This window comes from Qipengyuania huizhouensis (assembly GCF_019711635.1).
GTDB classification, from domain to species: domain Bacteria; phylum Pseudomonadota; class Alphaproteobacteria; order Sphingomonadales; family Sphingomonadaceae; genus Qipengyuania; species Qipengyuania huizhouensis.
In genome coordinates, this window is the sequence record NZ_JAIGNT010000003.1 from 54,735 (window position 1) to 112,214 (window position 57,480).

The 57,480-nt window shown below is 61.6% G+C and carries 52 protein-coding genes, 1 tRNA gene and 1 pseudogene (2 of these 54 running past the window's edge); 16 read left to right on the forward strand and 38 right to left on the reverse strand.

Annotation, left to right across the window (positions count from 1 at the left end; translation table 11 throughout):
- Both K3180_RS04390 and K3180_RS04395 read left to right on the forward strand, forming a co-directional pair.
- A protein-coding gene (locus K3180_RS04390) for an alpha/beta hydrolase (protein ID WP_221538464.1) crosses the window boundary here: on the forward strand, positions 1–618 show its 3' portion. The gene continues 180 nt to the left of window position 1, outside the view; 618 of the gene's 798 nt are visible here — the last part of the coding sequence; its start codon lies off the left edge, out of view; the stop codon is at positions 616–618.
- On the forward strand, positions 615–1,412 hold the full coding sequence (locus tag K3180_RS04395; protein ID WP_221538465.1) for a crotonase/enoyl-CoA hydratase family protein: 798 nt from the start codon (positions 615–617) through the stop codon (positions 1,410–1,412). The genes K3180_RS04390 and K3180_RS04395 overlap by 4 nt, the downstream gene beginning before the upstream one ends.
- 1 nt (position 1,413) lies before the next feature.
- Here the strand turns inward: K3180_RS04395 and K3180_RS04400 are convergent, their stop codons facing one another.
- The 5 genes from K3180_RS04400 to K3180_RS04420 form a co-directional block, all read right to left on the reverse strand.
- Positions 1,414–2,088 carry an NnrU family protein gene (locus K3180_RS04400; protein ID WP_221538466.1) on the reverse strand — a complete coding sequence of 225 codons (675 nt, stop codon included), beginning with the start codon at positions 2,086–2,088 and terminating at the stop codon, positions 1,414–1,416.
- Between the two features lie 51 nt (positions 2,089–2,139).
- Positions 2,140–2,634, reverse strand: a complete 495-nt coding sequence (locus tag K3180_RS04405) for an FKBP-type peptidyl-prolyl cis-trans isomerase (protein ID WP_345719424.1) — start codon at positions 2,632–2,634, stop codon at positions 2,140–2,142.
- A 14-nt stretch (positions 2,635–2,648) separates the two neighbouring features.
- A complete protein-coding gene (locus K3180_RS04410; RefSeq protein ID WP_221538467.1) occupies positions 2,649–4,022 on the reverse strand; it encodes an amidohydrolase family protein in 1,374 nt (457 codons plus the stop codon).
- Entirely contained in the window at positions 4,019–5,395 is a 1,377-nt protein-coding gene (locus K3180_RS04415; RefSeq protein WP_221538468.1) for an amidohydrolase, read from the reverse strand. Before K3180_RS04415 ends, K3180_RS04410 begins: the two co-directional genes overlap by 4 nt.
- A 105-nt stretch (positions 5,396–5,500) precedes the next feature.
- Positions 5,501–7,147 carry a peptide MFS transporter gene (locus tag K3180_RS04420; protein ID WP_221538469.1) on the reverse strand — a complete coding sequence of 549 codons (1,647 nt, stop codon included), beginning with the start codon at positions 7,145–7,147 and terminating at the stop codon, positions 5,501–5,503.
- A 214-nt stretch (positions 7,148–7,361) separates the two neighbouring features.
- Here K3180_RS04420 and K3180_RS04425 point away from each other — a divergent pair, with 214 nt between their 5' ends.
- The 3 genes from K3180_RS04425 to K3180_RS04435 all read left to right on the forward strand — a co-directional run bounded on the left by K3180_RS04425 (position 7,362) and on the right by K3180_RS04435 (position 8,296).
- A complete protein-coding gene (locus K3180_RS04425; protein ID WP_221538470.1) occupies positions 7,362–7,703 on the forward strand; it encodes a GntR family transcriptional regulator in 342 nt (113 codons plus the stop codon).
- 159 nt (positions 7,704–7,862) lie between these two features.
- Positions 7,863–8,144: an integration host factor subunit beta gene (locus K3180_RS04430; protein ID WP_221538471.1), complete on the forward strand. Its 282-nt coding sequence runs from the start codon at positions 7,863–7,865 to the stop codon at positions 8,142–8,144.
- Positions 8,145–8,214: 70 nt separating this feature from the next.
- Positions 8,215–8,296, forward strand: a tRNA-Leu gene (locus K3180_RS04435).
- Positions 8,297–8,402: 106 nt separating this feature from the next.
- Here K3180_RS04435 and K3180_RS04440 read toward each other — a convergent pair.
- The gene (locus K3180_RS04440; protein ID WP_221538472.1) at positions 8,403–9,200 is read right to left on the reverse strand and encodes a PRC-barrel domain-containing protein; all 798 of its coding nucleotides are present in this window, start codon (positions 9,198–9,200) and stop codon (positions 8,403–8,405) included.
- 107 nt (positions 9,201–9,307) lie between these two features.
- Positions 9,308–10,534, reverse strand: coding sequence for a S8 family serine peptidase (locus K3180_RS04445; protein ID WP_221538473.1), 1,227 nt, complete (start codon positions 10,532–10,534; stop codon positions 9,308–9,310).
- Positions 10,535–10,663: 129 nt separating this feature from the next.
- Between K3180_RS04445 and K3180_RS04450 the strand changes: the two genes are divergently transcribed.
- Together K3180_RS04450 and K3180_RS04455 are read left to right on the forward strand one after the other, a co-directional pair.
- A complete protein-coding gene (locus K3180_RS04450; protein ID WP_247710311.1) occupies positions 10,664–11,107 on the forward strand; it encodes an RNA polymerase sigma factor in 444 nt (147 codons plus the stop codon).
- Positions 11,104–11,799: an anti-sigma factor family protein gene (locus K3180_RS04455; RefSeq protein ID WP_221538474.1), complete on the forward strand. Its 696-nt coding sequence runs from the start codon at positions 11,104–11,106 to the stop codon at positions 11,797–11,799. The genes K3180_RS04450 and K3180_RS04455 overlap by 4 nt, the downstream gene beginning before the upstream one ends.
- 118 nt (positions 11,800–11,917) lie before the next feature.
- Here K3180_RS04455 and K3180_RS04460 read toward each other — a convergent pair whose 3' ends face one another.
- From K3180_RS04460 to K3180_RS04500, 9 genes are all read right to left on the reverse strand, one after another.
- A complete protein-coding gene (locus K3180_RS04460) occupies positions 11,918–12,262 on the reverse strand; it encodes a hypothetical protein (protein WP_221538475.1) in 345 nt (114 codons plus the stop codon).
- Between the two features lie 176 nt (positions 12,263–12,438).
- Positions 12,439–13,251: a hypothetical protein gene (locus K3180_RS04465; RefSeq protein ID WP_221538476.1), complete on the reverse strand. Its 813-nt coding sequence runs from the start codon at positions 13,249–13,251 to the stop codon at positions 12,439–12,441.
- Positions 13,252–13,414: 163 nt separating this feature from the next.
- Positions 13,415–14,728 (reverse strand): PepSY-associated TM helix domain-containing protein, encoded by a 1,314-nt coding sequence (locus tag K3180_RS04470; protein WP_221538477.1) that lies wholly within the window; start codon positions 14,726–14,728, stop codon positions 13,415–13,417.
- Positions 14,725–15,309, reverse strand: a complete 585-nt coding sequence (locus K3180_RS04475) for a hypothetical protein (protein ID WP_221538478.1) — start codon at positions 15,307–15,309, stop codon at positions 14,725–14,727. The genes K3180_RS04470 and K3180_RS04475 overlap by 4 nt, the downstream gene beginning before the upstream one ends.
- Positions 15,309–17,414, reverse strand: a complete 2,106-nt coding sequence (locus K3180_RS04480; RefSeq protein ID WP_221538479.1) for a TonB-dependent siderophore receptor — start codon at positions 17,412–17,414, stop codon at positions 15,309–15,311. Before K3180_RS04480 ends, K3180_RS04475 begins: the two co-directional genes overlap by 1 nt.
- Positions 17,415–17,881: 467 nt before the next feature.
- Positions 17,882–18,385, reverse strand: coding sequence for a peptide-methionine (R)-S-oxide reductase MsrB (gene msrB, locus K3180_RS04485; RefSeq protein WP_221538480.1), 504 nt, complete (start codon positions 18,383–18,385; stop codon positions 17,882–17,884).
- Positions 18,386–18,428: 43 nt separating this feature from the next.
- Positions 18,429–19,751, reverse strand: a complete 1,323-nt coding sequence (locus K3180_RS04490; RefSeq protein ID WP_221538660.1) for a cytochrome P450 — start codon at positions 19,749–19,751, stop codon at positions 18,429–18,431.
- Between the two features lie 147 nt (positions 19,752–19,898).
- The gene (locus K3180_RS04495) at positions 19,899–21,137 is read right to left on the reverse strand and encodes an ABC transporter permease (protein WP_221538481.1); all 1,239 of its coding nucleotides are present in this window, start codon (positions 21,135–21,137) and stop codon (positions 19,899–19,901) included.
- The gene (locus tag K3180_RS04500; RefSeq protein WP_221538482.1) at positions 21,134–22,102 is read right to left on the reverse strand and encodes an ABC transporter ATP-binding protein; all 969 of its coding nucleotides are present in this window, start codon (positions 22,100–22,102) and stop codon (positions 21,134–21,136) included. Before K3180_RS04500 ends, K3180_RS04495 begins: the two co-directional genes overlap by 4 nt.
- A gap of 67 nt (positions 22,103–22,169) precedes the next feature.
- Here K3180_RS04500 and queG point away from each other — a divergent pair, with 67 nt between their 5' ends.
- Complete coding sequence (gene queG, locus K3180_RS04505) at positions 22,170–23,231, forward strand: tRNA epoxyqueuosine(34) reductase QueG (RefSeq protein ID WP_221538483.1); 1,062 nt, start codon at positions 22,170–22,172, stop codon at positions 23,229–23,231.
- On the opposite strand, the gene K3180_RS04510 is transcribed toward queG, so the two are convergent.
- The 10 genes from K3180_RS04510 to K3180_RS04555 all read right to left on the reverse strand — a co-directional run bounded on the left by K3180_RS04510 (position 23,215) and on the right by K3180_RS04555 (position 35,212).
- Entirely contained in the window at positions 23,215–24,441 is a 1,227-nt protein-coding gene (locus K3180_RS04510) for an NAD(P)/FAD-dependent oxidoreductase (RefSeq protein ID WP_221538484.1), read from the reverse strand. The genes queG and K3180_RS04510 overlap by 17 nt on opposite strands.
- A gap of 52 nt (positions 24,442–24,493) precedes the next feature.
- Positions 24,494–29,188: an NAD-glutamate dehydrogenase gene (locus tag K3180_RS04515; protein WP_221538485.1), complete on the reverse strand. Its 4,695-nt coding sequence runs from the start codon at positions 29,186–29,188 to the stop codon at positions 24,494–24,496.
- A 159-nt stretch (positions 29,189–29,347) separates the two neighbouring features.
- Positions 29,348–30,322 (reverse strand): LLM class flavin-dependent oxidoreductase, encoded by a 975-nt coding sequence (locus tag K3180_RS04520; protein ID WP_221538486.1) that lies wholly within the window; start codon positions 30,320–30,322, stop codon positions 29,348–29,350.
- The gene (locus tag K3180_RS04525; RefSeq protein ID WP_247710312.1) at positions 30,319–31,161 is read right to left on the reverse strand and encodes a tetratricopeptide repeat protein; all 843 of its coding nucleotides are present in this window, start codon (positions 31,159–31,161) and stop codon (positions 30,319–30,321) included. The genes K3180_RS04520 and K3180_RS04525 overlap by 4 nt, the downstream gene beginning before the upstream one ends.
- Positions 31,158–31,907, reverse strand: a complete 750-nt coding sequence (locus tag K3180_RS04530; RefSeq protein ID WP_221538487.1) for an alpha/beta fold hydrolase — start codon at positions 31,905–31,907, stop codon at positions 31,158–31,160. The genes K3180_RS04525 and K3180_RS04530 overlap by 4 nt, the downstream gene beginning before the upstream one ends.
- Positions 31,908–31,947: 40 nt before the next feature.
- Complete coding sequence (locus K3180_RS04535; protein ID WP_221538488.1) at positions 31,948–33,015, reverse strand: M48 family metallopeptidase; 1,068 nt, start codon at positions 33,013–33,015, stop codon at positions 31,948–31,950.
- 4 nt (positions 33,016–33,019) lie between these two features.
- Positions 33,020–34,105, reverse strand: a complete 1,086-nt coding sequence (locus K3180_RS04540; RefSeq protein WP_221538489.1) for a YjgN family protein — start codon at positions 34,103–34,105, stop codon at positions 33,020–33,022.
- 92 nt (positions 34,106–34,197) lie between these two features.
- Positions 34,198–34,389: a helix-turn-helix transcriptional regulator gene (locus tag K3180_RS04545; protein WP_221538490.1), complete on the reverse strand. Its 192-nt coding sequence runs from the start codon at positions 34,387–34,389 to the stop codon at positions 34,198–34,200.
- A complete protein-coding gene (locus tag K3180_RS04550; RefSeq protein ID WP_221538491.1) occupies positions 34,386–34,991 on the reverse strand; it encodes a hypothetical protein in 606 nt (201 codons plus the stop codon). The genes K3180_RS04545 and K3180_RS04550 overlap by 4 nt, the downstream gene beginning before the upstream one ends.
- Complete coding sequence (locus K3180_RS04555; RefSeq protein ID WP_221538492.1) at positions 34,988–35,212, reverse strand: hypothetical protein; 225 nt, start codon at positions 35,210–35,212, stop codon at positions 34,988–34,990. The genes K3180_RS04550 and K3180_RS04555 overlap by 4 nt, the downstream gene beginning before the upstream one ends.
- A gap of 124 nt (positions 35,213–35,336) precedes the next feature.
- On the opposite strand from K3180_RS04555, the gene K3180_RS04560 reads away from it, so the two are divergent.
- From K3180_RS04560 to K3180_RS04570, 3 genes are all read left to right on the forward strand, one after another.
- The gene (locus tag K3180_RS04560; protein WP_221538493.1) at positions 35,337–37,007 is read left to right on the forward strand and encodes an alkaline phosphatase D family protein; all 1,671 of its coding nucleotides are present in this window, start codon (positions 35,337–35,339) and stop codon (positions 37,005–37,007) included.
- 231 nt (positions 37,008–37,238) lie between these two features.
- A complete protein-coding gene (gene thrS / locus K3180_RS04565) occupies positions 37,239–39,257 on the forward strand; it encodes a threonine--tRNA ligase (protein WP_221538494.1) in 2,019 nt (672 codons plus the stop codon).
- 7 nt (positions 39,258–39,264) lie between these two features.
- Complete coding sequence (locus K3180_RS04570) at positions 39,265–40,011, forward strand: sulfite exporter TauE/SafE family protein (protein ID WP_221538495.1); 747 nt, start codon at positions 39,265–39,267, stop codon at positions 40,009–40,011.
- Between the two features lie 26 nt (positions 40,012–40,037).
- Here the strand turns inward: K3180_RS04570 and K3180_RS12950 are convergent, their stop codons facing one another.
- The 9 genes and pseudogenes from K3180_RS12950 to glnE all read right to left on the reverse strand — a co-directional run bounded on the left by K3180_RS12950 (position 40,038) and on the right by glnE (position 51,013).
- Positions 40,038–40,166, reverse strand: a complete 129-nt coding sequence (locus tag K3180_RS12950) for a hypothetical protein (RefSeq protein ID WP_282098529.1) — start codon at positions 40,164–40,166, stop codon at positions 40,038–40,040.
- Positions 40,167–40,211: 45 nt separating this feature from the next.
- Positions 40,212–41,204: an agmatine deiminase family protein gene (locus K3180_RS04575; protein WP_221538496.1), complete on the reverse strand. Its 993-nt coding sequence runs from the start codon at positions 41,202–41,204 to the stop codon at positions 40,212–40,214.
- 98 nt (positions 41,205–41,302) lie between these two features.
- Positions 41,303–43,165 (reverse strand): DNA methyltransferase, encoded by a 1,863-nt coding sequence (locus tag K3180_RS04580; protein ID WP_221538662.1) that lies wholly within the window; start codon positions 43,163–43,165, stop codon positions 41,303–41,305.
- A 257-nt stretch (positions 43,166–43,422) separates the two neighbouring features.
- Positions 43,423–44,133, reverse strand: a pseudogene (locus K3180_RS12980) (type IIL restriction-modification enzyme MmeI); the annotation flags it as partial.
- Positions 44,134–44,561: 428 nt separating this feature from the next.
- Complete coding sequence (locus K3180_RS04585) at positions 44,562–46,109, reverse strand: acyl-CoA synthetase (RefSeq protein WP_221538497.1); 1,548 nt, start codon at positions 46,107–46,109, stop codon at positions 44,562–44,564.
- 153 nt (positions 46,110–46,262) lie between these two features.
- Positions 46,263–46,946 carry a M23 family metallopeptidase gene (locus tag K3180_RS04590; protein WP_247710314.1) on the reverse strand — a complete coding sequence of 228 codons (684 nt, stop codon included), beginning with the start codon at positions 46,944–46,946 and terminating at the stop codon, positions 46,263–46,265.
- Positions 46,947–47,088: 142 nt separating this feature from the next.
- Positions 47,089–47,877 (reverse strand): ferritin-like domain-containing protein, encoded by a 789-nt coding sequence (locus tag K3180_RS04595; protein WP_221538499.1) that lies wholly within the window; start codon positions 47,875–47,877, stop codon positions 47,089–47,091.
- Entirely contained in the window at positions 47,874–48,344 is a 471-nt protein-coding gene (locus K3180_RS04600) for a peroxiredoxin (protein ID WP_221538500.1), read from the reverse strand. Before K3180_RS04600 ends, K3180_RS04595 begins: the two co-directional genes overlap by 4 nt.
- Positions 48,341–51,013, reverse strand: a complete 2,673-nt coding sequence (gene glnE, locus K3180_RS04605; protein ID WP_221538501.1) for a bifunctional [glutamate--ammonia ligase]-adenylyl-L-tyrosine phosphorylase/[glutamate--ammonia-ligase] adenylyltransferase — start codon at positions 51,011–51,013, stop codon at positions 48,341–48,343. The genes K3180_RS04600 and glnE overlap by 4 nt, the downstream gene beginning before the upstream one ends.
- 107 nt (positions 51,014–51,120) lie before the next feature.
- Here glnE and K3180_RS04610 point away from each other — a divergent pair, with 107 nt between their 5' ends.
- Entirely contained in the window at positions 51,121–52,827 is a 1,707-nt protein-coding gene (locus K3180_RS04610; protein WP_221538502.1) for a M28 family metallopeptidase, read from the forward strand.
- Positions 52,828–52,903: 76 nt separating this feature from the next.
- Here the strand turns inward: K3180_RS04610 and galU are convergent, their stop codons facing one another.
- Positions 52,904–53,782, reverse strand: a complete 879-nt coding sequence (gene galU / locus K3180_RS04615; protein ID WP_221538503.1) for a UTP--glucose-1-phosphate uridylyltransferase GalU — start codon at positions 53,780–53,782, stop codon at positions 52,904–52,906.
- Positions 53,783–53,909: 127 nt separating this feature from the next.
- Here galU and murA point away from each other — a divergent pair, with 127 nt between their 5' ends.
- Positions 53,910–55,193, forward strand: a complete 1,284-nt coding sequence (gene murA, locus K3180_RS04620; protein ID WP_221538504.1) for a UDP-N-acetylglucosamine 1-carboxyvinyltransferase — start codon at positions 53,910–53,912, stop codon at positions 55,191–55,193.
- 73 nt (positions 55,194–55,266) lie between these two features.
- The gene (locus tag K3180_RS04625; RefSeq protein ID WP_221538505.1) at positions 55,267–55,491 is read left to right on the forward strand and encodes a hypothetical protein; all 225 of its coding nucleotides are present in this window, start codon (positions 55,267–55,269) and stop codon (positions 55,489–55,491) included.
- A 16-nt stretch (positions 55,492–55,507) separates the two neighbouring features.
- Here K3180_RS04625 and K3180_RS04630 read toward each other — a convergent pair whose 3' ends face one another.
- On the reverse strand, positions 55,508–55,789 hold the full coding sequence (locus K3180_RS04630) for a ribbon-helix-helix domain-containing protein (protein ID WP_221538506.1): 282 nt from the start codon (positions 55,787–55,789) through the stop codon (positions 55,508–55,510).
- A gap of 88 nt (positions 55,790–55,877) precedes the next feature.
- Here K3180_RS04630 and K3180_RS04635 point away from each other — a divergent pair, with 88 nt between their 5' ends.
- Positions 55,878–56,585, forward strand: a complete 708-nt coding sequence (locus K3180_RS04635) for a hypothetical protein (protein WP_221538507.1) — start codon at positions 55,878–55,880, stop codon at positions 56,583–56,585.
- A gap of 100 nt (positions 56,586–56,685) precedes the next feature.
- Positions 56,686–57,423 (forward strand): helix-turn-helix domain-containing protein, encoded by a 738-nt coding sequence (locus K3180_RS04640; RefSeq protein WP_221538508.1) that lies wholly within the window; start codon positions 56,686–56,688, stop codon positions 57,421–57,423.
- Positions 57,424–57,467: 44 nt separating this feature from the next.
- Here the strand turns inward: K3180_RS04640 and phbB are convergent, their stop codons facing one another.
- Positions 57,468–57,480 carry the end of an acetoacetyl-CoA reductase gene (gene phbB / locus K3180_RS04645; RefSeq protein ID WP_221538509.1) on the reverse strand. 713 nt of this gene lie beyond the right edge of the window, so the window shows 13 of its 726 coding nt (coding positions 714–726); the start codon falls outside the window, past its right edge; it ends in the stop codon at positions 57,468–57,470.

Below are 57,480 nucleotides of genomic sequence, written 5' to 3' on the forward strand. Positions count from 1 at the left end.
GCAAAATCCGGCTATCCGACCATCGTCTATTTCCACGGCAATGGCGCCGACTGGGTTTCCAGCGTCGTGGCAACGGACCGGCTCGTTCCTGAAGGCTACGGCGTTCTGGCCGCCGAATACAGGGGCTACCGCGGCAACCTCGGCACACCGAGCGAAGAGGGGCTGTACCGCGACGGTAGAGCGGCCATAGCGTTTCTCGCGGAGCGCGACGTGAGTGCAAACGATCTGGTCATCATTGGCAATTCGATCGGTTCTGGCGTGGCCGTACAAATGGCGAGCGAGACAGAGCCCGCAGCGCTGGTCCTGATTTCCCCCTTTGCCAGCCTGACCGGGCTAGCCGCCGAGAAATTACGCTGGCTGCCAACCGGGTTACTCCTTCGGGACCGTTACGAGAACGTCCAGAAACTGCGCACGATCAATGCGCCGACACTGCTATTGCATGGTGATGCCGACAGTTTGATCCCGCATCGACATGCTTTAATGCTGGCCGAGGCCAATCCCCGAGCGGAGTTGCGCATCTTTCCTGGTGTCGGCCATGACCTTGCATGGCACGAGACAGCCGAAGAGGCTGTATTGGAATTTCTGGCGCAGCGTATTGAAAAGGATGAGAGCGAATGAACCTGCTCACAATCGAAACTGCCGCTCACATTACCACCCTTACGCTCAACCGGCCGGACACGATGAACCCGCTCGGCGCCGCGGGCGATGGCGATGCCTTTGCTTCAGCCAGCGATGCGATCAATGCGGACATGGATGTACGTTGCGTGATCCTGACCGGCGCCGGACGTGCCTTCAGCGCTGGAGGGGACATCAAGGCGATGAAAGAGAAATCCGGCGCTTTCGGCGGCACCGCGCCGGAGGTCGCCGATGGCTATCGCAACAACATCCACAAGATCCTGCGTGCGCTCTATTCGCTGCGGGTACCTCTGATTGCAGCAGTCAACGGACCGGCGATCGGGCTGGGGTGCGACCTTGCCTGCCTTGCCGACATGCGGATCGCAGGAGAGAAGGCGAAGTTCGGGGTGACTTTCCTCAAGCTCGGTATCATCCCGGGTGATGGCGGCACCTGGATACTGCCGCGCATCATCGGCGAAGCGCGCGCGGCAGAGCTTTTCTACACCGGAGAGGTGATCGATGCCCGAACGGCGCTCGACTGGGGACTGGTCAGCCGAGTGGTCGGGCAAGGCGCTTTGATGGACGAAGCACGCGCGCTGGCCGCCAGGGTCGCGGCGATGCCGCCGCATGCACTCAGGCAAGCCAAAAACCTCATGCGGCAAGGACGTTCGGTGAGTTATGATGCCGCACTGGAGATGGCGGCCAATGCGCAGGCGCTGATGCACTCGACGCAGGATCATATGGAAGGCGTCGACGCTCTCCTCGAAAAGCGCGCGCCCAGCTTCACGGGCAACTGACCTAGCCTATCCAGCGCCAGATCCCGGCTGGAATGCCTCCTGCAGCAATGTGCCACCATGTTATACCTAGCCAGACGGCAATCGCCGCGAGCCATAAGACCGGGCCCGCGCCCGGCAGTTTGGACCACCTTGGCCAGTAACCGGTCTTTGCCTCCCAGCCTTCCCATGCCGCGCCCATCAGGGCTTTCTTCTTGCGGTCCTGCATGTGCGCGCCGACCAGCGCCAGCACGAGTATGGCAAGAGCGACGATATTGGTGCGCCAGCTCCACCAGAGCACTATGTGCGATATAGCCCAGAGCGCGAACCCCCACATCATCGGGTGGCGGGTCACGGCGAATACGCCAGAGGGATCGCGCTGCGCCAGCTTCTCCGCGCCAGGAGCCGGGAGCGCGGGATTGCCTCTCAGCGAGCCCAGAAAGAGCACCAGTGCGGGCAGCGTCAGCACGGTGGAAATGGCCCAGCCTGTCTCGCCCGTACCGCCCAGCCCTCCGGCAGGAGCGGCGACGAAGGCGAAATACATCCAGACCATGCAGGCCGCCGCAACCACGCTGTAGAGCAGGCTGAACCCCGCAGGCCCGAGGGCCTTTACCAGCGGCGCGCGAAACGGATGCGACAGGGCGAAATGCGTACCGACGAAAGCGATCGAGGCAGCAAGAAGCGAGGTAAGCGGTTCCATGAAAGCCCTCCCATCGGTTCAGGCTATCACGCCCCAGCTTTCAGGCAAGCTCTACTCTGACGGATCGATAGCCAGAAGCTTCACTTTGAAAAGCAGAGTTGCACCTCCCGGAATCGGCCCCTTGCCCTTCGGGCCATAGGCAAGGTCGGCAGGCGCGGCGATCTCGATCGTATCGCCCACGCCCATTTGCGGTATCGCCATTTGCCATGCCTTTATCAGTCGGCCCAGCGGGAAGGTCGCGGGCTCCCCGCGGTCGAAACTTGAATCGAAGGTCTCGCCATTGATGAAGGTGCCCGCATAATGCACGGTCACCGTGTCAGAGACCGTCGGACGCTCTGCCTCCCCGGCATATTCAAGATAGCGCCAGCGTAGTCCGCCATCCATGTAACGCCAGCCGTCTTCGGCCCTGAGACCAGAGACATAGGCTTGCTGCGCGCTCATCCATGCAAGATCCTGCGACCGATCGGGCGCCTCCTGCTGCGCAATCGCAGCATGGAAGCCAACCGCTACGAAGGCCGCGCCGAGCGCAATCAACATTGAACGCATGTTCGGGTCCGTCCTTACCAGTCGTAGCCTTCCGGCAGGGCGCTCTCGTCGATGTCGCGATAGCGGTCGCGCAGGCGGCTCTGGTGATTGTCCAGCGGCTGCCTGATCCCATCGATATAAACAGCCGTCGGCATGGAGCCGACCTCGAGAGGATCACCATCCCAGACTACAAGGTCACCCATCGCGCCTGCCGAAAGCGTACCGGCGCGCCCCGCCATACCGCTGATCTCTGCCGGAACGGAAGATATGGCAGCAAAAGCCTGCCCCCAGCTGAGACCCGCGGCCCCCGGTACCCGGCTGAGAGCAACGAGATTGCCGGCATACTGGTTGAGGTTGCGCGGGTTCTCCATCGCGGAAGCATTGATCGCGACCTTCACTCCTGCCTGGACCATACGGCCGATGTTGGATTGCGTCGCGGCCAGCTCCTCGAAACTCTTAGGCAGGTCGTCGAGCCCGTCGGCGATAACCGGCACCCCTGCCGAGGCGATGTCCTGCGCCGCAAGCCAGCCTTCGCTAGCCCCGACCAGTACCATGTCCAGGCGCGGAAATTCGCGTTTCAGGGCCAGGGTGCTGCGGATATCCGAAGCGCGCTCCACCATGACGTAGAGCCGCTGCTCCCCGCGCACGACAGGAACCAAAGCGGCTGCATCGAACCGGGTGAGCAGCACGTCGTCGCCGCGCTCGGCATCTTCGCCCGACAGGCGCGGATCGACTGGCAGATCGTCACCCGTGGTGCTCGCCGCAGGTCGCGAGGCGCGGCCCGGGATGCTCGCGTCCTCGCCGAACTGGCTCGCTTCGCGCAGTGCATTGCGGAACAAGGCATGGGCGGAAGCCCGGCTCCCACCGGAGAGGCGCGCGCCGCCTTCGCCCAGTGCCACGACCTGGAATGCGCGCGGTGTTACGACGGGGTCGGCGTCCGCTCCGAGGTCGATAATGGCGCCCTGACCGCCGAAGATCGAACTCGATGGCAAGGTAACGCTCGCCGCTCTGGTCACGCCGGCCGCGCGGTGGATGGCAATATGCTGCGAGTTCGGATTGACGATCGGCGCCACGTCGAGAGCGGCGCTGAAGGGTGAATTGCCTGCGCGGGTGTCGTTCGATTCACTGACCGCACCGACATCCCAGAGGCCAAGCGAGGTGACAGTCGCGAACAGGCCAGGGGTGACCCATGTACCCGTGCCATCGACGGTATCGATCCCTGCGGGCACGACGACGCCGGTCCCTGCTGCGACGATCCTTCCGCCACGTACGACCACCGTAGCTCCCTCAATGGGTTCGGAACCGTCACCTGTGGCCACAGTGGCATTGGTAATGGCGACGTCCTGGGCCGAAACGGACGAGGCGGCGAGGGCGAGCGCGCTGGCCGCGAGTGCGAGAAGGCGCTTCATTTCACATCTCCTTCGCCCGGCTGGCCGAGCTCGAAATCGCTTACCGGTCGGCGTTTGCGATCCATCGCATCGAACAGGAGCGCACCGTCGATCCAGACCTTTTCGGGCCGCGAATAAACGCTCAGCGGATCGCCATTCCATAGCACGATGTCGGCCATCTTGCCCGGCTCGAGGCTGCCGGTCATCTTATCGATTCCCATTGCCTTGGCTGCGTTGAGGGTAAACCAGCCGACCACTTCCGCATCGGGAATGTCGATGCCGACCCGGCGTCCCGCCGCCTGTGCCTTGGCGGCTTCCTGGTTGAGACGCTGGATGCCATTCGCATCGTCGGAGTGGATGACCACACAGGCCCCTTCGCGCTGCAGGTAGGCGGCATTCTCGAGGATGCCGTCATAGGCTTCCATCTTGAACCCATACCAGTCTGCCCAGATCGCGCTGCACACATCATTTTCGCGCAGCAGATCGCCGATCTTGTAAGCTTCGACGGCATGGTGGAAGGCGGTGACCTTGTAGCCCATCTCCTTGCCCATATCGATCACCAGCGCCATTTCGTCAGCGCGGTAGCAGTGATTGTGGATGAGGATATCACCATCGAGGACGCCTTTGAGCGTTTCCTTGCCAATGTCGCGTTTCTCGCCGTCATAGGCCTGCGCATCGAGCCACATCTGCCGGTTGACCGCGAAATTTCCCATTCGGGTAGAGGGCGCGCGGCCCCTGCCGCCATAGACTCGCTTGGGGTTCTCGCCGCAGGCCATCTTCATGCCGTAGGGCGCGCCGGGGAACTTCATCCCCTGCACCGTGCGTGACGACACGTTTTTGAGTGTTACCGAACGTCCGCCGGTAAGGTTCGCCGAGCCGGGGAGGATTTGCAGCGAGGTGACGCCGCCATTGGCTAGCGCGCGGGTAAAGCCGGGGTCCTGCGGCCAGACCGAATGTTCCGCCCAGACTTCGGGCGTGGTCGGGCTGGTCGCTTCATTGCCGTCCGAATGCGCCTCGACGCTGGGGGTGGGATAATCACCGAGGTGCGAGTGGATGTCGATCACGCCCGGCGTCACGAACTTGCCGCCCGCATCGATCCGGTCGTAGCCGTCGGTGGGGAGCGAAGCATCGCCGATCGCCACCACTTCGCCATCGCGAAACAGGACCGTGCCGTTGTCGATCCGTCCCCCTGCGCCATCATAGACAGTCGCGCCGACCAGTGCGGTCGGGCGCCCCGGATAGCGCTGGTAAGTGCTGGCATAGGGTGCGCGGCCGTCTTCGCCCTTGGGCGCGGTCCAGTCGGCATCCGATGCCGAGGCGCGGTCCGTGTCGGAGCCGGTCGTGGCGCAGGCGGCGAGGCTCGCAGCAAGCGCGAGCGGAACAAGTCTTTTCATGCAATCCCCCAATCGAGAACGGGCCGGAGCATTGCTGCCCCGGCCCGTACCGTCAATGGACATTGGTCGAGGAAAATCGCCTTTCGGACGATACCCCTCTTCTACTCAGGTGCGCGTCGTCGGGTGGACGCCGGCTTCCTGCGCTTCGAGACCGGCCTCGGCCTGACCTTCCAGATTGTCGTCGCGGATCGTGTCGAGATGCATCAGCTTCTTGATCAGCGGGCTGACGACCATCACGGCGACGCCGATACCGACTGCGTACCAGCCGACCGTGCTGTAAACACCGAGCACGACTTCCTTGCCGGATTCTTCCCCGACACCTTCCGCGCCTGTGGCGGAAGCGATCAGACCGGCAGCGAAGTTACCTGCGGCCGAGGCGAAGAACCACGTGCCCATTATGAGCGAAGCCATATGGGTCGGACTCAGGCGGTTCATGGCCGAAAGTCCGACGGGCGACAGGCACAGCTCACCAGTGGTGTGCAGCAGATAGATGAGGAAGATGAAAATGACCGGCGTGGGCACATTCACTCCGGCGCTTTCTGACCCCCAGACGAGGACGAGGAAGCCAAGACCCACCTGAATCACGGCTAGGCCGAACTTCAGCGGAGTGCTGGGCTCCTTACCCTTGCGTGCCAACCCCTGCCACAACATCGCGAATATCGGAGCCAGCAGCACGATATAGATCGCGTTGATCGACTGGAACATAGATGCATTCACGCCCTGCGTGTCGACATGACGATCGGTGAACAGGTTGAGCGACGAGCCCGCCTGCTCGAACAATGCCCAGAACACGATCGAAGTCAGGATGAGGAACATCGCGGCAAAGATGCGGTCCCGCTCTTCGCTGGGGAGCTTCGTGACAGCGGTGAACAGCACGAAGAGGACCAGACCACCACCGAAGATGCCCAGCACCACACCGACAAGTTCCTGATACTGGATCGCGGCCCAGCAGAGCGCAACCATGGCAAGACCGGCGCCGTAGATGGCCCATTCCTTGCCACCCTTGATCTTCGCCGGATCCTTGGGCTCGCCCTTGCCGAGAAGCAGGGGTTTGCCGATCACGAAGAACACGAGGCCGAGCAGCATGCCGAAACCGGCAAGGCCGAAGCCGTACTGCCAGCCATAGGTCTGACCGAGATAGCCGCAGATGATCGATGCGGTCGCCGCGCCGACGTTAATGCCCATGTAGAAGATGGTGTAGGCCGGATCGCGGCGCACGTCGGTGCGCGAATAAAGCTGGCCGACGATCACCGAGATGTTCGCCTTCAGGAAGCCCGAACCCACGATGATGAGGGCAAGCGCGAGCCAGAAGACGTTGATGATGGGATCGGCTTGGCCGCCGCTGCCTTCGAAGGCCATGAAGAAGTGGCCAAATGTCAGGAGTATTGCGCCAAACAGTACGGCTTTGCGCTGCCCGATATACTGGTCGGCAAGATAGCCGCCCACCACGGGAGTGATGTAAACTAGAGCAGTGTAGGCACCGTAGATGATCGATGCTTCGCTATCCGAGAACAGCCAGTGCTGTACGAGGTAAAAAATAAGCAGGGCGCGCATGCCGTAGTAGGAAAAGCGCTCCCACATTTCGGCCATGAACAAGAGAAACAACCCCTTGGGGTGTCCAATAACCTCTTCCTGCGGGCGCGTGATAAGCACCGTGCCGCCAATAAGAAATGCTGCAAGTGCGACCACTGCAACTCTGAAAGTCCACATTTCGAACGCTGAGTCGAATGTGAAGAACATGCCTTCGACCATAAGATTCCGGTGTCCCTCTGATATTATCCGGAAGGCCGCGCTGTTGCGCTGCTGCTCCCCTCGAAGGCGGGCACACTAGCGTCTCATGCGCTCATGTGAAGCATTAGTTACACTCGCGACCACATTGTAGCGATAGCATCTGTAAGGCCCGGGAACCTTGCGCGCAGCGCTGTATTATGGCACTGACGCACTATATGTTGTCCGGGAATTCTCAATGAGCAACCAGTCCAAACCGGTTTATCTCAAGCTGCGCGATATGATCGCCGCCGCGATCATCGACGGCCGCTACAAGGAAGGCGAAATGCTCCCGTCGGTACGGGCGCTGGCTGCCGAACAAGGGGCCAATCCGCTGACGGTTGCCAAGGCTTACCAGCAGTTCCAGAACGACGGGCTGGTCGAAGTCCAGCGCGGGGTCGGCATGTATGTCGCGAAAGGCGCCGCGTCGGAGTTGCGGCAAAGCGAACGCAAGGCGTTTCTCTCCGAAGAATGGCCCGAAATCCGCGAAAGGATGGAGCGCCTGGGAATCAACCCCGCCGAGCTTATTGCCGAAATCTAGATCTTCGGACTGTCCTGTGGCAGACTCAGACATTACGCATCTTGCGGAAATGGCGAACTTCTGCCAGTCAACGTGACCAGGGGCGTGCATACAACCGATCGGCAGGTCGGCTTGAACTAACGATGCGATCGCACATCAGCGATCCGGAGAGAGCGCAAAATGATCCGATCCGAACTTCTTGCTGCAATCGCGGAAGGCAATCCCGAACTGCGTGCCGAAGAGGTGGAGCAAGTCGTCGATATCTTCTTCGAAGAAATTTCGGAACGACTTTCGGAAGGCGGACGTGTGGAATTGCGCGGTTTCGGTGCCTTTTCCGTTCGCGACCGCCAAGCCCGCCAAGGTCGCAATCCCCGAACCGGCGAATTGGTGGACGTGCCGGCAAAGCGCGTGCCCTATTTCAAGCCGGGCAAGGAAATACGCGAGCGTCTGAACGAAAATTGATCGTGCATGGCGATGCGCTTCGCGATTGCGGCTTATCAATCAATTGACTAGGCACGCCGCTGGCCGGACAGCGGGTGTGGCGGAATGGTAGACGCCGGGGACTTAAAATCCCCTGAGCTTTGCTCGTGTGGGTTCGAGTCCCACCACCCGCACCGGTTCCAGGAAGGGCCGAAAATGCTCTCTTCGGGCCTGTCCTGAATCGAGCAGTGGCCGGACTGCCCACAGGGCAATCCGGCCGTATTCAAGTTTGTTTTCTGATTATTCGCCAGTATCGTTGCTGGCGCGGGCATCATTCGCTGTGGAACCGTCGACCCCGCCTGCTACCAGCGCATTTCCGCTGACAGCGAGGTTGCCGGCCGAAATCGTGGCCAGGCCATCACGGGTTTGGACCACCAATTCACGGATTTCGCCCGCTCGTGTCGCGACAATATCGCGCACGGTGCCCAGCTGCTCACCCGAGGGGAGCAAGACCGGCATGCCGGAGGTAACGCCGAAGGCGCCTTCACCTTCCGCAGAACCGCTACCGGCGACAGCAAGCATGGAATTGCTGATCGAACCGGCACCCGAGGCGGAGCCTCCGGCCGATCCGGTCGCGTTGCTCGTCAAACCGCGTGTCTTTGAAACGCTGTCGCGAACCTGTCCTACTGACTCTTGGGCTACGCCACGCACGGCATCCGTGCCGATCAGGCTGGCATTGGCGCTGCCGGAACCCGAAGCGCGGCCCGATCCGGTCGCGTTGCCGCCAGCGGAGCCGGTCGGGGTCTCGATAAGCTGGTTGGTCGTGCTGTCTAGGCCCGCGTCGAGCGAGCGGTCGACCGATACATCGCCCGATCGCCGGTCGACCTTTTGATCCCCGCGAGTGGCAGCATCGCCGCGCACGGTGCTTCTTGTGGCCGAACGCATTGTGTCGGTCGAGCCGCGAAGGGTCGAGTTAACGGTACCGTTGAGTGAACCGCTTACGCCGCCCAGAGCGCCACCACCACCTCCGAGAAGCTGGGCGTGGGCGGGGGCTGCAAAGATTGCGAAAGCCGAAGCTGCAAGCATAAGATGTTTCATGGTCGTTTCCTTTCTGCTTGCGGATGCTGAAATCGGGAGCATTGCATCCGCTCGAAAGGAAAACGGCCAGGGTAGTCCGCTTAATCCAAAATACTTCCGGAAATTTTCTATCGCCCGCGGCAACTACCGCAGACCAAGCCCCGCCCATAGACATCGTCGGGTCCTTTGCGACCGAGGTCTTCCGCCTCTCTATCAAGAGCGCCGCGCCAATTGCGTCCCGCGCCAAGCGCATGCGCCACACGTGCGGCAACCAATGGGGTGGCGAATGACGTTCCGCGTAGCCGGAAGCGCTTACCCTTCGCGTTAAGGCCACGAATGTCCGCCCCAGGTGCGGCATAATCCAGATGCAGCGCGCGTCCCGCTTCGATAAGTGCGCGACGTTTGCCGTCGACGGCGGTGACAGCGACCACACCGTCATAGGAGGCCGGAAAGGCGGGTGGCGCGGCGGGGCCATCATTGCCTACAGAAGCCACCACCACCACGCCCTTGCGCTGTGCGGCGGCGATCGCGCGTTCAAGTACAGCATTGCGCGGCCCGACCAGACTGATCGTAACGACCTTGCTCCCGCGTGCGATGAGCCAGCCGAGCCCTTTCACCATGGCCAGCGCGTTTCCACCGGCCTTATCGGTCCCATATACGTCCGCCACGCGGATTTCGTTCGCTCCTGCACTCGCCAGAAGCGAAGCAACCGCACTTCCATGATTGCTCGGATAGGGCGCGCCTTTCGCGAAGCCGCGCGTCTCGGCGACTGGTACGACTGCACCGGGCGCACCGTCAATCATCCCGACAGGTGCCGACTTGCCATGGGTGCTGCCTGCGGCAGAGGCGATGGCAAGTGCAGGACTTTCGGCCGTGCCCGATTGGAAGTGGAGGTGATCGGCTGAGATTTCAGCCTGGGGAAGAAGGCCGCGTAATTCCACTTCGGCCTCGGTCAGCGTCATGCCGTCGGGCGTACGCAGCCGCGCCACATAGAAATCCAGTCCTTCGACACGTTCGCGAGAAATGAGTGCGAAGCCGCTCCGCGCAAGGCGCTTTTCTAATTCGGGCCCAGCATCCATGACCAGCATTTCGCCGCGTCTTGCCGGCTCGCCCCGCGCGTCCAGCTCAATGATATTTCGATTGCGGCTGACCAGGCGATCGATCATGCGCAGACGTGCGCGAACGAGGTCATCTGCTTCCCTCCTAGCCGCCTCGGCAGTCCGGTCGACAGTCTCGCGCAGAGGCTGGATGACCTCCCCCACACCCGGGAGGCGCACACCGGGAAGCGAGATTTGCGCAGCCAAGGGGGCCGCAAACATCGCAGCCAAAGCGAATATGAGGGAAAAAATGCGCATCGGTATGTCGCCTATCGATTATTTCGCCTTAAGCATGGATGAAACGCGCAGGCACATTCGTTTAATCCCCGGAAGACAGAGATTCTGAGTACCTCTTTCGAATCCGACTTGCTTGACCTCTTGCCCCGGTTGCGTCGTTTCGCGGTCGGACTGGCAGGCAATGCATCGGACGGAGACGATCTCTGCCAGATGACAATCGAGCGCGCGCTCGCCAACCGCTCGAAATGGGCGAAGGGTACGCGCCTCGACAGCTGGATGTACCGGATCATGCGCAATATCTGGATCGATGAAGGCCGCAAGCAAACGCGTAGCCGCCAGACATTCGTAATCGAGGATGCCGGTTCAGGCGTTGGTGGAGACGGTGCGCAGGAAGCATCGGTCGAGCTTTCGAACATCGATCGCGCAATGCAGAAACTGCCCGAGGATCAGCGCGAGGCGGTGCTCCTGGTGATGGTCGAAGGCTATGCCTACAAGGAGGCTGCCGAGATCGTCGGCTGCCCCGTGGGGACGCTCAATTCGCGGCTGGTGCGTGGCCGCGACGCTTTGATGGGACTGCTCGGAGAAGTAGGATGACGATTACTCCCGAAGACATCGCAGCCTTTGCCGACGGCGAGTTGAGCGGCAAACGCAAGGCGGAGGTTGCGGCCGCAATCAACGCCGACCCCGACCTTGAACGCGAGGTCGAACGGCATCGCCAGCTAGGAAACATGCTGTCGCGGCATTTCGATCCTATCGCCGATCAAGCGATACCAGACCGGCTGGCGGAAATGCTTGCAAAGCCACAGCCTGCCGAAGTGGTCGATTTCGCCGCTGCAAGGGATAAGCGCGAAGCAGGACGCTCCATTCCTCGCTGGGGCTGGATTGCAGGCCCGGCGCTTGCCGCCTCGCTGGCACTGGCGATCTTCCTGCCCGGAACCGGCGAAACGCCCGGTTATGCCGACGGTGAACTGGCAGCGACGCTCGATCAGAGACTCGTGGCAGAACAGGATCCGAGCGCGGATATGCGCATCCTTCTGTCCTTCCGCGACGATACCGGCCAATTCTGCCGCGCATTCAGCGGCAGCGAGGGAGGCGGGATTGCCTGCCGCGACGACGAGGGCTGGAAGCTCGAGGTGCTTGGCGAAGGCAGTGAGGGAGGCGATGCCGAATATCGCATGGCAGGCGCCGGCGATGGAGACATCCTTGCCCTCGTCCAGGAACTCGCCGCAGGCCCTGCGCTCGACGCCGAGGCCGAGGCTGAGGCGAAGGCACGCGGCTGGCGCTGACTGACATTACGCAGCGAATTCAAGATTTGGGTGCAAAAAAGGAAGGACCGGTGGGACTTCCGGTCCTTCCTGGCGGATGGCCGTGCAGGGACGGTCACGGCCAAGGGAGTGGCAGGGTTCAGTCGACCACGATCACGCGGCCGAGGCGATAACCGCGCTCGGCCATTTCTTCGACATAGTGTTCGCGCTCTCCGCGCAGTTGGTGAGCATATTCTTCCCAGGCATCGCGCAGGTCTTCGACATCGCTGGCGCGGCGCAGATCGCTGGACAGTTCCTTTTGCGCCTCTGTCACGTCGATGCGATAATCGAACCAGAAGCGGTTCTCGATCCCGGCAATGGGATGAGTAATGATGCGCGCTTCCTCGTCACGTGCCATTTCTTCCTCATGAAGCATGGAGATTGCAGCGCTGGAAGCAGTGGCGAAGCCAAGGCCCAGCATTGGCAGGATAGCGAACTTCTTCATCTAGATACTCCTTCGTTGTGCGGCCCGTGGGACGCTTGAAAGAGAAACGGAAGGCTGGCGCAGTTTAATCCCGGGACCAAAAAATTTTCAGGTCATCAGGGCTGATTTTCATAGTGGCCTTCCTGCGAAGGCTTCGCTTTCGGTCCAGTGAAGAATGCGTTTCCGCTTCCGATCGCCTAAAATCCAAGACCCAGCCGCAACCCTACACGCGCATCGGGAGCATCCTTTGACAGTCCAGCGCTCCCGTCGAGGCCAAGACGGACCTGAGACGATAGATTGGTTCCAAGTCCGATCCCGATGTTTTGCCGATCGCCTATTTCGGCTGTCGCCGATTGTTCATAGCCATAAGCTAACGAAATCGAGGTGGATTCGCCGACCAGATAGTATGCTCCGGTCGTACCCGAGATGGTGTTCCTCACATCAAAGCCTTCTGGTTCACCAAGGATGGTATAGCCCACGCCAACGAAAGGGACTACTGCGCCCAACCGTTTGGAAATCTGGCCAGATGCGCCGAAATCCAATTTACCACTTCCAAGTCCCTTTCGGCGTGACGCGGTTGGCACTTTGACCGAGCTGGCAACCTGTGCGTCCAGGCCAGCGATCGGGAAAATATAAGCGCCCTGAATAAGTAGATCGCCCAGCCCTTCGCGGGTTGTTTCCCTTGTGGCAGACGTGGGTGTGGCAAACAGCGACGTACCCAGCAGCCCTCCATCACTGACAATCAAATCTTCCGGTGCAGTGGTAGAGACGTAAGGAAGCGATGCCGAAAACGTGAAGCGTCCCTTTGTCACAATGACCCCCGCTCCTATCGAAATCGTTTCGTAGTCGAGTTCGCCAAGATTTCCGGTAACGTAGTCGGTTGCGCCAACGAATTGCACATCAGTGACAGAGCCTGAACTTTCGTTTGAGTTGCCGGGATCTTCCTCGGCGAAAGATGGCGTCGAGATTCCAATCAGCATCAGAAGGCAATTTGCGGCGCGCACTGGCATATTTCTCCATCCCTAGAGACCTAACCAAAGGTCTTCACAGAAGAGGGAACGGATGGGCGGACACAAAGCATCCATCTGGAAAGCACGTCGTAGTGTAAGATGCTCCGAACAACTTGAACTTTGTTCGGGGCTATAAAGAGCACAGCAAGAGCGGGCAGAACCGCTAGCCCTGTGCCTTTGCAGGCGAAGCCCATTCAGCCGTTGATGCACCTGTTCCTCGAACAATGCAGACGCCGAGCGATATCAGGCAAACGAGCCAGAAGATCACCACGAAAGGCGCTTCATTGCCGACCAGAATACGCGCCGCCAGGGTCGCCGATAAGGCAAGCGGCACTCCGACAACCAGGCCCCACCATGCGGAGCGCAGCAGAGCGGATGGTACTCCGCGTCGCTCGCGCTTGTTCAGCCAAATAAATGTGCCGGTTGCGATGACCACGCTGAGCGCGATGCCGAACAGGATATAGGCGATCTTCACCGGCAATCCGCCATAATTCCCGAAATGCAGATTATAGGTCGATGCGGCGAGTTGCTGCCCGACCGTGCCATCTGCCATGCCCGCCGTGCCCTTGAAATGCCCTTGCGCATCAAAGGCATAGTATTCGCCGAAGATCAGGCGCTGCGAATGCAATCCGACGATCTGGATGTGCTGACCCACGGTCCCAGGATCGTGCAGGATGACGTAGGATGGGCGGATGTCCGGGAATTGGCTGGCCATATGGGCAAGCGCGGGAACCGTATTTGCAAGCGGTGCCTTGGTGGCGTCGGCTTCCGGTTCGCTCCCGAAGATCGGTGCGATGGCAGCCTCGCTATCGCCGGAATATGCGGTCGCTGCCATGCTGCCACCGCTTACATAGAAAAGGCCGATCATAGAGCCGGTCAAGGCAATCGCGATTGCGAATGGCAGCGTCCAAACCGCCAGGCGGTTGTGCCAGTCGACGGTCGAAACCTCGTCCCCGCGACGGGCCCTCAGGCGGAATGCGTCGCGAAAGATACGCGGATGCGCCAATACGCCGGAAATCGACAGGGCTACGATCATGGCACCGAAAGCACCAACCAGGGTCATCCCGATCGTCGCGGGCAGATTGAGCCGGTAATGCAGCGCGAGGACAAATTCCGCCCAGGCATTTTCCTCGGGCACGGCGATCTCGCCGTCACGATCGATGTGGAAGGCTTGGGTATCCGTAGTGATCGTCGTTCGCGGCAGCGCGGGCGTCGGCAGATGAACGAAGACATGCGTCGTGGTTGCCCGGTCGCTTTCGCTTTCAAGCACGTTTTCGATCGCACGCTGCACGGTGGGCGCGTCGATGGATGTCATTTCGGGCGCGGCCGGCTGCTCGATCCGTTGCCATTCTTCGTAAAGAACGATCGCCGTGCCGGTGACGCAGATGAGATAGAGCAGTGCACAACACAGGAGCCCAATCGAGGAGTGGGCCGACAGGCTACGCTGGACGATTCCGCTTTCTGCTTTGCCGTTCATGCTGTCATTCCCTGCGAAAGTAGAAGTGGAACGGAAATGGCCGCTACCCCGGCTATCAAGGCCAGCTGGTAAGAGCGTCTCTGCATCATCATGACCGCAAACGCCAGGACGGGCCAAGCCAATGGCACGACGCCAAGTACTGCAACATTCCCGTTCGCTTCGGCACCCCCCCCGATCAATATGAGTTCACGGATCGCCAGAGCGAGAGCCAGAGACGCGAAAAGACACAATGGGCCGGCGACGAGAAACGTGACGCCTGCACCCCATTTCGACATTTTCCCACCCGCAATTTCGCCATTCTGATTGCGCAATATCCGCTTTGCGCTGCGGCGCCTTGCGCTGGGTTGTGAAGCCGCAACAAGTAGTAGCGCCCCGGCAGCCGTCATCGCTCCGAGGGAAACCACAGATACGCCCCACGCGCCGGCACCTGCTCCCCCACATATGATGGCGAGACCCAAAAGGCTCCATCCGATCAGGTTAAGCTCGGACGAGCGTGTGGCACGACCCCAGGAAAGGCGTAATACGCCAATCCCGGTAATCGCGAGGCAGGTGCCCAGCCAGATGTAGACCTGATTCCCCATCAGAAGTTGTAGGTGAGCGCGCCGTTGATGCTGCGCTTTTCGCCGGGGAAGCAATCGCCGCGAACGAGGCAGACAGAGTAATACTCCTCGTTCGTGACATTGCGTGCGGTCACCCGCAATTCGAACGGACCGAAATCATAGCCTGCGGACAGGTCGCCAACCGTTCGGCCGTCAACGCGATAGGTCAGCAGGCTGCCGTCGATCGCCGAAAGACCGCTGCTTTCATTGCCGCCGACATAGCGCACGCCGCCGCCCAGGCTGAGTCCCTCCAGCGCACCCGAAAAGGAATAGAGCGCGAACAGCGAAGCCTGCCAGTCGGCAATCGAAGTCAGGCGGAGGCCGTTGGGATCTTCGGCATCGAGATAGCTTACATTGCCATCGAGCCGGAGGCCGCCAAGGAATGCGTTAGCTTCCAGTTCCACGCCGCGGACCTTTGAAACACCTTCCTGCTGGCTGTTGCCCCCGACCAAAGAATTGGGATTGGGAAGATTGGAAACCTCGATGTCGAACGCGCTCATAGTGACGAGAGCATTTACGCCGGGCGGCTGATATTTGACGCCGACTTCATACTGACGGCCCTCTTGCGGGAGAAGCTGCTTGTTCGTGATCGTATCGACGCCGACGACGGGTTCGAAACTCTCCGCATAGCTGGCGTAAGGCGAGATACCTTCCGGGCCGCGCCACAGAATGCCGAAGCTGAGACTGGTTGCGTCATCTTTCTGCGTGCTGCCATTCTGCACGCGGTTGGTCACATCATCGAAGCGAATGCCAGCATTGGCGACAAAATCGCCGAAGCTCATCTGGTTGGATATGTAGAAGCCCGTGGAGTCTACATAATTCTTGGGACCGTCGCCCTTGAACTGCTCGACTTCGGCAACCGTCGGTACATCCAAATATTGGGGATTGAACGCGTTGAGGGTGCGGTAGGCATACAGATAAGCCGTATCGGAATCCGTGAAGACGTTCTGATGCTGGACCCCGGCCAGAAGTTCATGTTCTATCGGTCCTGTGGCGAAGTCGGCCCGCGCGCGCACGTCGAACGCCAATTGCTCGCTGCGGTTATCGGCCAGGTAGAAGGTCCAGCCACCGTTGCCATCGGCATCGATGCGCGGCACGCCATTGCCAGTGAAGGCTATCCAAGCCTGGCGGTAATCTGCCTGAGTATCGAGATAGCGCCCTATACCTTCGATAGAGATTGCTTCGCTGATTTGCTGTTCCGCGATCAGTGTGAGGGCAAAGCTTTCAGTATTGTAAGCGTTGAACCCGGGTGCACCGTGATAGACATATGGATCTATTTCCTGTCCGTCTGCGGAGGGGAACAACGTGCCCGTGACCGGCAGGAACTGGTGCGCAGTATCGGAATCCTGGTCTGAATAATTGGCAAGAATCGTGATTTCCGTGCCCGGCGCGGGCCGGGCAGTGAATGCCGGGGCGATCACCAGCTTATCGTCAGCCACTTCCTCAATCTGCGTATCCGAATCGCGCAAAAGGCCTACGAAGCGGAATTGCGCACTGTCTTCGGCGCCGGGAATGGCGATGTTGAAATCCGTTGCAATCTGCTTTCGGTCGAAGCTGCCATAATCCAGCCGGACCTCGCCTTCGGTTGTGCCGTGCGGGCGCTTTGTCACAACGTTGATGATCCCGCCAGGCGATCCTGCCCCGTAAAGGACGGATGCCGGACCTTTCAGCACTTCGACCTGCTCCAATGTGTAAATGTCCTGGCGCGTGTTGTTGTAGAAGCCGAACAGATACTGAAGGTTGTCGCGGTATTCCGGTGCATCGAGGCCGCGTACCTGGGCAAAATCGCCCCGGGTCGAGAAGCCGAAAGGCTCTGCGGTAACGCCGGCAGAGTAGGTCAGGACATCGTCGAGCGACTGCGACCCTTTAACCACGAAGTCGCGTTCCGTCTCGATAGAGATCGAACGCGCGGTTTCCACGATCGGGGTATCAGATTTGGTGGCGCCAAAATCGGTCAGGGCCCCGGTTACGACAATTGTATGCTCGTCTCGTTCATCGGAGCCCCCGGTCTGGGCTTCCTGTGCAAATGCGGGTGTTGCGGTCAGTACGGCGAGCGGCGCTGTTGTGGCTAAAAGCGAAAGCCTCATCTCAATTTATCCCTGTCTTCTTATTCACGAGTCGCGTGATGCGACCTTGCCGGCCTCCGCTATTGCGAATGAGTAGCATTTACAACCCCTGAGTTGGCAGATAGCTTTCAACATATGAGTAAGGAGGATGAGGAATGGTCCGGGAAGTGTGCAGAGATTATGCCGAGACCATCTTTGTACGCCTGTTCAGGCTTTGGGAGATGGAGAGGCATGGATCCGCGAATGCTGCTGCTCAAAAGATCTCTCCGCCGATGAACGGGTACTTCTTGGCATCGTAAAAGTAGCCGCTCATCTCGAACCCGGCAGCGGTTCCACCGATATTCCTCACGGCCTCCCGGGCTCAATCCATTGGGCAGTGCTGGCTGTTAGACGAGCTTTCGACTTCTTTGACCGGGATATCGCCCGGGAGGCATTGTCCGAAGGGAGATACTGCCCTTTTCCGAATCCACAGTCTGCCGCGTGATCGATTAGGCTGCCTTGAAATCCATTGCCGCGCCGTTGATGCAGTGGCGCTTGCCGGTCGGTTTCGGGCCATCGGAGAAAATATGGCCGAGGTGTCCGCCGCAATCGGCGCAGTGCACTTCGGTTCGGGGATAACCCAGCTTGAAATCCGTGGTGGTGCCGACCGCACCCGGCAGCGCCTTCCAGAAGCTTGGCCAGCCGGTACCGGAATCGTATTTCGTTTTGGAACTGTAAAGCGCGTTTTCGCAACCAGCGCAGATAAAGGTCCCCGCCCGGTTCTCGTCGTTAAGCGGTGACGAATAGGGGCGTTCGGTCGCCGCATTTCGCAGGACGTTGAACTCGCTCTTGGTCAGCTTCTCCCGCCATTGCGCCTCGGACAGCTTGACGGGGAAGCTCTTGGCCTCAGCCCGGCCCGACCCGCAGGCTGCGAGTGCGGCAAAGCTGGCGGTTGCACCGATCCAGCCCAGCAGGCCGCGGCGGGAAGGACGGATATCGGCAAGTTCGGTCATGCGGCACACCTAGCATACTGCGCATGAACAGCCGGTTTCGGCGTCAGAACTCGGTGATCTCCACTTCGAGCTTGCGAAAGCCATGCACGAAGTTCGCCCGTACCCGTTCGACATCGCCTGCAACATGCACACGCATGCGGCGTTTGTGCATTTCTTCAAGAAGGACGCGCAGTTGCAGTTCTGCCAGCCGCGCGCCCACGCAGCGGTGTATGCCATAGCCGAAAGCAAGGTGGCGGCGGGCGTTTTCGCGCGTGATGTCGAGCTTGTCGGGGTTTTCGAAGACTTCTTCGTCGCGATTGGCGGATAGGTACCAGAGGACGACCTTGTCGCCCTTCTTTATCTGTTGCCCGAATTGCTCGGTATCCTCCGTGCAGGTCCGGCGCATATGCGCAAGCGGGGTCTGGTACCGGATGCATTCCTGCACCGCATTGGGGATCAGTTCGGGCTTCTCTTCGAACAGTTTCCTTTGATCGGGAAACTTGTCGAAGGCATGGATGATTCCGCTCATCGTGTTGCGCGTGGTATCGTTGCCGCCCACGATCAGCAGCACCAGATTGCCCATGAATTCCTCGGGGCTCTGCTGGTTCATCGCTTCGGAGCGGATCATCATCGAGATGAGATCTTCGCCCTCGGGGTTCTGCGCGCGTTCGCCCCAGAGCGACATGAAATACCCGGCCATTTCGTGCAGGAAACCGCGGCGAAGATCGTCGAGCGCCCGCACGCTGGCGAGTTCCGTGTCCCCGGACCAGTCGGACCACAGCGTCAGCAGGCGGCGGTCTTCCCAGGGAAAGCCAAACAGGATCGCCAGCATGCCGGTGGTCAGTTCGATCGAAACCTTGTCGACCCAGTCGAAGACTTCCCCGCGCGGCAGCGAATCGAGGCACTCGCCCGTGCGCCGCCGGATTTCCGTCTCCATATCGGTCATCGCCGATGGGGTGAACTTGGGTGCGACGGTGCGGCGCTGGCCGGTATGCTTGGGCCGGTCCATCGCAATGAACATCGGGAGCTCGAGCCGCTCTTCCTCGGGAATGTCATCGGGACGTTCGAGGATGGTGATCCCGCCATGCTCCCAGCTGGAGGAGAACAGTTCCGGCAGGGCCTCGATATGCTGGATGGGCTTGTGCTGAACGACCGCCCAATAGGGGCCGTAGGGGCTTTCCGGGATATAGTGCATCGGGCCCGCCTCGCGCATTTCCCTGAAAATCGGGTGCCAGGTGTCCTCGGCATAGATGTCCGAGCGGCTTACATCCCATTTGTGCGTGTGCCGCAGATGGTCTTCGGGATGTTCGTCGAAATGCTTCTTGAGCGATTCGTAGGCTGTGGGGCCCGTGCGGACCTGCGGTCTTTCCGGCGCGGTTGTTGCCATCGTCATCTCTCCCGTTTGGCGCGCGCCTGTTCGGATGCGCATCGTTCTCTCTCGTGCGCATCCTGCCTTAACTGACAGGTGTGTCAATAGTGCGTTTTAAAAGCGAACCTAATCTGATCGGTCCGCAAATTCGCCTGCCCCATGACCCTATTTCGTGGGGGCGGAGACCGGCTGCGCTCTTTTTCCTCTCGGTCCGCGCCCACCCTTGCCCGACTTCATTACGCGGCGCCGAAACAAGGTGGCACCGCCCTTGACGAATACTGCGACGCAAAGGGCCTGCCAGACTATTGCCAGCAGATGAGGCCAGATTTCGCCAGACTGCGCAGCGCGGGCCAGCATGGCGAAGGGAGAGGAAAGCGGAAAGATCGCCGCAGTGAGTTCAAGCGGCGATCCAGGATTCGTCATCGCGAAGGCGGCGAGAAAGAAGACCATCAGCTGTGCCATCGTTACCGGCATCGAGAGCGTCTGGACCTCGCGTACGGTGGTTGCCATGCCGCCGATCGTGAGGAACAGCGAACCGAGGATGAGATAGCCCATCGAGAAATAGACCACGCCGAGAAGTATGAAGAGCGGCCAGCCAAGCGCAGGTTCGGGCAGGCTCGGTAGAGATTCCCCCGCCAGCGCGCCGATCCCGACACCGAACACCCCCCATACCGCAATGCCGACAAAACTCACGCCCAGCATCGCAAAAAGCTTTCCGAAAAAGACCGAATCCATCGGGATCGCAGCGGCGAGCACTTCGATGACCTTGTTCGCCTTCTCCTCGACAAGGTTGGACAGCACCATCCCGGCAAGCAGCATCATCAGCAGGAACAATAGCAACTGGCCCGCCTGTGCCGTGCGGATGCGGGTGGATTTCGCGGCGGCGGCCGTGGTCTCCACCCGACGTTCGATAATCTTCGGAAAACTGGTGGGCGCGGCGCCCGAGGCCATTGCCGCGAGCAGGGATATCGCGCCGTCCCAGCGATGGATCTGCACATGCGTGCCGGTAAGTTCCGGTTCTGCAAGCGTACCGGTTACGACCACCGCATAATTCGATGTGCGCAGAACGGCCTCGGGCGAGAAATCGGAATTGTCGCGACTGGCCTGTTCGATCACAGCTATCTCTGGCAATCCGTCCACATTGCCCTTCGCGGTACGACTTGCAGCAAGCAAAGCCTCGTTGTCCGCATCCGACATCGCCAGCGCGACGGTGTTCACTATCGCTTCCCGCTGGACCTGTCCGCCGATGCCCCCGGCCAGCGCGCCGACGATAATCGGGAATAGAGGCCCGAGAAGAAAGAAGAAGAACGCGCGACTGAACAGGATTGCCTTGAAGTCGCGGCGCGCGACAACCCATGCTGCCTGGAGGAAGCTGAGGCGCGAGGCTTCGTTCTCGCCGCTCATTGCTGGATCTCCGCCTCGAGCTGCCTGGCCGCTGCCTCGCCGGCGATCTCGACGAAAGCATCATGCAGGCCGGCGCGTTCTATCGAGAGCGAAAGAATTCCGGCATCGCCGTCGATCAACCGCTTGAGCAAGGTTTCGATGCCGCTGTCGGGTATCGGAAAGTACCAGAAGTGACCACCGCCAGACTTCGCATCGTGCCGCGTTTCGGCTGGCAGGGCGGAACGCCAGTCGCCTGTCGCATTGCGTGTTTCGAGCCGAACCTGGGCCGGGATACGGTCACGCGCCGCATCGACCGATCCGGCATAGGGCACGCGACCTCCCGCGATGATTGCGACATCGTTACACAGACGCTCGGCATGGTGAATCACATGGGTGGAGAAAATCACTGTCGTGTCTTCTTTGGCCAATTCACGAATCATGGCTTCCAGCTTGCCCTGGTTGATCGCATCCAGACCGCTGAATGGTTCGTCGAACACCACCAATCGGGGGCGGTGGACCAGTGTGCCGAGAAGCTGCACCGTCTGCGCCATGCCCTTCGACAACTGGCGAATCTGCCGATCGATGGCATGGCCCATGCCGTGGCCCTCGAGAAGTTCGCGCCCCCGCCTGCGGCCTTCGTCCAGCGGCAGTCCGCGCAGCGCGCCCATGAAGGCGATAGCCTCGTCGCATTTCATTGCCGGATAGAGCCCGCGTTCCTCGGGGAGATAGCCGATCCATTTGGCGATTTCGTGCGGCCGGTCGTGCCCGAATACCCGCCGAACACCCTCATCGGGATCGATGATACCCAGCAACATGCGCAGCGTCGTAGTCTTGCCCGCACCATTGGGGCCCAGGATGCCGTAAATCGCGCCTTGCGGCACGCTGATATCGACGCCGTCGACCGCCAGCGTGTCATCGAACCTCTTGACCAGTCCGCGCGCCTCGATGGCAAGCGGTCGGTTGTAATGATCGTCGTTTCGCGACATCGCCTGCATGGCTCCCCTGAATGGTGAGCGAGTTAACCCTCCGAAGTGAACGGGAGCAACAGCAAGCTTGGTTAAGAAAGACACATTGTCCGAATTGCAGCAGGCGCTGAAGCGTGAGGCGCGCGCATTGGGCTTCGTGGCTTGCGGCTTTACGGGCGCTGGTGTCGACCCACTGCGAGCGGAGCGGTTCGAGGAATGGCTGGGCAAGGGCCGCCATGGCTCGATGGAGTGGATGGAGAGCCGCAAGGATCAACGGGCGTCACCCCAGGGCCTGTGGCCCGAAGCCAGAAGCGTGATCGCACTGGGGATGAGCTATGCGCCCGATGTCGATCCGCTGGCGCTTGAGGGGGATAGCGAAAAGGCTCGCATATCGGTCTATGCGCAAGGGCGCGATTATCACGATGTCGTGAAGAAGGCGCTCAAGGCTCTGGCACGCTGGCTGATCGCCCGTGCGCCGGAGAGCGAACTCAAGGTTTTCGTCGATACTGCACCAGTGATGGAAAAACCTCTGGGCGAAGCCGCAGGGATCGGCTGGCAGGGCAAGCACACCAATCTCGTCAGCCGCGAGCATGGCAGCTGGATGTTCCTGGGCGCGATCTATTCGACGCTCGAATTCACCACGGATGCCCCGCATCGCGACATGTGCGGATCATGCCGCGCCTGCCAGGATGCTTGCCCCACCGATGCCTTCCCCACGCCCTACCGGCTCGATGCGCGGCGCTGCATTTCCTACCTCACCATCGAGCACAAGGGACCGATCCCCGAGGAGTTCCGGGAAAGTCTCGGCAATCGCATTTATGGCTGTGACGATTGCCTGGCGGTCTGCCCCTGGAACAAGTTCGCCGATACCGCGCATCGTCACATCAAACTTGCCCCGCGCGCGGAATTGACTGCTCCACTCCTCGCCGAATTCCTCGCCTTCGACGATGCCGGTTTCCGGCAGTTCTTTTCCGGCTCTCCGATCAAGCGCGTGGGGAGAGACCGCTTTGTGAGGAACTGTCTCTATGCTGCGGGAAACAGCGGCAATGTAAAACTGGCATCGATGGTCGAACGGTTGAGGCAGGATCCGGACCCGGTCGTTGCGGAAGCTGCGGACTGGGCGGCAAGTAAGCTCAGCCCATCTCCTTGAGCGGGACTCCGGTGTCCGCCAGCAGTTCGGGATCGATCTCCGCACGGTTCATCACTAGTTTCCGCCCCTGGGCATAGTCACGCGTGTTGTTGACGCAGTCGAGGGCGATGACTTCACCTTCCCTGAGATAGATGAGGCTGAACTTGCGCTCTGCGGGATCGCCGCGCATCACCGTCTGATCATATCCCGTGGCGATGCCGACGGTCTGGAGGCGCAGGTCATACTGGTTCGACCAGAACCATGGCACGGCATCGTAATCCTGCTTGTCGCCCATGATGGCCTTGGCCGCAACGCTTGCCATGTCATTGGCATTCTGAACCGATTCGAGGCGAATGACGGCATTGGCGGCATAGGGATTGGAGTGCGCAGCACAATCGCCGATGGCATAGATATCGTCGAGCGAAGTACGGCAATAGCTGTCGACATCAACGCCATTGCTTCCCGCGGCACCTGCAGCGATCAACGGGCCAACTGCGGGCACGATTCCAATTCCCACGATCACCAAGTCGCAGGCGATCGTTTCGCCGCTCGACAGGGTAACGCCGGTGACCTTCTCGTCGTTGCCTTCGATCCGCTCGACTGCGGTTTGGAGCCGGAGGTCGACCCCTTGCCGCCGGTGCTCCTGGGCGTAGAAGTCTGAAACTTCCGGCCCTGCAACACGCGCCAGCACCCGCTCTTCCATCTCGATTACTGTCACTTCGAGGCCTTTGCTGCGAAGTACCGCAGCCGCCTCCAGGCCGATATAACCGCCCCCGACGACGACCGCTTTCCGCGCTCCGGCATCCAGCTGGTCCTTCAGCGCATCGGTATCGCGCCTTCCCCGGATCGTGTGAATCCCGGTCAGCTCCGCTCCTGGACAACTGAGCCTCCGGGCATCGCCGCCGCCTGCCCATATGAGCTTGCGATAGGTTACGCTGGTATCGTCGGAAAGGATCAGCACGTGCTTCATCCAATCGACTTCGTTCACGTTGGCACCCAGCCTCAGCGTCACGTCGCGCTCGGCCCAGAAAGCCTCCGGTCTGATGAGTATTTTTTCGAAGGGCTTGTCGCCAGCAAGATATTCCTTCGAAAGCGGCGGACGCTCGTAAGGGGGATTGCGATCGCGGCTGACCATGAGGATGGTATCCTCATGGCCCGCCTGGCGCAGGGCTATCGCCGCCTGCGCGCCGCCGTGTCCCGAACCCACGATGACGACGTCATAGTGCTCCATGGCGCTAAGGGCTGGCGTCAAATGGCCGCGCGGTCAAGCGAAGAGCGAGGCATCATCGCGCCAGAAGGTTGCGCGCCATGCTCGCAATCTGCGCGAGCATGGCGGGTGCAACCGGCGTCTGGCCTTGTGCGCGTTCCACCATCGTGCGGAACTGGCGTACCGCAACTTCATGATCGGACAGCCAGCCTTCGACGACCCGCGGCATGTCTTCCTTCGCCCCCTTCCGGCGCGACAGTCGACGCAGAAGTTCGAGTCGCATCTGCTGGAAATCGCGGGCCAGGCCGGAAACCAGCAGGCGTTCCCAGACGTCGGACGGGTTCATCGTCGCTGCCGTGCTCTGCGCCCAGTCGATACCCATCTTTCCGCCGATAACGGTGAAGCCTTCGGTTATCATCCGCGCTCCGATGTCGGTGTCACTCGCCAGTTGCGCGAGGCCTACCGAACCGTCGAGATCGAACATATGGGTGACCCGGTCAGCCACGGCATCCGGGGCTCCGGCCTTGGTGAAAGTTTCATGCAGCCTGGCAGACTGACTCTTGAGCTCGCTGCCGAGCAGCTGCTGCGATGAATCGACCAGCACGCGCACGCCCTTGCCAAGCTGGGCGACCATTTCGGCCGGCTTTACCTGACCCGCGCCGGTACGCAGGACGTCGGACATGAGATTGCCCGTCGCTGCCGCCAGCCGGTCGAACATGAGCAATCGCGCGCCTTCTTCCATCTGGGCGGTATCGAGTTCAGCCCACAGGCTGCGAAGATCGAACAAATGTGCCACGGCGACGAAAGCTGCGGCGACTTGCGACAGTTCGACGCCCTCTTCTTCGGCCAACTCGAACGGATGAATCATCCCGAGGCGATTGACCATGGCGTTGGCGAGTTTGGTGGCGATGATCTCGCGGCGCAGGCGATGGTTTTCGATCTGCGCCTTGAATTTCTTGCGCATCGGTGTCGGGAAGCTGCGCAGCAAGAGATCTTCCAGAACCGGATCGTCGGGCAGGTCACTCGCCTCGATTGCATCCTGCAGGACCAGTTTGCTGGACGAGAGCAGCACGGCGAGTTCGGGCCTGGTCAGGCCTACGCCGTCGGCTGCGCGCCGCTGGAGTGTCTGGTTGTCGGCCAGCCCCTCGGTCCGCCGATCGAGATTGCCGCCCGCCTCGAGCGTTTCGATCAGATGCAGTTGCGAGGCCATCGCGCGATCTCCGCCGATTTCGGCGATCGATAGCGCTAGCGCCTGGAGGCGGTTGTCTTCGAGAACGAGCTCCGCGACCTCGTCGGTCATTTCCTCGAGCAGTTTCACACGCTTGGGTTCGGTGAGCTTGCCCGAACGCTTGGCCGCGGCGAGCGCGATCTTGATATTGACCTCGTTATCCGAACAATCGACGCCGGCCGAATTGTCGATGAAATCGGTGTTGCAGCGGCCACCGCTCTGCGCGAATTCGATCCGGCCTGCCTGCGTGACGCCGAGGTTGGCGCCTTCGCCGATAACCCGCGCCCGCACTTCCCTCGCATCGACACGCAATGCATCGTTCGCCGGGTCGCCGACCTGTACGTTGTTTTCGGCCGCTGCCTTGATGTAGGTACCGATCCCGCCAAACCAGACAAGGTCGACCGGCGCTTTCAAGATGCCCGAAATCAATTCTTCCGGTTCGATCTCGGACACGTCGATGTCGAGCACCTTCTGCATCGCTTTGGACAGCTTGATGGTCTTGGCATCGCGCGGATAGACCCCGCCGCCGCGCGAGATGAGATCGGCGTTGTAGTCTTCCCAGCTCGAACGCGGCAGGTCGAACATACGCGCGCGTTCCTTCCAGCTCTTGGCCGGATCGGGATCGGGATCGAGGAAGATGTGGCGGTGGTCGAAGGCGGCGACCAACTTGATCGCTTTCGACAGCAGCATGCCGTTGCCGAACACGTCACCGGACATGTCACCGCAGCCGACCATCCGGATGGAATCGGCCTGGACGTCGATACCCATCTCGAGGAAGTGACGCTGGACGCTGACCCAGGCGCCCTTGGCGGTGATGCCCATGGCCTTGTGATCGTAGCCCTTCGAACCGCCCGAAGCGAAAGCATCGTCGAGCCAGAAGTCCTTGCTTTCGGCAATCGCGTTGGCGACGTCTGAGAACTTCGCCGTTCCCTTGTCCGCAGCGACTACGAAATAGGGATCTTCCCCATCGGTGATAACGACGCCTTCGGGATGTACGACCTTGTCGTCGACGATGTTGTCTGTGACCGAAAGCAGGGTGCGAATGAAGACTTCGTAGCTGGCCTGGCCCTCGGCTGCCCAGCCCTCGCGGTCGATTGCGGGATCGGGCAATTGCTTGGGATAAAATCCTCCCTTAGCGCCAGTCGGCACGATCACCGCGTTTTTCACGCGCTGCGCCTTCATCAGGCCCAGAATCTCGGTGCGGAAATCGTCGCGCCGGTCCGACCAGCGCAGGCCTCCGCGTGCTACCGGACCCGAACGCAGGTGGATCCCCTCGACGCGGCGCGAATAGACGAAGATTTCACGCCAGGGGATCGGTTTGGGCAGGTTGGGCACGAGCGAGGAATCGATCTTGAACGCCAATGCTTCGCTTCCCGCAGGGATAAAGCAATTGGTGCGCAGGATGGCATCGATCAGCGCGTTGTAGAGCCGCAGCAGACGGTCGTCGTTGATCGCCTTGACCTTGGCAAGACCGCGCTTGATGCGGCCCTTTGCATCCTCGACCGCACCTTCCCGATCGCCCTTGAATGCGGGATCGTGGCGTGCGGTGAAAAGATCGATCAGGGCGGCGGTGATTTCGGAGTTCTTGGCCAGTGCATCGACCACCGTATAGATGGTAAATCCCATGCCGGTCTGGCGCAGGTAACGATAAAAGGCGCGCAACCAGTCTGCCTGAGCCGCACTGAGTCCTGCTTCCGCGACGAGACGGTTGAACACGTCGTTTTCGGCATGACCGTTGAGCACAGCGGCCACCGCAGCCTCGATCGCGTCGGATCGTTCGACGAGGTCGGAGGAATCCACTCCCGGTGCCAGCTCCAAGGCGAAATCATGAACCGTGCCGAGCTGGCCGTCGTTCAATACCGTCGGCATTTCGGACTGAACGTGGAAGCCGAAATTTTCGAGCACCGGAACTGCATCGGACAACGGCAGGCTGCCTTCGGCCTGGTAGAGCTTCAACCGCAGACATGCCGGATCGTCGCGCTCGCACAGGTAAAGGCGAGCGCCGCGATGCGGAGCGTCATCTTCCTCGTCCTCTTCGGCATGGATGCCGAGTGCGCGCAGCCGGGCGATGTCCTCGGCTGCCTCGCGCGGACCGAAGCGCGCACGATAGCCGGTCGGGAAGCTTTCGGCGAAGCGCATGGCGAGCGCCGCGGCACGGCCCTTCTCGACCATCGTGCCGAGCTCGTTCTCGACGGCCTCGCTCCAGCCTCGAAGGAGTGTCTGCAGTTGTTCTTCCAGCAACGCCTCGTCGGGTGCCTTGGCACCGTCACGAATGTCGAGAACGAAACGCAACATGGCGAGATTGCCGCCTTCGACCTCGAGGCTCCAGTCGAGCAGGCGCGCGGCCGCGTTTTCTTCCAGCAGCGATTTGATCTGCAGGCGCACCTGCGTCGCCAGCATGTCGCGAGGCAACCAGACGAAGGCGAAGAGGTGCCGCGCAAGCGGCGCTTCGACCAGCGCAAGACGCGGCCGTGGACGATCCACCAGCGCCATCATCGTGGTTGCGACACGTTCGGTATCGGCGACGCTGAAACCGATCAGGAGATCGTGCGGTAGCGCCGTCATCGCATGGACCAGCGCCTTGCCGGCGTGCCCACCTTCGTCGAAATTGAGTTTTTTGCGGATACCGTCCAGCCGCTCGCGCAGAATTGGCACGGCACGCGGCGGCGCAGCCAGCGCTGCGCTGGTCCATACGCCGGCATGAACCGATAGCGCGACCAGCCTGTCGCCCTCGCGCCGTGGCAGGATGAAGAGGTCCAGCGGTACGGAACGATGAACGCGCGAAAGGTGATTCGCCTTGATGATCAGCGGCGTTCGCCTGTCACCCTTGGTCTCGAACCATTTGAAGGCGCGATCGAAATTCGCATCAACCAACAGCTGCGGTTCGCCCGCGCGGCAGATACCGAGCGGATTTTCCTGTTTTCCGTTGCGCAGACGCACGACATGCCCAAGCTGGGTCAGCATGCCCGAATCGAGCCATTCCAGCAGTGCGCGCCCTTCCGCATCCTCGATTGTCGCGGCATCCGATTGCATCTGGTCCCGCAGCTTGGGCCAGTCGTTCACTGCGGCGCGGACATCTTCGAGCGTAATTTGCAGCGCTTCATCGAGTGCGCGCCGCTGCTTTGCATCGACGCGCGCGGTCTCGATATAAATCATCGATTCCCAATAGGCGTCGTCGGGTTCGCCCTCGAGGATGCTGGCAAGCTTGCAGTCTTTCGTGCGCTCTACCGGCACGACCGGGTGGACCAGCCGATCGATCGAAATGCCCAGGGCGGCGATTGCATTGGCTGTCGAATCGACGAGGAAAGGCATGTCGTCGTTGATGATGGCGATGCGCGTGTAGCGCTGGCCTTCGGTGACCGATTCGATCGCGATCGCCGCTTCGCCATATTGCCGCTGCTGCGCGGTTTCGATAACGAATTCCGCGGCTTCCTTCATCCGCGGACCATCGAAGGGGGTATCGCCGGGAAGCAGCGAATCGCGCATGTGCTGCACGAGCGCCTTAGTCTGGACGGCGGGGGTGGCGGCGGTCTTGGAACCCATCGGGGGCCTCTCGCTTGCGACGCGCGATAATTGCGGCGCCTTGAAATATCCGAGTCGTGCCCGGACCGGTAAGTGGCGGCGATTAGGCCTCTTGAGAGGTCACTGCAAGACGCCGTTCGTGCATTTTTGCAAACCTATGCGCGGACCTGTGCCGTAACGTCAGACCAATGCGGCCATTGCGCTTTCCAAGCTGTCGATACGTGCCTGCGGGTCGAAGGTGGGACCTGCAAAAATAATCTCGTCGGCACGGGTGCGCTGGACGAATGCCTGCACCGCATCCGCACATTGCTGGGGCGTTCCGATGGCGCTCGCCTGGCCAATATGCGCGAGCATGGCCTGCGCCGTCGGCGGAAGCTGGTCGCGATAACCCGCGATCGGAGGCTTCAGCTTCGAAGGCTTCCCCGTGCGAAGCGCGACGAAGGCCTGCATTTGCGAGGTGGCAAGCGTGTCGGCTTCCTCTTCGCTATCCGCGCAGAACAGGTTCATCGCCGCCATCACATGGGGCCTTTCGCACGCGTCACTAGGCTGGAAGTCGCGGCGGTAAAGTTCCAGCGCAGCATCGAGATGGTCGGGCGCGAAGTGGCTGGCAAAGGCATAGGGCATGCCCAATCGTGCGGCGAGTTGCGCCCCGAAAAGGCTCGATCCGAGCATCCAGAATTCCGGTTTTGCCCCGAGGCCGGGTGTCGGATGAACCGCGCCATCGCCCGCCATGAATGCCTGCAGTTCGACCACGTCCTGCGGAAACATTTCGGCTGCACGGTGGAGGTCCTTGCGCAGTGCCCTTTGCAGCTCGGGACCCGCCCCCGGCGCACGTCCGAGACCGAGATCGACCCGTCCCGGAAACAGTGCGTCCAGAGTGCCGAATTGCTCGGCGATCTGGAACGGCGTGTGATTGGGCAGCATGATCCCGCCCGAACCGATGCGGATAGTGCTCGTTGCATTGCCGATGTGCGCGAGCACTACGGAAGTCGCTCCGCCGGCGATGCCCTCCATCGCGTGATGCTCTGCCACCCAGTATCGCTTGCAGCCGGCGTTCTCTGCCGCTCTGGCCAAATCGACGGCGGCCGCGAAGGCTTCGCTCAGGGTTCCGCCTTCGCGGACGGGGACGAGATCGAGGATGGAATATTGGGTCATTCGGCAGCGGGGGTTTCCAATTGTTCGAGATAGGTCTGTGCGCGTTCGGCTTCCGGGCTGCCAGGTGCGACGTCGATTACCGATTCAAAGCTCGCCCGTGCATCCTCTGCGCGGCCGGACATTGCGGCAATCACGCCCGCCTCCAATCCGATTTGCGCATCACGCGGGGCCAGCATGGCTGCATGCTCGATCTGGCCTTGCGCCTCGCCCAGCCGTTCCAGCCTGCGGGACAGAGTAGCGGACAATAGCCACGCCTCCGCATCCAGTGGGTCTGCGTCGCGCGCTTCGGCAAGCGCCGAGGCTGCATCCTCTGGACGACCGAGACGAACCAGCACCCGGGCGAGGTCGACCCGCAGATCCGCACCCAGTTCATCGTCTTCCGCTGCAAGTGCCAGTTCGCCAGCGCGGTCGAGTAGCGGGAGCGCCGCTTCGGCATCCCCCTGAGCCATGGCCGCGTTTCCCGCCATGGCGGCAAGCCTGGCGCTGTAGGCAAGATTGTCGGCCGGAGCCTCTCCGCTGGCCAGTTCGAATGCCTCCCGGGCTTCGGCCATCCGGTTCGACTGAACTAGCGCGAGGCCAAGGCAATGCGCGGACTGGGCCATTTCCAATTGGGTCTGCGCCCCTTCGCGCCATCGCTGCGCGGTATCGAGTGCCGCTTCGGGATCCGTAGAGGCCTGCCTGAGGCACTTCGCCAGTTCGGATGGCTGGGCCTGCTCGACAGGCTCGGAACGCGGCGGCCGGTCTCTCAGTTCTTCGGGAACTTCGGGCATGGCGCCATGGCCCGGGAAGGGGCCGACCTGGAGGACCGAAAGGGCGACGGAAGCGAGAAGGTTGGTCAAACTGTATCCCTATCCTGGAGAAGACCGTCCACCGTGCGCAGCAGCAGGGCGATATCCTGCGGGCGCGAAAGGCGGTGGTCGCCGTCCTTGACGTAGGTCACTTGAACATTGTCCGAACGCAGCGCGGTAGCGAGGCGCTGGCTGGTTTCCCACGGCACGTCGGTATCGCGCTGACCGTGCAGCAGGCGCACAGGTGCCACGATGGCTATCGTTGTGCCAAGCAGGCACTGGGCCTGGCCATCGGCGAAGAAACCGGCATGGGTCGGTGTGGGTTCGGGGCCGTAGGGGTTGGCTTCGAACACGGTTTCACCAGCGGCCATCTGCGCCTTCTGGGCGTCCGAATAGCCCCAATCGGTAAAGTCCGGTGCGGCGGCGATACCCACCATGCCCGCCAGCCTGTCTCCCAGTTCCCGGCCCACCAGCAGCATCAGCCAGCCACCCATCGATGATCCGAGGAGCACGACCTCGCCCTCGATATATGCCTCGACCAGCGCCATCACTTCCTCGCGCCAGCGAGTCAGGGTTCCGTCGGCGAAATCTCCTTCGCTGCGCCCGCATCCGGAATAATCGAGCAGCAGACAGGCGCGGCCGTGTACCTGCGCCCAGTCGAACAAAGCCGTCGCCTTGCCGCCATCCATGTCGGACATGTAACCGGGCAGAAAGACGAGCGTCGGGCCCTTGCCCTCCAGGTGGCGAAAAGCGATCCGTCGCCCGTCGGGCATGGCGTGATATCGAACGTCGTTCATGCTGGGCACGATGTCGGGCCGTTCACCGGCCAATGCAAGTCTAGAAGAAGTCGAACTCTTCCACGTCCGGGTCTTCCTCGCACATAGATTTGAGCGCGGCGAATTCCTCATCGGTCAGGACCGGGATAAAGCTCCCGCCCTTCGCTGCCGCGCGATAGGCCTGCGCCCTTTCGCGCGGGTCGGGGTGGCTCGACACCCAGCCGATCACGGCATTCTGCTCTCCCTCGGCATCGCCGCCTATGCGTTCGAAAAACCTCGCGGCCCCGAGCGGCGAAACATTGCTTTCCGCCATGCGATTGCGGGCATACTCGTCCGCCTCGCGCTCGGCATCGCGCGAATAACCCATCGATGCCAGCCCGAAGACCGTTTCGCCCATGCTCGAATTCGCGCCCGACAGCAGGATCGACAGGCCGAACTGTCGCAGCAATGCCGTCATGACATGACGTTCGCGCACGTGGCCGACCTCGTGGCCGAGCACGCCCGCGAGTTCCTCTGGGCTTTCGGCGTCCTGCACCAGACCATCGAACAGCAGCACCTGCCCGCCCGGCAGGGCGACCGCGTTGACCATCCCGATATTGGCCACTCCCGCGCGAACTTTCTCCTGTTCCGGATCGACCGCCTCGAGCAGTTTGGCCAGCGCGGCATCGCCTTCCTTGGTATGACACAACCGGTTGCCCATATCGCCGACCAAGGCATCGCCCAGGTTCCGCTCCCAGCTTTGCGGCACGCGCGGGCCCAGCCATTCGGGGGCGGTCATGAACAGCGCCACGGCGGCGATACTCACGGCCGCGAAAATCGCCGTCGCCTTGCCGATCCCGAGCTTGTCCACCCAGGCTCCGTAGACCTGTTTGGCCGGCAGCTTCGAAGCGAGGCCCGACGGCAGGCCGGTGGGCAGAACGAGCCGGAAGTCTGTATTGCTGGTGCGCGTGTAGATCAGTTCTCCGGCACGCTCCTCGCCATATTCCAGATCCGCGAAAGGCACTTCCATCGAACCGCTGGAGCCCCGCAAGACCAGCAGGTCGCCCCCGTCCCAAACCGCCTCGCCCTTGTGGCGGATGGCGGTGTGGCCGTCGTACCATTGCGCGGATGTCTGGAAGGCTTCGTCCATGCTCCTAGATCGCCCCGATGTCGAACGCGTCCAGCAAGCCTTCGCCGTGTCTGGCGGTCGCGGTAGTGGACTGGGTCAGTTCGTCCAGCAGGATATCGCCACCCGCTTCCATGTGGGTGACGAAGAATTTCCAGTGCCGATAGGACAGGAAAATGAAACCGAGCCCCAGAGTGAAGACCACGATCAATACATCTCCGATCAGTAGTTTGACCCAGTCCATGGTCGAGGCTTCGAAGCCGAAGTGCAGGTCCTTCCAGTGCGTCGAGCCCACCGCTTCGCGGTAGAACTTGGCGAAGAAGGCCACTGCGATAAGGCCGAGGCCGAAATAGAAGAACAGGCCGAGGAGGATGAACGAGGTCACCAGGCCGATCCCGGCGCCTTCCTCTCCACCGATTCCGTATCCGGCAAGTCCGCCGGTCGCCGCTGCGATCACCCCGCCGATGAAGAAAACGAAGGGAGACAGATAGAAAAGCAGGAAACGCGCGAAGACATTTGCGGCATCGGCATGTGCTTCGAACCGGTAGGGGCCGAAGCTCATCTTGCTCCAGCGCTCGTTCCACAGGCTGGTCATGGACCAGGGGATGAGCAGGCCGAGGGCGAGATAGCCCACGAAGGTCTTCCACATATAGGAAAGGCCGAAGGTGAAACCCTGATCGTCGCTACCGCCACGGATGCCGCGCCAGCGGGTGCGCGACAGGCGATAACGCAGCGCACGGAATCGGGCGAGACCGGTTAGATAGAAGATCATGAACAGCGGCAAGAGCCCGAGTATTATCCCTGCCGCCTCATAACCACGCAGCACCAGCGCCTGCGAAACGAACTGGATGCCGAACAGAGGGATAGCGAAAAGCAGCATCACCAGCACGAAGCCGATGAAAAGCTCCTTGCCGGTTCCGGTCCATTCAAGCCGTTCGTCGACGAAGCGCGTATGCGACCAGAGATACTTCCGCTCGCGCGTGGTCGCCCAGAAGCGGTATATACCCAGCGTCACGATGGTGAGCAGCAGATTGGGCAGCGCGATCTTGGCGAAATCTTTCCAGTTGCCGTCGAAACCGAACGCACTTTCGGCCTGTATGTCATCGTAATGCATGAAAAGGCGACCCCCCAGTCAAATGTCGGTTCACTATCCCCGTCCGGGTTCGACATTCGATGGGAGGGCCGTCCAAGTCAAGCGACCCTCTTTCAGTCGCGCTGGAATATTTCCTCGATAGCCATTTCAAAGACGTCGGCGATCCTGAAGGCGAGCGGGAGCGAAGGATCGTACCGTCCGGTCTCGATCGCATTCACGCTTTGCCGACTGACTTCCAATCTGTCAGCAAGGTCCTGCTGGCTCCAGCTCCGTTCGGCGCGGAGTACCTTGAGCCGGTTCTTCACAGCGCCCCCCATGAACCGAAAGTGAGCTTGTTCGATACCGCGCCCACGAACTGGCCGAAGAAGAAGGCAACTGCGAACCAATAGGCTTCAAGATGCGGCACCACCTCGCCCGCTTCGAGAAAGCCCCAAAGCGTCGCGAATCCTAGTGCGAGAGCAGTCGCGACAAGATTCTGGCGCACGACAAGCATGCGGATGAATTCGTCCTGCTCTTCCACGATCAACCGTCCGATTGCCCAGAAGATACCAAGCACGGCGAGGCCGGGAAGAACCGAGATGCCCGCGCGAACTGCGAGGGAAGGATCGGCATCGGCCAAGAGGCTCACCTGCAGGGCCAGTACCACCAGATAAGCCGAGGAAAAGATCGCCACACGCTTCAGGTATCTCCGCTGCGCCTCTCCCGCCACGGCACAAGCGCTCTTGCTGCTCGCCGCGCGCATGGTCTGGAAGAACAGACCGGCGGGTACAATCATCAGGATCATTGTGGTCGCGGCATTGATGGCGCCCGTCAGGGCGAGACCCATGACTGCACCGAAAGTCCCAAAGGCGAGACCCGCCCAGAAGGGGACCGACTTCGTGAAACTCTTCCCGGCGGCGGCGCTCATGCTGCACCTCGCTTCAGAAGATTGCAGGAACAGTCACGACGCAGCCAAGCGCCGGAGAACAGGGCAAGGAGGAGAAAGGGCGAAAACTGCGCCACCTCCTGGGGCACGATGTCCAGGATAGCCAGGAAGGCGATGCCGATCATCGCTGAAGACAGAAGCAGCGCTTTGCGTAATTGCGTCATGGAAAGTGTCCTTTTCTCAATGTAAAGGACGTTTGTCATATCGCCTTCCGTTTGTCAAGCATGCTTTCCAGATAGGCGTGGTTCCTTGTCATGGCTCAATGTCCGGGCTTGTCATCTGGCTGCCATCAAGCGCAGTCATGGCTCGGATAGGGAGTATCGCCGCATGTCATTCACCGAACCGCCTGAAACGCCCAAACTCGCGCCGCTCGACCGGCGAACTCTTCTCAAGGGTGGCCTGCTTGGCGCTGGATTGGCCGGGGCGCCGCTTGCTGCGCAAATCCCGGAACGCCAGCAGGGCTTCACCCACGGCGTCGCGAGCGGCGAGCCGGGCGGGGATCGCGTGCTCTTGTGGACGCGCTATGCCGGTGGCCAGGAAACCTCGCTGACCTGGCAGGTGCTGACGGCGGACGCGAATATGCGTGTCGTGGCCGAAGGGCCTGTCACGGCTTCTCCTGAAAACGACTTCTGCGCCAAGGCCTGGGCGAACGGGCTCGAACCGGGCCGCTGGTATCACTACCGCTTCGTGGCGCCGGACGGGTCCATGTCGGATCTTGGCCGCACGCGGACCCTGCCCGAAGGACCTACCGCGCGCTGGCGCATGGCGGTATTTTCCTGCTCCAACATCGGTTTCGGCTGGTTCAACGCCTATCGCCATGCAGCCGAAGCCAACGAATTCGACTGCGCCCTGCACCTGGGCGACTATTTTTACGAGTATCCGCAGGGCAGCTATCCCTCCCAGCGCGAATTCCTGGATGGCCGCGCCACGCTCGATCCAGCATCGGAAACGGTCGCACTGGCCGATTACCGCGCGCGGTTCGCCCAGTATCGTTCCGACGGGGATTTGCAGCGTCTGCATCAGCTCTATCCGATGATTGCGGGCTGGGACGATCACGAAAGCACGAATGACAGCTGGGAGGGCGGTGCGCAAAACCACCAGCCGGAAACCGAAGGGCCCTGGCCGGTCCGCAAGGCAGCGGCGATGCGCGCCTATCGCGAATGGATGCCCGTATCGGACGAGCCATGGGCCGCTTACGAGGTGGGCGACCTTGCCACGCTGTTCCGTCTCGAAACCCGGCTTACGGCACGCTCGCAGCAATTCGATTACAACAGCCTGCTTCGCGGCATGGCGTCCCCCGAAGAAGGCGTCGCACGTCTCGCTGCCTTTCGTGACGGCGAGTATGTCGATCCTTCGCGTGAAGTCCTGGGCGCGGCACAACAGGCCTGGCTTGCCGAAGGCATGAAGCGTTCGCGCAGGGACGGGAAAATCTGGCAGGTACTCGTGCAGCAAGTGCTGCTGGGAAAGGCCGCCGCCGCGACATCCCTCACCGACAACCTCCCCGATGGCCTGCCCGAGTACGTGCTTGAAAGGGTCAGGGCAAGCGCGCTCGCCAGCAGCGCCGAACTGCCGCTCAACATGGATGCCTGGGATGGCTATCCCGCCGCCCGTGCCCGCCTGTACGAGGCTGCACTGGCCGCTGATGCCAACCTCGTCTGCCTTGCGGGCGACACGCATAATGCCTGGGCTTTCGACCTGGCTCATGGCGGGGAAGCGGTCGGCGTGGAATTCGGCGGCCAGTCGGTAACTTCGCCGGGCTTCGAGAATTTCCTGCCGCAGGTTGCGCCGGGCGACATCGCCAATGCACTCGTCGCGCGCAATCCGGAACTCCAATGGATGGATTCGTCGAGGCGGGGGTACATGGCCGTCGAACTGACTCCGGGCCGATCGACCAGCGAGTATCGTTTCCTTTCCAGCGTTCGCGAAAAGGGGGCAGGTGTGGTCGCTACCCATAGCATTTCCACCCTCGCCGGCGCGCGCCGCCTCGATATCGGTTGAGATTTTAATCTCTCCCGGTTATCGCGAAAGACATGACGCAAATGCGCGACACGACTACGACTACTACCACCCCGGCTTTCCGGGGGCGGATGGTCGCGATCTGACGCGATACTCCGCCGCCCGGTTTCGGGCGGCACGGCGTTACCTCTCGAAATCGCGAAATTCTCCCAAACGCCGCTTCAAGGCTGCGCCTAGCTGTGCCATGGCGCGTGCAACCAAACGGATGAGACGATGACGGAACTTCTGAAGATCAGCCTGCCCGACGGTTCGGTGCGCGAAATGGAACCGGGCAGCACGCCTGCCGATGTGGCCGCGGCGATCGGCCCCGGCCTCGCCAAAGCGGCGATTGCCGCGCGCGTCGACGGCGAATTGCGTGACATCAACCGCCCCTTCGAAGGCGATGCCGAACTGGCGCTGGTCACCTCGCGCGACGAGGAAGACGCGCTCGAACTCGCCCGGCACGATTTCGCGCATGTCTTGGCCGAAGCCGTGCAGTCGCTCTGGCCGGGCACGCAGATCACATTCGGTCCGGCGACAGACGACGGCTTCTATTACGATGTGAAGGCGCCCGACAGCCGCGAGCCGTTCTCGATGGACGACCTCCCCGCGATCGAGGAGGAGATGCGCCGGATCATCAAGGCCGACAAGCCGCTTCGGCGCGAAGTCTGGAGCCGCCAGCAGCTGATCGACAAGTGGGAAGCCGAGGGCGAGGTCTTCAAGGCGGAATGGGCCCGGGAACTGCCCGAGGACGAGGAGCTGACGGTCTATTGGAGCGGCGAGGACTGGCTCGACATGTGCCGCGGCCCGCATCTTGCCAGTACGGGCAAGCTCGATCCGCAGGCTTTCAAGCTCATGCGCGTGGCGGGCGCATACTGGCGCGGCGACCAGAACAACGCCCAGCTCACGCGTATCTACGGCACCGGCTGGCTCAACAAGAAGCAGCTCGACGCGCATCTCACGCGGCTGGAAGAAGCGGCCAAGCGCGACCATCGCAAGCTGGGCCGCGAGATGGATCTCTTCCACCTTCAGGAAGAGGCGCACGGATCGGTCTTCTGGCATCCCAACGGCTATCGCATCTGGCGCGAGCTCGAAGCCTATATGCGCCGCAAGATGGACGGCGCGGGTTATCGCGAGATCAAGACGCCGCAATTGATGGACGTGCGCCAGTGGACCCAGTCAGGCCACTGGGGAAAATATGCCGAGAACATGTTCGCGGTCCCCGACATCGTGCCCGAGGTGGACGACAGCGGTGCCGCTTCGGCCTCGCCCAAGGTGGCCGACGATGCCGACTGGATGGCGATCAAGCCGATGAACTGCCCGGCGCATGTGCTGGTCTTCAAGCAGGGCATCACCTCCTACCGCGACCTGCCGATCCGCCTGGGCGAAATGGGCTGCTGCCACCGCAACGAGCCGCATGGCGCGCTCCACGGGCTGATGCGCGTGCGCCAGTTCACGCAGGACGATGCGCATATCTTCTGCACCGAAGCGCAAGTGGTCGAAGAAGTCCGCGCCTTCTGCAAGCTGGCGGACGAGGTCTATTCCGACTTCGGATTCAAATACGAAATCAAGCTGGCACTGCGCCCTGAAAAGCGGCTCGGCACCGATGCGGACTGGGACCGCGCCGAACAGGAGCTGCGTGATGCGGTCGAGGAAGCGGGCATGGCCAACGCCGATTACGGCTGGGAAGAACTGCCCGGCGAGGGCGCCTTCTATGCCCCCAAGCTCGAATGGCACCTTACCGATGCCATCGGCCGCACCTGGCAGGTCGGCACGATCCAGGGCGACCGGGTGCTGCCCGAACGCCTCGATGCGACCTATGTCGGCGAAGACGGCGAGAAACATCGCCCGGTAATGCTGCACCGCGCGATCTTCGGCAGTTACGAGCGCTTCATCGGCATTCTGATCGAACACTTCGCCGGGCGGCTCCCCGTGTGGCTTGCACCGACGCAGGCGGTGGTCGCCACCATCGTCTCGGACGCAGACGATTACGCGAAGGAAGCGGTCGCCAAGCTGGAAGCCGCGGGCATTCGCGTGACCAGCGATCTTCGCAACGAGAAGATCAACTACAAGGTGCGCGAGCACAGCCACGCCAAGGTCCCGCACCTGCTGGTGGTGGGAATGCGCGAAGCCGAGGAAGGCACCGTCGCGATGCGCACGCTGGGGCAGCAGCACCAGAAGGTGATGCCGCTCGACGAAGCGATCTCCATGCTGCGCGCCGAGGCTACGCCGCCGGATCTGCGCGAAGGCTGATACGCCGGTGGAATTGTTCGCCGGTTATGGCACGGCGGCAGTAATCGCCGCGCTGCTGGCCGCTTTCGGTTCCGCCTTCGTGCGCGGACTGACGGGGTTCGGCATGGCGATCCTGCTGGTGCCTATCCTCGCGCTGGCACTGTCGCCCGTCGACGCCGTGCTACTGGCGAACTTCCTCTCGGTGTTCATCGGCCTCACTGAAATCCGGCGGCTGCTGCGCGGCGCGGAACGTTCGGCATGGGTCATCATCGCGCTGGTCGCGGTGACGACGCCGCTTGGCCTCTATGCACTCAGCGTCACGAGCCCGGATATGGCGCGGCTGGTCATCGCCTTTATCGCCCTGTCCGCATTCGTGGCCATTCTACTTCCGCGCCGCGGAGCGCTGGACCACCATCCTGCGACCACCACGGGTGTCGGCGTGCTGAGCGGCCTGATGACCGGTTATGCCGGAATGCCGGGACCGCCCGTCGTGCCCTATTACGTGGGGCGTGACATCCCGCGCGAGGTGGCCAAGGCTTCGATGATGCTGATCTTCACCTGCGCATCGAGCGTGGGATTGGCGAGCGGCGCGGCGATCGGCGTTCTCGACTGGTCTCTGGTACCGCTGGCAGCGCTGCTGTTTCCCGCCGTGCTGCTGGGCAACCGGTTGGGCGACAAGGCATCGGGCCGGATAGAGGACCGGACCTGGCGAATCAGCGTAGGCGTGGTGCTTGGCGGAGCGGCCGTGGGCGCGCTGTGGAAGGCGTTCGGCTAGCTTGCTAGCCTTCCCGCGCGCGATCTTCAGAAGGGAAGCGCGGGTCCGGCCAGGATCAGCGCAAGCCCGCATCCGCCCACCATGACGGCGCGCGCCGCTTCGCCCAGCGGCAATGCCGGGACATGAATGCGTGCGAGAGCGATAGCCTTTGCCATGCGGGCATTCTCCGCCCAATTTCCTAACGAAAGGTTAACTCCGCACTATGGCCGGGGCATTTGCTGGCTGGCGCAGTGGAAACCGCCCCCGCCTGCAAGTACCGCATCGCCGCGTAATCCGATGGTGGCGCGGTCGGGGAACAGTTCGGCAATGGCCGCCACGCCTTCCTCGTCATGCGGGCTACCGAAGGTCGGCACCACCACCAGGTGGCTGGTAATCGCGAAATTGGCATAGCTCGCGGGTTCGATCCGGTCGCCGCTCGTGACGAGGCCGGGCGAAGGGATTTCCTTTACCGTCACTCCGGTCGCCTCAGCCCGGGCCCTGGCGTCGGCATAGATTCCGGCGTTGGGATCATCCTTGCCGGTGGCTCGCGGCAGGGCGAGCGTATTGGGGCCGACGAACCGCGCCAGATTGTCCACGTGTCCGTCGGTATGATCGTTTATCAATCCATCGCCGAGCCACAGCACGCGGGTGAAGCCCAAATCCTGCTTCAGGCGGTCCTCTATCTCGGTGCGGCAGAGCTGCGGATTGCGATTGGGATTGAGCAGGCACTGCTCGGTCGTCGCGACAAGGCCGGTGCCGTCACCATCGATCGCGCCGCCTTCGAGGATCCAGTCTAAGACTTCCAGCGGCAGGCCGGCGTCCTCGGCCAGTTCCGCACCGACTGTCTGGTCGCCATCCATCAGATACTTGCCGCCCCAGCCGTTGAAGCCGAAACGCCGCGCGACCCGCAGGCCCTTGTCATCGGTCAGCACCAGGGGGCCGGTATCGCGCAGCCAGACATCGCCATAGGTCCGGCGCTCCAGCCTTACGCCGCCGCCCACCAGATCGCGTGCGCGCTGTTCGTTAGCCGCATCGCGGACCAGAAGGCGCACTTCCTGCCCGCTTTCGGCCACGGCATTGGCGAAGGCAGCAATCTGCTCCTGCGCCTGCGGAAGCACCTTCGGCCATTCCTCGGCGTCGTGCGGGAAGCCGATCCACAGCCAGTCTTGCGGGGCCCATTCGGGGGGCATCGTCCATCGGGGCGTATCGCTCATGCGCGGCGGTTAGAGCCAGCGGAGCGGATTGCGCAACGAAAAAGGGGACGCCGAAGAAGCGGGGTTATGACGAAGAAAAGGCGCGGATCTCTGACCGATCACCCCCCTGCCGACTTGCGCGCCACGCGCCGGGCGGTGCGCCTGTTCCGTTTTTCGGCATCGGACAGCGGGTTCACCAGCTTTTCGTAAAGGCCGAACAGATGCTCCACCCGGTCGCGGTCGCTGTCGAACGGGGCGCGCCGGTAGAGCCGGTCGACTGCCCTGTCGAGCGCGACATGCGCCTTGCGCAGATTGGCGGGCATGGTGTCGGGATCGTAGAGATCGGCGAGGCTAGAGGTCGGATGCGCGGCGCGGGCATCGAGCACGGCCTGCGCCAGTTCCCCGACCTTCGCTCGCTGCTTGCCGCTCGCTTCCGGCCATGGGAAGGTGTTGTAGACAAGGCCATGAGTATAACTGTAGTCGCTTTTGAGACGACCCCCAATATGGCTAAGCCACGCCATATGCATGCCGCTGGTTAGTATCCCGAATTCCCATCCGCTCGCATCCGCGACAATACGCAGTTTCTGGCTCGCGATCACTTCCGGCCCCAGCCATCCGATCGGGACGTAATCTCGTCGTTCAGAGCTCGTGTTCGGGATCACCAGATAATCGGACCCTAAACGATTATCGACACCTAATTTTGTCGGATAGCTGGCCATTGCTTGGGTGCTGGGGCGCGAGCTTGAAGCACGGTATTTACGAAGGAGGTTCATTCGCTCTGTCACCATCGGCAGTTTCTTTAGTGCCGATGGGTCTGCATCCGCCAAGTAGAGAGTTTTTCGGGTAAACCCATTAATGAATTCCTGGCCTCCCAAGAAGTCCCGAAAAAACCGACGAGCCTTGGGCTCCGCCTCTAGAAAGGCCGCAGCTTCGTCATGAGTGAACGTCAGGATGCCATTATCGATCATCTGAACGCCTGACGTCATTTTGACCGTCCCATTGATCGGCCGACTTTCCTCCTTTACGACCAAGTGCCGATCCGCCGCGCCTTTGGCATCGAACAGATAGGCCGTCAGCGCACCGTGGCGGCTCTCGACCGGATCGCCCTTGATATCAGGATAGCTGAACAGCCGCTTCTCCTTCGGCTCGAAATCGCGATGCGTCAGTCCGACGATCACCACATGGACATGCGCCTTGCCGCGCGCTTCGCTGCCCCAGCTGAAGGTGCGATGGGCAAAGGCGATTTCCAGCCCGTAGCGGTCGAACAGAAGCGGCCAGAGCTGCGCCACCTGCTCGCCCTGGGTGATCGAATTGGTGGCGACGAAGGCTATGCGGATGCGCGTGTTCGCCTGCAGGTAAGCACCTGCCTTCAGGAACCATGCCGCGACATAGTCGAGCGTCCCACCGCTGCCGCCTAGCGCTGCGAGACGGCGCACTTGTGCACGTTGCTCGGCTGTCTGGTACTTAGCGCCGACGAATGGCGGATTGCCCATCACGAAGCTGCATTTCTCTGCCGGAAGCACCTCGCTCCAGTCAACTTCCAGCGCATCGCCATGGCGGATGGTCGCCCCGCCGGTCAGGGGGATGCGCGCGATATTGACTGAGAAGCTCTGGTTGAACGCATTGTTAGCGATGTGATCAGCCATCCACATCGCCACCTCGGCGATCATCGCAGGGAATTCCTCGTATTCGATGCCGTAGAACTGGTCGACCGTCACCCGGCTGAGCAAGGAAGGATCGAGGATGCCCTGCCGCGCGTCCTCGCCCATATCGGTGCGCGCCTTAGGCCAACGGGCCTCAAGCGCTTCCAGTTCGAGTTTGCGGATTTCGCGATAGGCGATGACGAGGAAGTTGCCGCAACCGCAGGCAGGATCGAGAAACCGCAGCCGCGACAGGCGAGCAAGGAAATTGTCAGTTCCTTGTCCCGCATCGTCTTGCGGGCCTTCAGCTTCTCTAGCTCCTCGCGTAATTCGTCGAGGAATAGCGGACCAATTACCTTGAGGATGTTTTCCTCACTGGTGTAATGCGCGCCTTTGGCGCGCCGTTCTTTCGCGTCCATCACGCTCTGGAACAGGCTGCCGAAAATCGCCGGGCTGACCGCCGACCAGTCGTGGCGGCATGCGTCGAGCAAGTCTTCTCGCATCTTCGCGGTAAACACGGGGGTGCGCAGGTTTTCGCGGAAGAGTCTTCCGTTAACATAGGGAAACTGGTTGAGTTCGCCCGGAAGGTTGGACTGGCGCTTGTCCTCGGGCGTATCGAGCACCTCGAACAGTTCGTTGATGACCCGGCCAACATTGCTGCCGTCGGGCAGCGTGTCATGTTCGATGAGCTGGAGAAAGATGTCCTTGGGCTGGAAGATGCCGGTATCATCGGCGAACATACAGAATAGCAGCCGCACCAGATATCGCTCGAGATTATGGCCAGTATAGCCATTCTCTTCCAGCGCATCATGGATACGACCCATTAGTTCGGCAGCCTTGATGGTAACTGCCTCTTGTCGCTCGAAACTCACGCGACGCCCGAGCATGAAATCGAACGCCTGCACATGCTTGTGCAGGTCGGCCAGCCGGAACTTCAGCTCCCTGCCAGTCTCCAGATCCAGCAGGTTCCAGCTCTGGAAATCGCAGGTGAGAATCCAGCGGGGCTGCTCGGCAGGGTGGACGCCGTGCAGATAATCCAGCGCCTGACCCTGGGCGCGATCGAGCCTTAGTCCGGCACTTTTCTGCTCGACCAGGAGTGTGCGAGGCCAGAAAAGGTCGATGAAACCCTGCTTGTTCTCGAGCAGTTTGACGCGCTGCTCGTAAACCGCAACCGTGCGGCGCTTAATACCGAAGACCTCGAAGAAATCATTGTAGAAGCTCTGGGTTTCGCCCTTCTCATAATGAGCGTCCTGCCATTCCTCGCTAAAGGTCTTCGCCCGCCTCGCGATTTCATCCCACCCTAAACGCATTTGTAATTTCCCCTCGTCGCCCCCGTTCTAGCGCAGCGGAGTCGCGCCGCAAGTAGCGGTATTTCCTACTGGCGCACGGTCTGTCAGCTTGGCGGCAGCTCTTTCATCCCGTCGATCACCCGCATTCGCGCGCATCCTCCGGCCGGCTGCAAGCCGACATGCGCCCCTCGCAAAACGACACGCCGCCAGCGCAAGCCGACAGGCTGGCGGCATAAAGTGACGCCTTTCCTGCGCAAGCCGACGCGCATTTGCCGCAAGCTGACGCTTTTTGGACAAGCCGACAGGGTTTTGGCCCTGGACAGTGTAACACCCGGTCCATGTCTCAGGCTTCGCAGCGCGAGGCCGAACGCCGATCGCCGCGAATCAGGCGGGGAAGCAGAAGGTGGCCAGGCGGGGCGTCCGGGTTTCGGGCGTGCGCTCAGTCGCTGTCACGCCCGTTCCGTTTCGACCTCCGCCTTAGCCAGATATTCATCGCGCAGTTCGCGCTTGTAGAGCTTGCCGTTCGCTTCACGCGGCAATTCGGGCCGGAAGTCGAACAGCTTGGGCATCTTGATCTTGGCCAGCCTGGGCGCCAGGAAATCGCGCAGCTCCGCTTCCAGAGCGCCGCCCGCCTCGCCCATATCCTTGGGCTGGACCACGGCGACCACCTTTTCGCCGAAGTCCGGACAGGGCGCGCCGATTACCGCGGCATCCATCACCTTGTCATGCGTGACCAGCAGGTTCTCGATCTCCTGCGGATAGATGTTCACCCCGCCAGAGATGATCATGTGGCTCTTACGGTCGGTGAGGTAGAGATAGCCGTCCTCATCGACATGGCCGATATCGCCCAGCGTCATCCAGCCTTTCGGATGCATGGCCTCGGCAGTCTTTGCCGGATCGTTGTGATAGCTCGGGATCTGGTCGTTCTCGAAGAACAGCAGCCCATCCTGACCGGCGGGAAGTTCCTCGCCATCGGAGCCGCAGACATGGAGCTTCCCGTGGATGGCCTTGCCCACACTGCCGGGATGCTGGAGCCAGTCCTCCGCCTTGATCAGCGTCATGCCGATGCCTTCGGACCCGGCATAATATTCATTGATGATCGGGCCCCACCATTCGATCATCTCGCGCTTGATCGGCACCGGGCAGGGCGCGGCGGCATGAAGGGCGCGCTGGTGGCTGGACAGGTCGTAGCCCTCGCGTTCCTCGGGCTCGAGCTTGAGCATGCGGACGAAATGCGTCGGCACCCACTGGCTGTCGGTCACCTTGTATTTCTGGATCGTGTCGAGGGCGTGCTGGGGCTCGAACCTCTCCATCACCACGACCGTGCCCCCGAGGCGATGGGCGGTTGTGCACCAGCCCAGCGGGGCCGCGTGATAGAGCGGGGCGGGCGACAGATAGACCATGCTCCCGTCGGCTGGCATTCCCGCGCCCATGATCGCCAGGCCTACCAGCGGGTTGACCGCCTCGATATCGTCACTGTCCGGTGGTGCAGGGCGCACGCCCTTGGGCGCTCCGGTCGTTCCGGAAGAATAGAGCATATATTGCCCCGGCGCCTGGTCCGGAATCGGCTCTTCAGGCTGCAGGTCCAGCGCGGCCTCGTAATCTTCCGCGCCTTCGCCGCCGACGGTCAGCAATTCGATGCCGCCGCATTCCTCCCGGATCGTCTGCAGGACGTCGTCGAACTTCCGGCTGGTGACGAGCAGTTTCACACCGGCGTCTTTCAGGATGTAGCATATCTCGGGGGCGGTGAGGCGGGTGGATACCGGCACCATCATCGTGCCTGCACGCTGCGATCCCCAGACCAGCGGCAGGTAATGGATGTTGTTCTCCATCAGCACGCCGAAGTGGTCGCCGCGCCCAAGACCCCTGGCGCGCAGCAATTGCGCGAAGCGATTGGCATAGGCGTCCATCTCGCCATAGCTCATCGTCTCGCCACTCCCGGCCATAATGATGGCGGGGTGGCCGGGGCGTGATCTGGCGTGCGATATCGGATGCATCGGCGGTCCTCTCTCCTCCGGCGGTCCACTTGAACGGGACTCGTCCGGTTGCAGGAAGAAACCTAACCGACCAGCGCGTGCGGGCAAGAAAAAAGGCGGCCGGGTCGTCCCCGCCGCCTTTTTCCGCAGTCCCGAAGGGCTTTCCGCCCGGGATTATTCTTCGTCGTTACCGCCCTGGCCACCTTCGGCCATGGCCAGCGCAAAGGCCTGCTGCGCCTGCGATTCGACCATGTAGGGAACCGGGTTCACCGCCTGGCCGTCGATGCGGACTTCATAGTGGAGGTGCGGACCGGTCGAGCGCCCGGTCGAACCGACGTAGCCGATGACGTCACCCTTTTTGACGCGAGTGCCGGCAGCAACCGCAATGCGCGACATATGGGCATAGCGCGTCTGGATGCGGGCACCGTGTTCGATCGAAACGTAATTGCCGTAGCTGGAGAACGGTTCGGCCTTGGATACATAACCGTCCGCCGTCGCATAGATCGGCGTGCCGGTGGCGGCTGCAAGGTCGACGCCCTTGTGGCCCATGCGGCGTTTGAGCACCGGATGGGTACGCGTGCCGTAACCGCTGGTCATGCGTGCTTCCTGGAGCGGCATGCGTGAAGGAACCGAAACCTGGGGACGAATGGCAGCCACCGGCTGGCTGGGGTTTTCCCAACGGGCGAACAGTTCGGTGAACTGTTCATCACCGTCATCCGAACCCTGCACCGTTACCTTCGACATGTCGATGGCACCCACTGCGGCAGCGGCATTCGTGTCCGCCTGCGCCGGAGAAGCAGCGATGGTAAGACCTGCTGCAGCCATGGTGAAAGCCAGCGTGGTACGCTTGGTAATCATGCTAAACCCGTCCATCCGGCACGGTTTCCCGCGCCTTTTCGTCCCGGATCGAAAGAGGCGTCCCGGCCTTTTTCGATCTCTTTTCAACTCCGCCGGAACCCCCCGGCACCTCGTGAGTTTGGGTTTTGCTGGAAAAGGTTAATCAAGCAATACCTTCATAGAAGTCCCGCGATAAACCGGCTGCCGAACGCGCTGAGTCGTTGAATGGTGGCTTCAGCCTCCCCGAAAAATGTCTTTTGACCAGATTTCGCCATGATTTTGGTGGGTTCTCGCCGCGGGCTGCACAAATTGCACGGAAATGCTTGGCACCGAAGGCGACATGACGAATTTCATCGTCAAGGATTCGTTGGAGAATTTTCGCCCCGTTTTCATCTCCTTGCGCGCGAACACGTGTCAGGGTGGCGGGTGTGACATCCAGCCCCCGCGCCTCGAGCACCATCGGCACGATGGCCAGCCGCGCGGCAACATCATGGGCCGTGTCCCGCGCCGCGCTCCACAACCCGTCGTGCGCAGGCAACGCCCCATAGAAGGAGCCGAGCGAATCGAGCTTTCGTTCGAGAATCGCGAAGTGCATCGCCTCGTCTGCGGCGACGGAAAGAAAATCCGAAACAAAGGCCTGACCCATCGATTCACCGAACCGTCCGGCCATGTCGAGCGCGAGGTCGATGGCGACGAACTCGATGTGGGCGAGCGAATGCCACAGTGCGATGCGGCCCTTTTCCGAACCGCCCCGTCCGCGCCTTGGCATGTCGCGCGGCAAGCGCAGTTCGACCTGGGCCGGCCATGCAGGCCGATCCGGCATGGTGCAGTCGAAGGTGAAAGTCAGCCGCCCGAGCCGCCAGTCACGCGCCACCTTGCGGGCAGCGAAGACCTTTGCCGTCTTGTCGCCGGTCAGCAAGGCGTCACGGATGGCACGGGAGACCGAGGTCATACGGTGCGCACGGCCTCCAGTACCTCCTCGGCATGACCCTTCACGCGGACCTTGGGCCATATGCGCAGGATCTTGCCCTGTTCGTCCAGCAGGTAGGTCGAACGGATCATGCCCATATAGGTACGTCCGTAATTCTTCTTCTCGCCCCACACGCCGAGCCGGTCCGAGAGCCCGTCCACCTCTGCGTCGGTGGCGAGATCTACCGTGAGATCATGCTTGGCGATGAAGTTCCGGTGCTTCTTTGCAGAATCCTTGCTCACGCCCAGCAGCACGGCACCCGCCTTTTCGAACTCCGGTTTCAGTTCCGAAAAGTCTTTAGCCTCCGTCGTGCAGCCCGGTGTGTTATCTTTCGGATAGAAGAAGATGACTGCCTTCCTGCCAGCCAGGCCGGATTTGGTTATCGTTCCGCCATCGGGTGTTTCCATCTCGAAGTCGGGAAAGGCATCACCTTCTGCATAAGTAGTCATTGGTCCAGCTCCAGTGTCTCGTCGAATACCGATTGCCATGTGTCTGCAACTTGCCGTCTTGCCTCGCCGAAGTTGCGAAGCAGCGCGGCAAGATCCTCCGCCTCGCACAGCCGCGCGAGGATATTGGAGGGCGCTTCGCCCGGAACAGAGAGGCCGGGGGCAAGCAGTCGGGTACCCACCAGCAGCCGTGTCATCAAGTGGTGCGCGCCCGCGAGCCCCTGTAATTCCGGAAGATTGGAGAGAGCGTCTTCGAGACGCGGAGTGAGTCCCCGCCGGTCGCGAAGCTGGAAGAAGTGGACGAGGAATTCGAGATCGACCAGCCCGCCGCGCAGAAGCTTGGCATCCAGCGGGCCTTTTGCAGGCTTATGCGCTGCCATTTCTGCGCGCATCTTGAGCAGGTCGGCGCGCAATGCAACCTCATCCCGCTCGCGGCAGAGCACTTCTCCAAGAATGGCCTTCACCTTGCTTCTGGCTGCATCGCTTCCAGTCAGAACCCGGGCGCGGGTCAGCGCCATGTGCTCCCAGGTCCAGGCGTCTTCCAGCTGATACCGCTCGAAACTTTCGAGACTGACTGCCAGTGGGCCCTGGGCACCCTGCGGGCGGAGCCGGGTATCGACTTCGTAAAGCGCCCCCTCCGCGGTCGGGACGGAAAGCGCGGCGCTGACGCGCTGTGCAAGGCGATTGAAATAGAGCGTCGCGCCCAGCGGTCTCTCGCCATCGCTCTCCGCTTCGTGACTGCCTGTGAACAGATAGACGATATCGAGATCGGATTCATGGGTCAGTGCTCCGCCTCCGAGCCTTCCCAGGCCAAGCACCAGCAATTCGGACCCATCAATCCTGCCGTGCTTTCGCGTGAACTCTTCTACCGCTGCTTCCTGAGCGGTTTCGAGGGCGGCTTCCGCAACGCGCGACAGGGCTGCTGCTATATCGAGCGGATCGTGCGCGGCCTCGATCATTTGCACACCCAGCGCGAAGCGCGTTTCGCCAGTCACGATGCGGATGCGGTCGAGCCTGTCCTCGTATTTGTCTCCGCGTTCGCCTCTGCGCATGGCGGCGGCGAGATCTTCTCGGCTACCGGGCAGGTCGAGCGCGCTGCGATCAATCAGCGTATCCACCAGTTCGGGACGGCGCGCTATGGCATCGGCCAGCGGCGGAGCAAGGGTCAGGCAATCGGCCAGCAATTGCATGAGACCGGGGCGGGCTTCGAGCAGCCGGAAGAGGTTGATCGCGCTCCTCAACCTTTCGAGGAGACTTTCCCAGCGCGCTACCGCACGTTCCGGATCGTCCGAAGCGGCTAGCGAGGAAATCAGTGTGGGGCGGATAGCCTCGAAGGCTGATAGGGCGGCGGTGCTTCTAAGCGACGGATACCTGCCATCGGTCCAGCCGAGGACGCGCTCCTCCAGTACGGGGTCGAGCTTAGCCTTGGCTTCGCCGGCAGCAAGGTGGGGACTGTCGGCAGGAACCGAGATCCTGTCTTCCGCCAGCAAGGCATCGTATCGCTCGGCAACCGGTACGGTAAGGCTGGCGATATGTTCGAGCCACGCCGCTCCATCGGGAAATCCGTCCAGCCTGGCGACGTTATCCAATGCCTCGCCCGCGGGCAGCGTATGGGTCTGCTGGTCGGCCACCATCTGCAACCTGTGTTCGATCTGCCGGAGACCGTCGTAGCTTTCGCCCAAGGCGCGCGCGTCGTCTGCTCCGATGCGGCCGGTGGCGGCCAGCGCATCGAGCGCGGCCCGGGTGTGCTTGCGGCGGATCGAGGGGTCGCGCCCGCCATGAATAAGCTGGTGGGTCTGGGCGAAGAACTCGATTTCGCGAATGCCGCCGCGACCAAGCTTGACGTTGTACCCGGGCGCGGGCTCGCTTGGGCCCGACTGTTTGTCGCGGATCCGGTGGGTGAGGCGGCGCACTTCGTCGATGGCCCCGAAATCGAGGCTCCGCCGCCAGATGAAGGGCCGAATGTGATCGAGAAAGGCTTCGCCTGCCGCGACATCGCCTGCACAGGCGCGCGCGCGAATGAATGCGGCCCGTTCCCAGGCAAGCGCCGAACTTTCGTAATGCATGATCGCGGCGTCGAGCGGGATGGCCAGCGGGCTGACTTCCGAAGCCGGACGCAGGCGCAGATCGACGCGGAAGACATATCCCTCGCTGGTAACTTCCGACAGCATTCGCACCACTTCGCGCACATATCGCTGTGCCGCTTCGCCCGGCTCGTCTCGTTCGCGGCGCGGAAGGGTTACAGGATCGTAAAGCAGGATGGGGTCTATATCGGACGAGTAATTCAGTTCGCCTGCGCCATGCTTGCCCAGCGCAAGGCCGATCATGCCCTGCACCTCGGCACTTTCGACCCGCCGCGCGATAGCGGCCTCGATTGCCCTGTGCAGAGCGCGGTCGGCGAAGAGCGACAATTCCCGCATTACCTTTTCGAGCGGGAATTCGCCGGCGAGATCGCCGATCGCCAGCACCAGGGCCAGTGCGCGCTTCTCCCGGCGCAAGGCAAGGCCGGTATCTTCGATGCCCTCCCCTGCGGCCTTGGCCAAGGCAAGCGCTGCATCCCCCTCACCCTGATCGAGCAATTCTGCAAGGTCGGGATGCCGTTCCAGTCCTCGCGCCAGGAAGGGAGCGTAGCTCCGCGCGCGATCCAGTGCATGGTTCCAGTCGGCAGGCATCGTGGCCCGCTGTGCCGAAGCTCGCGGGACGGCGCAAGCTTGCGTCACCGGGCGGAGCAGTGCAACAAGCGCGTCACGGATAACGCAAACGAGAGGTTGCCCCCCAAATGATCCGCACGACACTGGTTGCAGCATCGGCGCTACTGCTTGCCGCCTGCAACGCTTCGCTCGAGGATGAGGCGAATACCGCCACAGGCCTCGACATACCCGATATCGCCAGCGGCGAAATCTCCGAAGAGACGATGAAAACTATAACCGAGCGTCTCTCCTCCGACGAATTCGAAGGACGCATGCCGGGAACGGCGGGCGAGGAGAAAACCGTCGCCTATCTGATCGAACAGTTCGAGAAGGCTGGGCTGGAACCGGGGAACAATGGCAGCTGGACCCAGAAGGTGCCGCTGGTCGAAATCACCGGTAGAGACTTCGCCCCGCTGACCATTTCCGGCGACGATGGCGAGCCGATGGAATTCGAATATGGCAGCGACTGGGTCGGCGTATCCTATCGCGAGGAAACCGAAACCGCGTTGGAAGACAGCGAGCTCGTGTTCGTCGGCTACGGCATCGACGCGCCCGAGAAGGACTGGAACGACTACGAAGGCGTGGACATGACCGGCAAGACCGCGGTCATCCTCGTCAACGATCCCGATTTCGGCACACAATCGCTTGATGGCCCCTTCGGCGGCAAGGCGATGACCTATTACGGCCGCTGGACCTACAAATACGAAGAAGCCGCGCGCAAGGGTGCGGCAGGCGCGATCATCATCCATGACACCGAACCGGCAAGCTACGGCTGGAACGTAGTCGAAAGCAGCTGGTCTGGTCCGCAGGCCTATGCCCAGCGCGGGGAGAATGCGCCGCCGCTGACGATGATGAACGGCTGGGTGCAGAACGAAGTCGCCCAGCAGATCTTCGAGGCTGCGGGCAAGGATTTCAGCAAGCTGGCAGCAGCGGCGAAAAAGAAGGACTTCAGGCCGGTACCGCTGGGCCTGACCGCCTCGACCAGTTTCTCGAATGATATCCGCACCTTCGAATCGCAGAATGTTATCGGCATTCTTCCGGGTACCGAGCGACCCGAGGAATACGTCATGCATACGGCGCACTGGGACCATCTCGGCCGCTGCACGCCGGCTCCCGACGGCGACGATATCTGCAACGGCGCGGTCGACAATGCGACCGGCACGGCCGCACTGGTTGCCCTGGCCGAAGCGCAGGCGAAGACCGGACCCACGGCTCGCAGCCTCGTTTTCCTCGCGGTGACGGCAGAGGAATCGGGCCTGCTCGGCGCAGACTACTATGCCGCCAACCCGGTTTTCCCGCTCGAGCAGACGGTTGGGGGGATCAACATGGATGCCTTCCTGATCGCCGGGCCGAGCAAGGACGTGACCGTGGTGGGACCGGGCAAATCGCAGCTCGACCAGTTTCTCGAAGCGGCGCTCGAGGCGGACGGGCGCGTTTCCACGCCCAACCCCAATCCGGAAGCGGGATACTATTACCGTTCCGACCACTTCGCCTTCGCCAAGCGCGGCGTACCGATGCTTTACGTCGATGGCGGCGAGGATCTCGTCGATGGCGGGACAGAGGCAGGTGCTGCGATCGCCAAGGACTATCGTGACAATCGGTATCACGGACCCAAGGATGAATATGATCCCGAGTGGGACTGGTCGGGCGTGATGGCGGACCTGCAGCTGTTCTACCGTCTCGGCCGGATGCTGGGCATGAGCACCAGTTGGCCCAACTGGAACGAAGGCGACGAGTTCAAGGCGACGCGTGACGAGACCTGCACCGCAGAAGGCGCCGCTTGCGGAACCGTCTGATCAGATAAAGTCTGACGCAAAAAGGGCCGGTTCGCATTCATGGCGAGCCGGCCCTTTTTGTGAGGCATAAGTCGCTCTATTTCGCCAGCAGCCTCTCGGCTATCGCGCGAACCTCCTCGCCCATGTCTTCCCGCTGGAGCGCAAGGGCAAGCGTCGCCTCGACGAAACCGGTCTTGCTGCCGCAATCGTAACGGCTTCCGGCAAACGTCACGGCGTGGAACGGCTGGTTCCCGATCATCTTCGCCATCGCATCGGTGAGCTGGATTTCGCCTCCCGCACCCTTGCCCTGGTTTTCCAGGGTGCGCATGACTTCGGGCTGGAGGATGTAACGACCGGAGATTATCTTGTTCGACGGGGCCTCGGCGACCGGCGGTTTCTCGACTAGCCCGGCGACCTCGGTAAGCGTATCCGAAACGCTCGCCCCCGGGGCGATGACCCCGTAGCTGGACACTTCCTTCTGCGGCACCTCGAGGACCGAGATGAGGTTCCCGCCGACTTCATTATAGGCTTCCACCATCTGCTTCATGCAGCCCGGTTCGCCCACCATCAGCTCGTCCGGCAAAAGGATTGCGAAAGGTTCGTCGCCCACGATCGCACGGGCGCACCATATGGCGTGGCCCAGCCCCAGCGGCACCTGCTGGCGTACCGTGATGATATCCCCCGGCGTCGCACGCGTGGGCTCGAGAACGCTCATGTCCTTTCCGCGCTCTTTCATCGTGGCCTCGAGTTCGAACGCCACGTCGAAATGCTCCACGATCGCCGTCTTGCCGCGACCGGTGACGAAGATGATCTGTTCGATTCCTGCCTCGCGAGCTTCGTCCACGGCATACTGGATCAGCGGGCGGTCCACGATGGGAAGCAGTTCCTTCGGGATCGCCTTGGTGGCTGGAAGGAAGCGCGTGCCGAGTCCCGCAACGGGAAAAACGGCTTTTTTGATTGGCTTCTGCTGGCTCATGGATAAGTGGGGTAGGTCCGGGGCTGGAACAGGTCAATCTCTGGTCGGTTGAGGGGACGATTGACGGGTATAGTGACAGGTGCATGACGCTTGCCACGAGGCCCGCGAGGATTAAAGGCAGGGGCCCATGGACAAACTCATCATACGCGGTGGAAACCGGCTTTCCGGCACCATTCCCATTTCAGGCGCAAAGAACGCGGCCCTCACGCTCATTCCCTGTGCCCTGCTGACCGAAGAAGCGGTGACGCTGCGCAATTTGCCGCGGCTCGCCGACATTGACGGTTTCCAGCATCTGATGACGCAATTCGGGGTGAGTCACACGATCCCCGGCAAGCGCCCTGAAGAATTCGGCAGCAATGTGACCCTGGCCGCAACGCGTATCACCAGCTCTGTCGCGCCCTATGATCTGGTGCGCAAGATGCGCGCCTCGATCCTCGTGCTCGGGCCCCTGTTAGCCCGTACCGGAGAGGCGACGGTTTCGCTGCCGGGTGGCTGCGCTATCGGAAATCGTCCGATCGACCTGCATCTGAAAGCGCTGGAGGCATTCGGCGCGCATATCGAGCTTGCACAGGGTTATGTGAAGGCGACTGCGCCCGATGGCGGCCTGCCGGGCGGCGAATTCGACTTCCCCGTTGTATCTGTAGGCGCGACCGAAAATGCCTTGATGGCGGCGGTCCTGTGCAATGGGACGAGCAAACTCATCAATGCCGCGCGCGAGCCAGAGATTGTCGATCTGTGCAACCTTCTCACAGCCATGGGCGCGGAAATCGAAGGTATCGGCTCATCCGAAATCACCATCCACGGTGTGCCCCGTCTTCACGGAGCCACTTACCGTGTGATGCCCGACCGGATCGAGGCCGGGTCCTATGCCTGCGCCGCTGCCATCACCGGCGGTGAGGTACGGCTGGAAGGAGCCGACGAGCACGACATGGGGTCGACTATCCACGCCTTGCGCAACATCGGCGTCGAAGTCGAAACCGACAAGCGCGGCATTACGGTCGCGGCCAACGGCAAGCTCAAGGCGCATAATCTCACCACCGCGCCCTTCCCCGGGCTCGCAACCGATATGCAGGCCCAGCTGATGAGCCTGCTATGCAAGGCCGAGGGCACCAGCGTCCTCCAGGAAACGATTTTCGAGAACCGCTTTATGCACGTGCCCGAACTGGCGCGCATGGGCGCCGAGATCGAGACCACCGGCCGCACCGCGATTGTGCGGGGGCCGGTCGAGCTGACCGGGGCGGAGGTCATGGCAACCGATCTGCGCGCCTCGATGAGCCTCGTCATTGCCGGACTGGCCGCCAAGGGCGAGACGACGGTTCGCCGCCTGTACCATCTCGATCGCGGTTACGAGCGGCTGGAAGAAAAGCTGCAGCTTGTCGGCGCGGATATCGAACGGGTTGGCGACGACTGAACCTCTGTGGTGGACCTTTCGTGCTGGCCGACCGTTGGTTGGTGTAAGTCACTTACTCGAAAGGGAAGTTATCATGATCTTCAAGCTCGCAGCACTCGGTGCCCTCGGCTATGCCGGCTACCGCTATTACGAAAAAAACCGCGTCGACAGAAATGGCGTCGCTTTTGCGGGTGGTGAACCGGAAGGCAATTTCCGCAATGCCGGATCGGAATCCACGGCTTCGCACGACAGGATGAGTTCAATCGACGAAGCGCTGGACGAGACCTATCCGGCAAGCGACGCGACCGCAAAATACTGATCAGACGGTTTCGACTTTATTCCGGAAGGGCGGCGGGAGCGATTCCGCCGCCCTTTTCGTATGAAGGCACCAGCTCATGCGTGACCAGCCAGAGCCGAATGGCTCCCGCAAGGCCCGGGGGAGTACTGCTGCGAATACGGTCGGCATCGATGCTGGCTACCAGCGTGTTGACCGCAATCCCGCGCCGCGCCGCCGCCTGGCGCAATAACTCCCAGAAATACGGCTCCAGGCTGACGGACGTACGATGCCCTTCGATACGGAGCGAGTATTTGACGGGCGGATGATAGGGAGTCGTCATTCGAACCTTCTGCCACGGGCGCACTTGCGATAAAACATGCAGTCGTCGATACCTTGTTCCTTACAAACGGCAGACTGCGCGGTTTAATGTGAGCGAAGACAAGGCAAAAGGCGGAAAGGATCGGGGCGCGCCGGGGCAGCCCGCGCTCCCGCCTGGCCCTCTACCTCCCCGGCCGGTAAGTTACACGGCCAAGGAACTTGCCGAGATGGAGCGCCGCGAAAGATTGAGCGGGTGGCTTATGCTGTTCTTCGGCGGTGCGGCAATCGCTACCGCCGCCCTTGCAATCTATATTTTCTCCGACGACATCGAACTAAATGACGAGTACGTGCGGCTTGATCCCGATGAACCGGTAAAGCAGGACGACACGCCTTTCATCTGGGGAGAGGCCGAGCCGGAGCCTGCGCAGGTCGACGAGAGCGAGAACACAGTCCCAATTCTGCAGGAACAGTCCGACCGACACCGAAACGAAAGCGAACTGCGGACCACCGAACAGACCTTCAATTTCCCCCCTCCACCCCGCGAAGATCCCGCCCCGGCATTCATGGGCCCCCCAGCAGGCTCGGTCGACCGCGAGACATCTCGGGCCTTGCGCAGCGGCAAAGCGCAGCTTTGGCGCGAGGATGGCGAACGTGGCTATGTACTGGTGAGCGGGATCGTTACCTACGGAACCCGTGAATGCCGCCAGGTCAGCTACTCGCGATTCGAGCAGGGCCTGCAGGCCACCTCCCCGGCGACCCAATGGTGTCGTCAAGGCAGGAGCGGAAAATGGCGTCCCGACTCGCGCGGACCCGAATAGCGCTAGGGAATGGGCGCCTACTAATTTTTCGGGGTAGCTGGCAGAAGGGGCTGTCGATATTCCTTTGCCCATTGTGGCAAGTTGCGCGACCATATCCCGGATGGACGGCCTCGAAGAACTCACGGACAAGGAGAAGGAAACGCTCCGTCTGATCGTTCGCGGGCACGATGCGAAATCGATGGCGAACGAGCTTTCGCTCTCGGTTCACACGATCAACGAGCGCCTCCGGATAGCTCGTCGCAAGCTTGGGGTCACCAGCAGTCGCGAGGCCGGCCGCATGCTCCTCGAAAGCGAGGGTACCGCACCTCAAAATCTTGCAGACAAAGAATTTGGGGCTGCTCGTCCCGCCGAATCCGGCGAAACGGGACAGAACGCGGCAAGCAAACCGGCTCGCCGCATCCTTGCAGGAGTTCTTGTCATGATGACCTTGTTTGCCGCCGGGCTTATTCTGACGTCACATTTCGCCCAACCACTACAGCAAACCGCGCCCATCGAAACGCCGGCGAGCGATGCTGCCGTCGTTGCGGCTGCGCGCGATTGGCTGGCATTGACCGATGTAGGCGACTGGCAGGCCAGCTTCGATGCGGCAGGCAAGGCCTTCCGCGACGTGAATACCGTGACGGGCTGGACGAGTGCCGCAGAGCAGGTACGCGCCCCGCTCGGCGCTCTTGTTTCACGCGATTTGCTCACGATCCGCTATCTCAACGCACCGCCATACGGTTATCAGGAAGTCGCCTTCGCGACGCGTTACGCAAACAGCAAGGACGAGATTATCGAGACCATCACCCTCCAACAGGAAGAGGGCGTGTGGAAGGTCGTCGGGATTATGGCTGACTGACGCTGGGCGGGCTTCCGGCACGCGCCGGGAGCCCGCCCCGAGCCTCAATACATATGC

Coding starts and splice junctions, on each gene's coding strand:
- K3180_RS04430 (WP_221538471.1), top strand. CDS start 7,863: ATGATCCGATCCGAACTTCTTGCTGCAATCGCGGAAGGCAATCCCGAA.
- K3180_RS04555 (WP_221538492.1), bottom strand. CDS start 35,212: ATGACAAACGTCCTTTACATTGAGAAAAGGACACTTTCCATGACGCAA.
- K3180_RS04425 (WP_221538470.1), top strand. CDS start 7,362: ATGAGCAACCAGTCCAAACCGGTTTATCTCAAGCTGCGCGATATGATC.
- K3180_RS04595 (WP_221538499.1), bottom strand. CDS start 47,877: ATGACCTCGGTCTCCCGTGCCATCCGTGACGCCTTGCTGACCGGCGAC.
- K3180_RS04405 (WP_345719424.1), bottom strand. CDS start 2,634: ATGCGTTCAATGTTGATTGCGCTCGGCGCGGCCTTCGTAGCGGTTGGC.
- K3180_RS04530 (WP_221538487.1), bottom strand. CDS start 31,907: ATGAACGACGTTCGATATCACGCCATGCCCGACGGGCGACGGATCGCT.
- K3180_RS04500 (WP_221538482.1), bottom strand. CDS start 22,102: ATGTCGCGAAACGACGATCATTACAACCGACCGCTTGCCATCGAGGCG.
- K3180_RS12950 (WP_282098529.1), bottom strand. CDS start 40,166: ATGGCAAAGGCTATCGCTCTCGCACGCATTCATGTCCCGGCATTGCCG.
- K3180_RS04630 (WP_221538506.1), bottom strand. CDS start 55,789: ATGACGACTCCCTATCATCCGCCCGTCAAATACTCGCTCCGTATCGAA.
- K3180_RS04520 (WP_221538486.1), bottom strand. CDS start 30,322: ATGACCCAATATTCCATCCTCGATCTCGTCCCCGTCCGCGAAGGCGGA.
- K3180_RS04590 (WP_247710314.1), bottom strand. CDS start 46,946: ATGATTACCAAGCGTACCACGCTGGCTTTCACCATGGCTGCAGCAGGT.
- thrS (WP_221538494.1), top strand. CDS start 37,239: ATGACGGAACTTCTGAAGATCAGCCTGCCCGACGGTTCGGTGCGCGAA.
- glnE (WP_221538501.1), bottom strand. CDS start 51,013: ATGCCTGCCGACTGGAACCATGCACTGGATCGCGCGCGGAGCTACGCT.
- K3180_RS04470 (WP_221538477.1), bottom strand. CDS start 14,728: ATGAACGGCAAAGCAGAAAGCGGAATCGTCCAGCGTAGCCTGTCGGCC.
- K3180_RS04510 (WP_221538484.1), bottom strand. CDS start 24,441: ATGGAGCACTATGACGTCGTCATCGTGGGTTCGGGACACGGCGGCGCG.
- msrB (WP_221538480.1), bottom strand. CDS start 18,385: ATGACCGAACTTGCCGATATCCGTCCTTCCCGCCGCGGCCTGCTGGGC.
- K3180_RS04490 (WP_221538660.1), bottom strand. CDS start 19,751: ATGGCAACAACCGCGCCGGAAAGACCGCAGGTCCGCACGGGCCCCACA.
- K3180_RS04625 (WP_221538505.1), top strand. CDS start 55,267: ATGATCTTCAAGCTCGCAGCACTCGGTGCCCTCGGCTATGCCGGCTAC.
- K3180_RS04445 (WP_221538473.1), bottom strand. CDS start 10,534: ATGCGCATTTTTTCCCTCATATTCGCTTTGGCTGCGATGTTTGCGGCC.
- K3180_RS04475 (WP_221538478.1), bottom strand. CDS start 15,309: ATGGGGAATCAGGTCTACATCTGGCTGGGCACCTGCCTCGCGATTACC.
- K3180_RS04515 (WP_221538485.1), bottom strand. CDS start 29,188: ATGGGTTCCAAGACCGCCGCCACCCCCGCCGTCCAGACTAAGGCGCTC.
- K3180_RS04480 (WP_221538479.1), bottom strand. CDS start 17,414: ATGAGGCTTTCGCTTTTAGCCACAACAGCGCCGCTCGCCGTACTGACC.
- K3180_RS04640 (WP_221538508.1), top strand. CDS start 56,686: ATGGACGGCCTCGAAGAACTCACGGACAAGGAGAAGGAAACGCTCCGT.
- K3180_RS04455 (WP_221538474.1), top strand. CDS start 11,104: ATGACGATTACTCCCGAAGACATCGCAGCCTTTGCCGACGGCGAGTTG.
- K3180_RS04540 (WP_221538489.1), bottom strand. CDS start 34,105: ATGCATTACGATGACATACAGGCCGAAAGTGCGTTCGGTTTCGACGGC.
- K3180_RS04560 (WP_221538493.1), top strand. CDS start 35,337: ATGTCATTCACCGAACCGCCTGAAACGCCCAAACTCGCGCCGCTCGAC.
- K3180_RS04415 (WP_221538468.1), bottom strand. CDS start 5,395: ATGAAAAGACTTGTTCCGCTCGCGCTTGCTGCGAGCCTCGCCGCCTGC.
- K3180_RS04495 (WP_221538481.1), bottom strand. CDS start 21,137: ATGAGCGGCGAGAACGAAGCCTCGCGCCTCAGCTTCCTCCAGGCAGCA.
- K3180_RS04410 (WP_221538467.1), bottom strand. CDS start 4,022: ATGAAGCGCCTTCTCGCACTCGCGGCCAGCGCGCTCGCCCTCGCCGCC.
- K3180_RS04400 (WP_221538466.1), bottom strand. CDS start 2,088: ATGGAACCGCTTACCTCGCTTCTTGCTGCCTCGATCGCTTTCGTCGGT.
- K3180_RS04420 (WP_221538469.1), bottom strand. CDS start 7,147: ATGGTCGAAGGCATGTTCTTCACATTCGACTCAGCGTTCGAAATGTGG.
- K3180_RS04460 (WP_221538475.1), bottom strand. CDS start 12,262: ATGAAGAAGTTCGCTATCCTGCCAATGCTGGGCCTTGGCTTCGCCACT.
- K3180_RS04395 (WP_221538465.1), top strand. CDS start 615: ATGAACCTGCTCACAATCGAAACTGCCGCTCACATTACCACCCTTACG.
- K3180_RS04440 (WP_221538472.1), bottom strand. CDS start 9,200: ATGAAACATCTTATGCTTGCAGCTTCGGCTTTCGCAATCTTTGCAGCC.
- galU (WP_221538503.1), bottom strand. CDS start 53,782: ATGAGCCAGCAGAAGCCAATCAAAAAAGCCGTTTTTCCCGTTGCGGGA.
- K3180_RS04535 (WP_221538488.1), bottom strand. CDS start 33,015: ATGGACGAAGCCTTCCAGACATCCGCGCAATGGTACGACGGCCACACC.
- K3180_RS04465 (WP_221538476.1), bottom strand. CDS start 13,251: ATGCCAGTGCGCGCCGCAAATTGCCTTCTGATGCTGATTGGAATCTCG.
- murA (WP_221538504.1), top strand. CDS start 53,910: ATGGACAAACTCATCATACGCGGTGGAAACCGGCTTTCCGGCACCATT.
- K3180_RS04575 (WP_221538496.1), bottom strand. CDS start 41,204: ATGAGCGATACGCCCCGATGGACGATGCCCCCCGAATGGGCCCCGCAA.
- K3180_RS04550 (WP_221538491.1), bottom strand. CDS start 34,991: ATGAGCGCCGCCGCCGGGAAGAGTTTCACGAAGTCGGTCCCCTTCTGG.
- K3180_RS04610 (WP_221538502.1), top strand. CDS start 51,121: ATGATCCGCACGACACTGGTTGCAGCATCGGCGCTACTGCTTGCCGCC.
- K3180_RS04585 (WP_221538497.1), bottom strand. CDS start 46,109: ATGCATCCGATATCGCACGCCAGATCACGCCCCGGCCACCCCGCCATC.
- K3180_RS04600 (WP_221538500.1), bottom strand. CDS start 48,344: ATGACTACTTATGCAGAAGGTGATGCCTTTCCCGACTTCGAGATGGAA.